Consider the following 56,786-nt stretch of genomic DNA (forward strand, 5'->3'; position numbering starts at 1 on the left):
CGAGTAATGCCAGCATTGTTGACTAACACATCCACTCTGCCCCACTTTGTCATCGCAGATTCGACCAGCGCATCGACCTGATCCGCTTTAGAAACATCCGCAGCGACCGCGATCGCCTCACTTCCCAATGCAGAAATCTCCTCGACCACTTTTTCAGCCGCCCCGCTAGAACTGGCGTAGTTAACGACCACCTTCGCACCCTCCGATGCCAACGCCAGCGCCGTCGATCGACCGATTCCCCGTGACGCACCTGTGACGATCGCCACCTTCCCCGACAACTGTAGCTCTGTTGGCAATGCTTCCATAACGGCTTCCTCTCAGTTCTGTGCGGATCTGATCATATCGACAAAGGAGAACTAGAGAAGAAGGGATGAGGGATGAAGACCAATGTTCACGTCGGGTGTTGTTCCAAGTTCAAAATTTAGAAACCGAACCTTAACACCCAGAGGACTCCTCATATCTTAAGTTCAGATCTTAAGTTCAGAGTCCAAAACTCAACACCTAAATCCCCCTCTCATCCCCTCCTCCCTCCTCCCTCCTCCCTCCTCCCTCCTCCTCCCATCCCTCCAAAGTTGGCTTTTTTTCAAGATGAAGAGTAGGATTGCATCTATTGCTTTGCGGTTTAAGATATCCTTGGCAATCGCGCAGTTTTTACGGTGGCTATGACTAGAGATCGCGGCATTCCTAATCGGCGGATTCCGAAACCTTCGCAGCCTCAGCCCCGCAGGAAGGCGGCCAACTTATCGTCTCAAAATCTAGACCGTTCGCACAAGGCCTCTACAAGGCAAACGTCTTCCTCAGAGACCGATTCCTCAAAGCAGACGCTTGATCGAGATAGTCCGCCTGACACTCCACCCGAAGCGACCTGGAAACGGCTCCGCAACTGGAAGACGGCTGTCATTTTGGGATTGGTCATGACGACGGGGTTGACCGCTTTCTCGATCGGGTTCCTGTTTAAGCTACCTGCCGTTCCCAACTGTCCCGCAATTTTTTGGCCGCTGGCCTCGGCCTCGCTGCGAATGCACTGTGCCCAGCTTGCCGCTAACAAACAAACCGTTAATGACCTGCTCGAAGCGATTAAATTAGTCAACAGTTTGCCGCCTGACCATCCCCTTCATGACGAAGTAAACCGTCTGGTCGAGCAGTGGGCCGAAGATATTTTAGGGCTTGCAGATGAAGCATTTCACGCCGGAAAACTCAAGGAAGCGATCGACGTGGCTCGCAAGATTCCCAACAACACCAGCGCCCACGACCAGATTGAGAAGCGGATTGAGAAGTGGCAGGGCATTTGGGCTGAAGCAGAGATTATCTATGGTCGAGTTGAAGACGCGCTGCGAAAACAAAACTGGCGTAAGGCTTCTTCGGAGGCGGCCCGGTTGCTGTCGATCGACAATAACTTCTGGCAAACCACCAAGTATCAAGAACTTACCACCATCATTACAGCGACTCGTCAGGACATTAGTAAGTTAGCCAAAGCAAAAGACTTGATCGATCGCGGCGGCGTAACCAATCTACTCGAAGCGGTCAAACTGATTTCTAGCATTGATGAAAAGAGCTATGTCTACCAGGAAGCTCAAGAAACCGTTGCCAAGGTAGGTCAAGAAATGATGGATTTGGCTCAGGCCAGACTCGATCGCAAAGACCTGTCAGGCGCGCTAGATATCATTAGCAAGATTCCACCGAATACAAAGTTGCAGCGTGAGGTCGAAGATTTTGATGTGATTGCACGAGCGCAGTCAAAAGCCTGGGGTGGTACGGCGGCAGACATTGAGGCGGCGATCGCTCAAGCCCAAGATCTCCAATTGGGCCGCCCTTACTACGATAAAGCCCAAAAACTGATCGCCCGTTGGCAGCTAGAAAAGAGTGATGTGGCACAACTAGAACGAGCGCGGCAACTGGCTCAATCGGGTAGATCAGATGATTTGGCGGAGGCGATCGCGCAAGCGTCTCTCGTTCCGTCTGACAATCCTCGGTCTAAAGAAGCGCAACAACTGGTCAGTCAAGTTTCGAGTCAGATGCAAGAGATGCAGGATCGGCCGATTCTCGACCAGGCAACTCAAATGGCCAGCAATGGCGATGTGAATGGGTTACAGTCGGCGATCGACGAGGCCAGACGGATCACATCAGGACGATCGCTCTACGACGAGGCTCAGGGCAAAATTGGGCAGTGGCGATCGCAGATTGCTCGACTGCAAGACCAGCCAATTCTCGATCAGGCGGACACGTTGGCGGATGCCGGAGATTTGCCGAGTGCGATCACGGCAGCCCAACAGGTCAATTCTGGCAGTGCACTTTACGATAATGCTCAGGCAAAAGTGCAAAACTGGCAAAACCGCATTCAAGCCCAAAGCAACCTGCAAGCAGCCAGAGATGCGGCCAATGGGGGCACGCCGGATGCGTTGTCAGAGGCAATTCGATTAGCAGATGGGGTGCCAGGGACGACTTCTCTACGAACGGAGGCTAATCAGGCAATCACTCAATGGAGTCAGCAGATTTTGCAGGCGGCGATCGTTCAAGCTGACACAGACGTTTTGGGCGCGATCGCCACGGCTCAAAAAATTCCCCCCCGCACCGAGGCCTACGCAGCCGCACAGTTACAGATTCAGGCTTGGAGAAAAGCGATCGGGCGCTAGACTAATCTTTCTCTGCGATAATTACTCCGGGCAGCTTTCTAGATTCCCCACCCGTGAGGGACTTTGAACCGGAATACGAAACTCAAGACTCCTTGAAATCGATCGCTAAAATAAGAAGAACTCTCCTCAGTCTCAGTCAACTATGGACATCTCACTCACCCCCGAAACTGAACAGTTTATTCAACAACAAATCGCGATCGGTAAGTTCTCCTCGATTAGTGAAGTGGTTGATGCTGGAGTCAAGCTTTTGGAAGAACGAGAACGCATCTACAAAGGACGATTTGAAGAACTTCAGCGCGAAATTCAGATTGGACTAGATGCATCAGAACGTGGGGAAGTCATTGATGGCGAAACATTTATGAACCAACTGCGAGAAAAACTGCAACAGAAAATACAACAGCAAGCGCAATCGATCGAAGAATGAGTCAGCAATATAGATTAACTGCTCCAGCAAGTCGAGATATTGAGAAGATTCTGGACTTTGTTGCAGGCACTCGTAGCCATGCTGCCTCTGACCAATTTCTCAGACAACTTGATCAAAAGCTCACTAACCTCACCCGTTTCCCACAAATAGGACGCAAACGAGATGACCTGGCTTCTGGGTTGAGAAGTGTTTCGCTTGATCGCTATCTAATTTTCTATCGCCTCATTGACAATGAAATAGAGATCTTGCGGGTGGTGAGTGGCTATCAAGACCTGGAAGCACTGTTCTCAAGCCCTGATGATCAGTAATTCACGAAACTCAAGATTCCTGTTGGTTGATCGCTCCCCAGAAACCAGTATCGTTTTTTTAGAGAAGATCCTAATTCTGATAAACCTGACAAAATGGCTGAATCCAATATTGAATCCACTCTGCACGAAGATCGCGTCTTTCCTCCCTCGGCTGAGTTCTCACAAAAAGCCACCATCAAAAGTTTAGAAGACTATCAGCAACTGGTCGATCGCGCTCAAGCCGACCCGCAAAAATTTTGGGCAGATTTAGCCACTCAAGAATTGCATTGGTTTCACCCCTGGGATACGGTGCTGGACTGGAGCAATCCCCCTTTTGCCCGATGGTTTGTCAATGGTAAAACGAATCTGTCTTACAACTGCCTCGATCGCCATCTCACCACTCGTCCTGACAAGCCCGCGATCGTCTGGGAAGGTGAACCCGGAGATACCCTGACGCTGACCTATGCCCAACTCCACCAGCAGGTTTGTAAGTTTGCCAACGTTCTCAAACATCTGGGTGTTAAAAAAGGCGATGTGGTCGGATTGTATATGCCGATGATTCCAGAAGCGGCGATCGCCATGCTGGCCTGTACTCGAATTGGAGCCGCCCACACGGTCGTATTTGGGGGGTTTAGTGCCGAAGCGCTGCGCGATCGCTTGATCGATGGTCAGGTCAAAGTCGTTGTCACCGCAGATGGAGGCTGGCGAAAGGATGCGATCGTGCCGCTCAAAACTCAGGTCGACAAAGCCCTTTCTCATCCCAATGTGCCTGTCGAAAAAGTTTTGGTTGTCAAGCGCACCGCTCAAGAAATCGAGATGAAAGACGGCCAGGATTTTTGGTGGCACGATCTCGAAACAGAAGTTTCTGCCGAATGCCCTGCCGAACCGATGGATAGCGAAGATATGCTGTTCATTCTCTACACGTCCGGCAGCACAGGCAAGCCCAAAGGAGTCGTTCATACGACAGGCGGCTACAATCTCTACGCCCACATCACCGCCAAATGGATTTTTGACCTCCAGGAATCGGATGTTTATTGGTGTACTGCTGACATAGGCTGGATCACAGGGCATAGCTATGTCGTCTATGGGCCACTTTCCAACGGAGCCACCACCGTCATGTATGAAGGGGCCCCTCGCGCCTCAAACCCAGGCTGCTTTTGGGATGTGATTGAAAAACACAAGGTCACGATTCTCTATACCGCTCCCACAGCGATTCGAGCCTTCATCAAAATGGGCGACGAACATCCCAAAGCGCGCGATTTGTCTTCCTTGAGGCTGTTGGGAACCGTCGGCGAACCCATCAATCCCGAAGCCTGGATGTGGTATCACACCGTGATTGGAGGAGAAAAATGTCCGATCGTCGATACCTGGTGGCAAACCGAAACAGGCGGCATTATGATTACTGCTTTGCCGGGTGCCATTCCGACCAAACCTGGATCTGCGACGCTGCCTTTTCCGGGAATTTTGGCGGATGTCGTCAATCTGGACGGCGATTCTGTGCCGACGAATGAGGGGGGGTATTTAGCGATTCGGCATCCCTGGCCGGGCATGATGCGAACGGTCTTTGGCGACCCCGATCGCTTCCGCAAAACTTACTGGGAACACATTCCAGTTAAAGAAGGGCACTACACCTACTTTGCAGGAGACGGGGCCCGACAAGATGAAGACGGCTACTTTTGGGTGATGGGTCGCGTGGATGACGTGATCAATGTCGCCGGACACAGGCTAGGCACAATGGAAGTTGAATCTGCTCTGGTGTCTCATCCCGCTGTCGCAGAAGCCGCTGTCGTGGGCAAACCCGACGAAGTAAAAGGGCAAGACATTGTAGCCTTTGTCACGTTGGAGGGCGATCATCAGCCCAGCGATGACCTGGCCAAAGCACTCAAAAAACATGTGGTCAACGAGATTGGCGCGATCGCTCGTCCGGGTGAAATCCGATTTGCTGACGCTTTACCCAAGACGCGATCGGGCAAAATTATGCGACGACTCCTCCGCGATCTGGCTAGCGGGGTCGAAATTTCGGGTGACACCTCCACGCTAGAAGACCGCAGCGTTTTAGAAAAGCTTCGTCAAAGCTAAGATTTCTAATCTCAAGAAGATCCAACTTCCCAATGGGTAGGCGATTCGTCTACCTTTTTTAATGTGAATTGGGTTTAATGTGAACTTGATGAAGTCTTTCGCTTTGGTTTCAGAGTCGGATTGTCTCCTAAATCCTCCATAAGTGAGAAATTTTGAACGAGAAACCTTATCTAAACGTCAATATCTAAACGTCAATTCGATGAAGTTTTTCACTGAGGTTTTCTGCTTCGTTGTTCAATTCTTCTGCCCCTCAACTCCTCATTCTGAGAAACTTTTGCATGAGAATTCTAGATTAAAGTCTCTCACTTGTGCTGGTCATTACCAAGATCTCCTACGACATTAAAGAGCGCAAAAAGATTCATCGAATTCAGGTCTACTGGGGTGGAAGTGGCGAAGGCTCTGTGTTGGGCTGAGTTCCGGAGCCTGGAGGAAGGGTTGGCTGAGGAGAAAGGGGAGTTGGGGTCGTTTGTAAGCCGCCGGGATTGGGTGCGATCGGGTTTCCAAACAGATCGGTGCCGCCGGGAGCGACAGGAGGGTTGATGCCAGGGGTTACAAGAGGCGCGGGAGTGGTTGGAGTGGGAGACGGTTGACCACTTGGAGGGGGGGCTGTGGAGAGAGCAGCCCGATCGCCCCCCACCGTTCGTAAAATGTCTAGCACTTGAATCACATCGTTATAGAGTGCCGTTTGAGAAGCACTAAGAACCAATAAGCCTTCGGGTTGCTGCTGGTGATAGTTTTGCACGACCTGGAAGAGTTGGGCACGATCGACGGGTTGTTTATCCACGTAAATCTGCCCTGCGGGATCAATGTAGACCATGAGGGATTCTTGCGTCTGCACGGTGCCTGTGGCTGCTTTGGGCAGATCGACGTTGATGCCTTGCTGACGGGTTAATTGCAGAGCCGCCAAAATAAAGAAAACCAGAATGCAGAAGATCACGTCAATCAACGGAATGATCTGGATCTGCGCCTCGTCGTTGGGAGAATCTAGGTTGAGCTTCATAAGGGATGAGGGATGAGGGATGAGGGATGAAATAGTCACTTTGGTCGATTCATGGGTTGATTCATGGATATCAACGGCATTGCTGAACTGTGGGATGAATTGCCCCAAAGCGGAGGGAAACCCAAGGTTCAAAGCCCTCCAATTTTGGGGGATTTAGGGGGCGAAAAGCTTGACACTTCCCACGCATTCATCCCTCCAATCAGCAACGCCGATATCAACATCCCTTGGTTTGTTCTTGACCTATGACTAGCGGCGCACGATTAAACGGAATGGGTCAGCCTGCTGAGATGATTTGGCAAATTTTGAGCGGTGCAAACATTCATCCCTCATCCCTCATCCCTCCTTTGGTTTGCCATTTTTGACGGTAGAGCAGTTCTAGATCATTGCCAGCGCGACGGAAGACCTTGGCCTGATTGAAAATGAGTGCCTGAAAAATTCTGTAGAAGCCAGCCGCAAGAATCGCCACGATCAAGCCTGTTGCGGTGCTGATCAAGGCTTCGCCGATCCCCGTTGTAACGCCTGCTGTAGATGCGGTGCCAATGTCGCCCAGTCGAATCGACCCCAGTGACGTAATCAAACCAAGAACCGTCCCTAGCAAGCCCAACAGCGGAGCCAGGGCAATCACCGCTTCGAGAATCTTGTCGCCTCGCCGCATGGAGACAATTTCTTCATCAGCAGACGATTCGAGAGCTAATCGAAACAGTTCTGGGTCAGGGTCTTGGAGCCGCAGGGCAGCATAGAGAAATCGGGCGATCGGTTGGTCATAAGCCTGCCGTGCAATCTCAGTTGACATCCCCCAGTCTTTACGAGAGGCATCCAGAATCCGATTGACCGTCTCTTTTTCTTTGTTGAGGACATTGAACCAAAACCACGATCGCTCAATAATGGCGCTCAATGCCAAAATCGAGAGCAGCAGCAGCGGCACCATTGTCACGCCGCCCTTTTGAAATAGTTCTACGATGTTCATCGTCTGTTCTCTCCAGTCATGCCTCACACCTGATGGTGAATTTCCAGCCTCTCACAAATCTGAGGCATTTTAATTTTAGAGACTCGATGGATGGTTGATGCAGGCCGATCGTAATTTAGTGTGAATGATCCGGGTAGATGATTCAATCTAGATGCTCCTTGAACTTTCTGGATGCTCCTCGAACTTTAAGGATGGTTCGGTGAAGTCCTTTCGCTTCGTTGATCGCGTCTTCTGCCCCCAAGCTGCCAATTTTGGGGGGCTTCAAGACCAGATTTCCGGTGGAAAGTTCTTGATTGGTGGAAAATTTAGAAGCGACTGAACACTGTAACCAAATCGAACAAGACTATCGAATTGACATTAAAAAAAGGCGTTGCTGAATCAGAGGATGAATTGTCCCAAAGCGGCGGAAACCCCAAGGGTCAAAGTCCCCCAATTTTGGAGGATTTAGGGAACTGATCGAGTTGATAATCCTAGCGAAAGACTCATCGGATTCAGGTTGATTTAGGATCGCTGTATAAACTTTTGGGAGCCGAAATGCTGAAAAAGAGCTTATTCGCAGTGTTTTTGGGAGGCAAACTGGCAAGCGATCGGTTAGGTGAAGATCATGAAGTCGTGTTTGTGATCGCTGGAAGCCAAAAAGAAGCGAGAACCTTGGCAAAGGCAAAATGGAAAGGCATTGCAGATGGGATACATGTTGATGCCATTCAAAAGTTAGACATCGTTGACGGACATCGCATTCTATTAACGGAAACTGAGGAAAGCGATCGGGCAAAAATTGACGACCGATACTCAGCTTAGATTTGTTTTTACAAAAAAGTGACCTATCAAATAAAGTGAACCACACAAAACAATCAGTTCGTTGTGGGTGTTTTGTAGCGCTGCTTCTAATCCTGAAAACACGTCTGTATAAACGTTACAGTCACCCAAATCAGGACAGATCTGTAGGGCTAACGTCGATAGTTTTTCAGGCTCGGCAGAACTGTGACCCGGAACAGGAACGAGGTAGAGAAAATCGCCCGATCGCAGCAGTTCTTTAAACACGTCCGCATGATCTTTAGTCGAAAGCATTCCCATCACCCAATGCACAGGAGAAGCGTCTAACGACTCTACAAACTGACGCAGCACCTTAGCGCTAGCGGGATTATGGGCCCCATCGATCAGGATTTGGCGTTCTTTGTATCTAAACCACTGCAACCTTCCTGCCCACTGAGTTTTAGCGATTCCATCCCTGATTGCCTGATCCGAAATCTTCCATCCCTGCTGCTGGAGAAGTTGTAGAGCGGCGATCGCCAACGCTGAATTGTGTCGCTGGATCGCGCCTTGAAGGGGAAGCTGATAACGGAGGGAGGACGGAGGACGGAGGACGGAGGACGGAGGACGGAGGAGGGAGGACGGAGGAGGGAGGACGGAGGAGGGAGGGGTGTACTCTGCCCAACCGTTGCCTGAATCTGTGGCAGGGTCGGGGTAAATGACGGGGCAGTTGACTTCGACGATGCGGCGATCGATGACCTGTTTTGCCTCTGGGGGAATCTGACCAATTACGGCGGGACAGCCGGACTTAAGGATGCCAGCTTTTTCTCTAGCGATGTCTGCAAGGGTTGGGCCGAGTCGTTGCCAATGTTCCAGACTGAGAGAAGTAATGATAGTGACAAGGGGACGATCGCAGACATTTGTCGCATCCAATCGACCGCCTAATCCCACTTCGACCACGGCAATCTCTACCTGCTGTTGAGCAAAATAAAGCCACATCGCCGCCGTAATTACCTCAAATTGAGTTGGACAAAAAGCGGGATCAATTGCTGCCTCGACTTCTGATAAAACCTGCTGCAAATCTTCTGGAGAAATTGATCGGTTGCTAATACAAATTCGTTCACACCAGCTAACTAAATGTGGCGATGTGTAGCGTCCAACTCGATAGCCCGCTTCGGTCAAAACCGATGACAAATAAGCACAAACGGAACCCTTGCCATTGCTGCCTGCGACATGAATAATTGGAACGCGATCGTGTGGATTGTTTAACGCAGACAAAAGCCGCTGACTCGCCTCCAATCCTAAGTGAATTCCAAACCGTTCAAACCGCTGCAAAATTGCATCAATATCCACAAAATATTACTCCTGGTTGTCACTCAATGCTCTCAGATCGTCCTTCAATAAATAGCCCCATGCTGGACTGTAAAGATGCACCCGCTGCACCCGCTGCCCTTGAGCGTAAATAGGTTTACCCTGATTTGCCCACTCAAAAATTGAGCCTTCCAGATTCATCACTTGAGTAAATCCTGCTTGCTGGAGTCGATCGACCACCCGCGCCGATCGATAGCCTACCGAACAGTACACCACGATCGAGGTTTCTAAAGACAGTTTCAAATCAGAAAAATCGTGGATATCTGGATTAATTCTCTGAGCATTATCCAAATGGCTAACATTGTATTCCGCTTCAGTTCTTGCATCCAGTAAATGAGGTTTGCGATCGCTCTCTAACCAATTTTCTAGTTCACCAACTGATAGGTGGCGCACCCTGGGAAACTGAGTCCGAATCAGCAGATTGAGCGCAGACCAACTGAGCCGATCAAAAGGATTCATTCACGACCACCTCGCGGAATCCTTACCGTAAAAGTTGTCCCCATTCCTTCCTGACTCTCTAAGGTCAATTCGCCATTTTGTAGCGCAACACATTTTTTAACCACAGCTAATCCTAATCCAGTTCCAGCGATCGTCGTGGCGTTTTGTCCCCGATAAAAAGGCTCATACAATCGAGAACGATCGCCTAAAGGAATTCCTAACCCTTCATCCTTAACCTGAAAAATAATCACTCCCAATTCACTCTTTAAGGTGAGTTTGATTCTGCCTCCCGTGGGTGAATATCTGATCGAGTTAGATATCAAATTTCCTAATGTAGAATAAAGCAGTTTTTCATCTAATTGAGCATGAGTGTAATAACAGTCACTTGTGAATTGAAACGAATAAATTGCTGGTGTTGCACATTCAAAATCTTCAATTAAGTTGAGACAAAAAGCTTCTAAGTCCAACAGTTCTAGACTACACTGCAACTTTCCAGCTTCTGCCCGCGTTAAGGTGAGAATATCTGTTAGTAGTTGAGTCATTGATTTTGCAGAAGATTGAATTCGCTTTAAGTTTTTCTGTTTACGATCTTCCGTCCAATACTGCTGACTTTCAATGAGTAGTTCAACAGATCCCAAAATTACACTTAAAGGCGTTCTAAATTCATGCGAAACCATTGAGAAAAACTTTAACTTGAGTTCGCTTAACTCTTTTTGTTGAGATAGTTTTTGTTCAGAAGCTTCAGCTTGTTGACGTTTGACTAACTGTGAGTAAAATCCTAGAAACCCCAAAATCAAAATTGAAAATCCAGAAAGAGTCAGCCAGGTTTCGATTAATTTTCTTTCATAAATACTCACCTGAGACTGCTTGATCGACTTCTCTAGCTCTTGTTCTTCCTGAGTTCGCATTTCATCAATCACAGCTTGGATTTGCTCTCGCAAAACAACACTGCGCTCGGTCATCAAAGCTTGAGTGTCTAACGCGGACTGATCTCGCTGGTAGAGAGCGATCGAGTCTCTAAGAAGTACCAACCTCTGACTAAGTAACCTTTCTAATTTAACTAATTGCTGAGACTGCGTTGGATCAGCGGATACTAATATCCGAAGCTCAGTCAACTCCGGCTCAAACTGAACGATCGCAGTTTCATATCGCGCTAACTCTTTGCGATCGCCCGAATAAATGTAGCCTCGCCGCCCCGACTCAACCACTGTCATCGTCGCAAATACATCAACTAATTTTCTAATAATTTGATAAGTTTGTTGAGATTTTTTGTTATTCTCAATAAGCTGTGTCGCGTTTTGATAAGAGACTGTACTCCCCAAGCCCATCAACAGCGTCAATGCTAAAAACCCTACAATCAACCCTTTATCTTCGGGCGACTTTTTTAAGAAAAACATGGAACTCTTCTTTAGGAAACGTGAAGTGTAAGAATCAGATTTACAGAATTAAAAATGATAGCAATTCATCACCTTACTCTATTTACAATAGCCAGAAATTACCCCGAAAATCGCGTCCAAATCTTGCTCAACCATGCGAATTTTAGTCGTTGAAGATGATATTCAATTAGCCGACGTTCTCAATGAGGCACTGACCGATCGCCAGTATACGGTTGATGTCGTTCAAGATGGCGAAATGGCGTGGACGTGGGTCTCTGCCCTCCAATACGATCTGATTGTTTTGGATTTGACGCTACCCAAACTGGATGGGGTCAATTTTTGTAAAAGACTGCGCGATCGCAACTTCACTTTTCCAGTCTTGATGTTGACAGCCAGGGATACGATCGCAGACAAGATCATCGGTCTGGATGCGGGCGCTGACGACTATATGGTAAAACCCTTTGACCTGCAAGAACTGATGGCTAGAATCAGAGCCTTACTGCGTCGAGGTAGTAGCCTATCGTCCACAGGATTGGTCTGGGGCAGTCTACGAATGGACTCCAGCACCTACGAAGTTTCCTATGAGGGCAAGCCGCTTCAACTCACGCCCAAAGAATATTCGCTTTTAGAACTGCTCGTTTCCAATGGACGGCGCGTTTTGAGTCGGGCAGGCATCATCGATCGCCTCTGGTCACTCCAAGAGCCACCCACTGAGGAGACGGTCAAATCTCACATCAAAAGCCTCCGTCACAAGCTAAAAGCCGTCAATGCTCCCGAAGACTTTATCGAAACCGTTCACGGATTGGGATATAGGTTGATGAAGAGTGAGGAGTGAGAGGTGAGGAGTGAGGAGAACTTGAAAGCTCAAACTTAGAATTCAAAACTCTTTTCATCCCTCCTCGCGAAGCGGAACAAAATTCTCCCTCCTCGCGAAGCGGATTACCCCCAAAGGGGGAACAGATCATCGAAGTTCTCCCTCCTCTATCAAACCCTCTCCCCGATTTCTCCCCGATTTCTCCCCCTTGTCTCCACGTCAAAGCAGTAACGTTTCAAATTAGAGAAATTTGATCGGCTTTGCGATCGCCCTCAGATGTGAAACCTTGACTCGGTTGGGTCGCGCTCCCTAAGACCTTCTCGAGGTAAAGATCTCCATCCAACTGGCTTATCACACCTGATCAAGAGGCTTCGGTTAGCTGGGAAAGGGGAAATCTTGGCTTGCGATCGGACACTCCGACAACAAGCCAGGAAACCAACCGAAGGCAATTCTGTCTGTGGTTAGTTGTGGCAGACCTCTAATCACAGGCATCTTCTTATAGAGATTGTCACGAATGGCAGCTTTCAACTCAGCGCACTCTTGGCTGCTATTTCTGCAAAGTTGTTTATCTTCATGAAACTCCCCAGGTTCTCAATTTTTTTGTCCGTTGATTCATTCTCTTTTGTTAGATGAAAAAAGAACTCTACAACGGCTGGCTGATTGAATTTATCTCAGAACCAGCTGGTTATTCGTATCAATGTTGGCTTCCGGGCGATCGAGTGGCGGTGAGCGATCGTAAGCTCTATGTCACGCTAGAGAGTGTCCAGAATGCTGCACGAAAACGGGCAGATTTGGAGGCTGTCAAATGGGCGCTCAAACACTGCTACTCTACCTACATTCAGGGCAGTCTTAGCGCCGATGAATACTTAACCTTAGAAGGTCTAATTACAGGTGCCTTAACGCCCGTTTAACCTTCGACAAAATCCTTCGCTGCAATTCTCAACCCAGGCAAACCCTAAATCCCCCACAAGCGAGGAACTTCTCCCCAGAAATCTGGTTTGATGCCCCTAGAGTTGGAGGGCAGAAGCACCCAACAAGGCAGCGAAAAGACTTCAACAATATTTGTGTTCATTCAAAAAGTCTATTTGGTGCTGCAAGCTAGAAAAATCCTGAATGATGAGTAGCTAGGCGTAAAACTGAAGATGGTTTTCAAGCTGTGCAAGGGGTTCAGGCGAAGCCATCTTTAACTTGACCTATCTACTTTAGACTGTCCACAATCAAACAATTCTCCTAGATCAGCGTTCTCAAAACAAAAACCCCTTGACTGACGGGATCAAAGGGTTTTGAAAAAATATTCGAGTGCCGCGAAATCTCGATAACTTTGAAAAACTAGGCTTGACGTGAATAGTACTCAACGACCAGCAGTTCATTAATTTGAAGGGCAATCCATTCGCGCTCTACAACGCCATTGACCTTGCCTTGCATTTTGTTTTTGTCGAACTCTAAGTGGCTCGGCAGGTTTGCCAAACCGGGATACTGCAAGTTTTGTTGCACCAGTTTACGCGAAGCATCCCGATCTTTAACTCCGATCACTTCTCCTGAACGGCACTGATAGCTGGCAATGTCTACCACTTTGCCGTTGACAGTGACGTGTCCGTGGTTGACCAACTGACGAGCGCTCGGAATCGTAGGAGCCATACCCAGCCGGAAAATGGTGTTGTCTAACCGCATCTCAAGCAGTTGGAGTAGCACCTGTCCCGTGGAGCCTGCTGCCCGACGAGCTTTTCTGACGTAGCGTAGCAGTTGACGTTCGGTAACGCCGTAATTAAAGCGGAGTTTTTGCTTTTCTTCTAAACGGACAGCATACTCAGAGCGCTTTTTGCGTTCTTGACCGTGTTGTCCAGGGGGATATGCTCGTCTGGGAGATTTGCGGGTTAGACCAGGTAAATCTCCTAAACGCCGCACAATTCTAAGGCGCGGGCCTCGATATCGCGACATGAATACTTCCTCTGTTGCTCGAATTTTTAAACAGCTTATCTAGTATAGTCGCCAAGCTGCTAACTTCAAAGAAGATGCAGTGGTTTTTTTGAGATGAAGGTTTTACTCATCGGGTTGGTACGGGGCTATCGAGTTTTTATCTCGCCGTTGTGGTTGCCGTCCTGTCGGTTTCAGCCAACTTGCTCACAGTACGCGATCGAAGCCCTCGATCGTCATGGGGCCCTCAAAGGCACTTGGCTGGCAACTCAACGTATCTGTCGCTGTCACCCCTTTAACCCTGGGGGATATGATCCGGTGCCAGAGAGAAAGTGAGGGATTGATAGAAATGGAGACGATCGGGCTATGGCTGGCAATAATCCAGGGACGTTTTTGGATGACCAGTTGTAGGAAAGCACTTTACTATCGAAGCATTTTATTGAATTTGCACTAAATTTCGCTCAATAGGTGCGATCGATGCAGGGATCACATGTTCTGCATTCCAAAGCTGCATGATCCTTGTAAACAGACCTGAAAGCTTGCCAAAAGACGTTTAGAATAAGAATCAAATCCTTTACGTTCCGCTACAAAAACTGGCTGTTTACTTCGCACGATCGACACATTTGGTAAGTTAGACTATCAGAGGTAAAGCGCTACAGGTCTCTAAAGTTCAGTAGTTTCTCGCATTTACCCTGCCGAAACATAAGGCAGTATTGGTGCGGCAGGTTACAGACTGTAACATCAGTTTTAGTCTATATTTCAAGCTGTCCCTGCTGAAGTTTGTACTCTCAAGGTTTTAGGCTTCCGGGAGTGCTGCCAGTCACGCTGTATTCAACTTCAGAATCACTAAAGTCTTTATTCATCTCCTTCATTCCCTTCACGCACTACAAGTTGAGGCTACGCAAGAATGAAATCTCAACAGACCAACCGAAGAATCGCCTTAGAAGGTTGGGTCAGACTTTCTCCCGCAGTACACTCTACCGATGCTGCTACCGTCACCGACTCTTCTGCCCGGAAAAATATTGATTGGTTGCTTCCTTTGCGGAAACAGATCGATCGTGTTCAGGTTCGTAATGCAGGCTTGGCTCATCGCCTCTGCAAAATGATCCCAGCTCAATGCCCATTTGAACGCGATGTCAAAGTTTTGGGCAAGACCCTGTTTCACATTCCACCCATGTGCAAGCTCAACCCTCTCTATGATGAGGTGGTTGCTCTACGCTTTCGCGCATTGTGCTATTTAGCGGATGAGTGCGGTGAGGATATTAGCTGTTACTGCTAATCTTCAAAGGTTTAACCCTACTCTCTAATCCTACCCACTGCGCGAAAATAGCTTGAGCGACGATTTAACTGATTCTTAACTATATGCTGTGATGCCAGTTTAGCGAGTCTATCGTTCTAGCGCTCATAATTGCAACAAACCTTATCATCTTCCTCTGAGCTTTGCCTCAGACTTTTATAGAGATGCCTACTGTTAAGGGTCTCTATTTTTTTGAGTCCTTATGAACGTGGACATTATTTGCAGCCAGCCTTTCCTGTTACAGCGTTTCTCGGTTTAAGTAGGGCTGTAACACTTCTGGTAGGCACACTGTCCCGTCAGGCTGCTGGTAATTTTCTAGAATGGCGGCCATCGTTCGACCGACGGCCAACCCCGATCCGTTGAGCGTATGAACGAACTGAGTGCCTTTTTGTCCGGCTTCTTTAAATCGAATGCTGCCGCGTCGAGCTTGAAAATCAAGGAAATTGGAGCAGCTTGAGATTTCGCGGTAGGTGCCAGCGGCGGGGAGCCACACTTCTAAGTCGTAGCATTTGGCGGCACCAAAGCCGAGATCTCCGGTACAGAGTTCGATCGTTCGATAAGGCAGCTTGAGGGCTTCTAAAATCGCTTCGGCATTTTGGACGAGGGTCTGATGTTCTTGCTCAGAAGTGCCAGGGTGAACGATTTTGACGAGTTCGACTTTGTTGAATTGGTGCAGACGAATCAGTCCACGGGTATCTCGGCCATAGCTGCCCGCTTCGCGGCGAAAACAGGGCGTGTAGGAACAGTGACGAATCGGTAACACTTCGGACGACAGCACTTCTTCGCGATAAAGGTTAGTCACCGGAACTTCGGCCGTGGGGATCAGCCAGAGATCGTCCTCGCTACACTTAAAGCTTTCTTCGGCAAACTTGGGTAGCTGACTGGTGGCGGTGAGCGATTGGCTATTGACTAAAAGGGGTGGCAAAACTTCGAGGTATCCAGCGGCGATCTGGCGATCGAGCATAAATTGAATCAGCGCTCTCTCTAAGGCGGCTCCGGCTCCCAGCAGGGTAATAAATCTGGCCTGGGCGACTTTGGTGGCTCGTTCGGTGTTGAGAATGCCTAGCTTTTCAGCGATTTCCCAGTGGGGCAGAATCTCTGTGTGCTGCGGTTTATATTCATCGCCCCAGCGCCGGACTTCTATATTTTCAGTTTCATCTTTGCCGATCGGCGTACTGTCACTCGGTAGATTGGGCAGGGTTAGCAACAGCGCTTCGATTTGGGTTTTGAGGTCTTTTTCGGCTGGCTCTAACTCGCTCAATTGGGCTTTAATCTGGTTGCCTTCGTCGCGCAATGCCTGAATTTCTTCGCCCTTGGGATCGCTGCCCGATTTGATTTTCTGTCCGACGAGTTTGCCGATTTCGTTGCTGCGGGCCTGGAGGTGCGATCGCATTTTCTCCAAGTCGCGCTGTTGGAGGTCAAGCTGCACGATCGGCTGAATGTCATAACTGCCGTTTCGATGGCTGAGTTTTTCTTGAACGAGTTCTGGATTTTCGCGGATTAGCTTCAGGTCAAGCACAAATCTTTTCCAATCAGGTTGAGTTATGAGTTTAGCCCAATCTGAAATTGAGCGATCGCCCATTCATCAGGATACCTCGCACACGAGAGGATGGTGGAATCTACTGTTCAGAAGCGCTGCAATTTCACGGTTAGAGTACGTTGCTGGGATGCGTGGGGTTTGAGTTGGGCGATCGTTCCGTTTTGACTAGCGACTTCTAGATCGAAGGGAATGGTTGTAGCAGGCTCCATCACCAGGACGTAGTGATCGCGCCATCCGCCATAACTTTGAAAGAGCCAAACGTAAGGGAAATCGGCCGTATCGAAGCTCATGAGAAAGGTTGACTGTTTGCTGCGAATGCCACACTCGCCGATCGCTAAATCTGAACAGTAGTAAAATTCTTGCAGCTTTGAGGATTTGGGCGGAATCTTCTGCACTTCGATTTCTCGTCCGTCAGCGGCAAAGGCTTTGGGAAAGCGAGTTTTCTGGTTTTGTCCGATGATTTTGCTGAATTCGATGAAGGCGGGTTCGATCAGGCAGTCGGGTAGCAGAATTTCGTCGTCGGCTTGAATGGCGATCGCGCAGTGTTGTTTAAACAGAAAGGGAATCGTTTGATCAGATTGATTTTGGAAGGTGTAGGCGATCGTCACTTCCGGTTGGGTTGCATTGAGTTGAATAGTTTTCTCGACGCTGACGGGCACCGTTTGGCAGGCGTAAATTAATTTGACGCTCAAGGGAGAAGCGTCGGCAACTCTCCAGCTTTGTGACCAAAATTCACCATGATCGACGAGTTGATAGCCGCGAAATTCACCTGCGGCATCGTTGGGAAAAATTTCGTCCCAGCCGCCTGTCCAATTATCGTCAAATGAGGCACCGAGGGAGAGCGACCCCTTGCGGGTATCTCGAAGAGATCGCGTTTCTGAGTCGTCATACTCTAAAGGATGCCACAGCCAATCTTTGCCTGTTTTGAGATCCTGGAAGCGATCGAGACGACCTCCCAAATCAGGACGAATGTTCAGCTTAATTTCAGCATTTTCTAGCGTAATCATGGACTTTAAACCGAGGTTTTTTGCGTTACTTGTAGCATTCGTTCAGTGAATCGCAAGCGCATTTATTCTACGATTTGCACGTAAGCAAAATAAATCGTCCGTAGGGATTAAATTCTCTTAGCGAATGCCTTCAAACTGCCCCAAAAAAGTGGGCTTGGGATGCAATAAATGCACTTGTAAAGTTGCTTTCATCGTCGAGGCGATTTCGCGCAGGGCGTAGGGCACCATCACCTGATTTCCGTAGCTTTCCCAGTCTGGCGTTCCGAGTCCGATCGCATCGATTCCGAGTTGACGACAGGTGTAGACAGCGCGCGGCAGATGATAGTGCTGAGTCACCAAAACAGACTGCGTAACGCCAAAAATCGCTTTAGCACGATAACAGCTTTCATAGGTGCTAAACCCGGCATAGTCGAGCGTGATGTCTTTTTCTGGGATTCCTAATGTCATTGCGTATCGCTTCATCGCCGTAACTTCGTCATAATTCGTGGCGCTATTGTCTCCGGTCATCAACAGTTTGCGAACGCGGCCCTGACGGTAAAGATCAACTCCTCCCTGTACTCGATCCGCTAGCATTGGTGTAGGCGTTCCGTTTGTATAAATTCCAGCGCCAAATACGATCGCCACAGGTTTAACGGGTACATTCTTAGCAGCGTTGTAACGATCGTTTCTCGTCATAAAACTCACGTATTGCATTAATAGAAGCGGCAGTATGAGTGTTCCGATTGCCAAACTGAGTAAAAGAATGCGATTTTTCAGGATGGGTTTGAGCCGATTCATAGATTTTGGGACGATTTGCAACAAATTAGAGATTGCTACAGACTGACTGATCAGCTTTCCGCATTAAATCTTGAATGGTATACTCAGAGGACGTTTTATCGATTTACCTTTATCGTTTTATCCTTTATTTTTTTGTACAATGACGATCGCTGCATTAATCACGGGAGCAGGACAAGGCATCGGACTAGAATTTGTGCGTCAACTGCTGCAACGCGATCGGGCTGACCTTCTCTACGCGACTTATCGCAATCCGGAGTCAAACTTATTGGCGCTTCAAGATTCTCGCTTGCGCTGTCTGCCGATGGACATTACAGATGAATCTCAAATCGCCAGCGTGATCCAAAAAATTCAGACAGAAACGACCACACTTGAGTTAGTTGTTAACTGTGTAGGCGTGTTGCATACCGAGACGATGCAGCCAGAAAAGAGTTTGCGCCATATTAACTCAGAACAACTGCTGGATTATTTTCGGACAAACAGCATGGGTGCAGTCCTTTTGGCGAAACACATCCAACCATTGCTCAAGCATCAAAACCGATCCATCTTCGCCACGATCTCAGCAAAAGTTGGCAGTATTGGCGACAATCAACTGGGTGGCTGGTATGGCTATCGGGCCTCTAAAGCCGCGTTGAATATGTTGATGAAAAACACGGCGATCGAATACAAACGCACTTGTCCCAAAGCGATCGTCGTCACGCTACATCCTGGCACCACGGACACAAATCTGTCTCGCCCCTTTCAGCGCAACGTGCCGCCCGAAAAGCTGTTTAGCGTCGATCGTACCGTTCAGCAATTACTCACCGTTTTAGACAAACTACAAGCCCACGACAGCGGCGAATTCTTTTCTTGGAACGGCGATCGCTTGCCCTGGTGAAGCGCGTCTGGCTTAAAATAGCAGTAATTCTCAGTGAGCGCGATCGATGAACGATCATTTTTTGATGCCCTCCGAAAATTGGCTAGAGTGGGTAACGGTATTGGGCTATCTCAGCTTTGCGGGGTTTATTGCATGGCGTGTGTTGAGCAGCAAGTAGAGGCAGGTTGAATGAATTTGAATCGATCGTTTGTGTCACTCGATTTTGAAACGGCCGATTATGGGCGAGATAGTGCCTGTGCGATCGGTCTGGTGCGGGTTGAGAATCATCGGATTGTACGATCAGTTCATGCGCTGATTCGTCCACCGCGTCGTGCTTTCAAGTTTACCGACATTCACGGGATTACCTGGGACGATGTAGCCGAGGAGCCGACCTTTGGCGAAGTTTGGGAAACATTGCAACCCATGCTGGAGAATGTTGACTTTATCGCGGCTCACAATGCTTCTTTTGACCAGGGAGTGCTGTATGCCTGCTGCGATGCTCATGGTATGGCGCGTCCCTCTCAAAACTTTGTTTGCACTGTACAACTAGCCCGTAAAACCTGGAGAATCTACCCTACCAAGTTGCCCAATGTTTGTGACTACTTAGGAATCGATCTAGTGCACCATCACGCCTTATCAGATGCAGAAGCCTGCGCTCGAATCGTGATAGCAGCTAGTCGTTAATAAAGCTCAGTCGATCTCAAAGTAATGTTGTTTTGTAGATTAATTATTGGATTTCGATTGTTTAAAGTGTCGTCGATCGCAGGTCTCTCACGCTTGTTAGCTTTAATTCCGGTTCCATCCCTTATCCCTCATCCCTCTCTGACCGAAGTACTCGTCGCAGGCAACCGAAAGGCAAACAGCGCCCCGTGAGGAGATCGATTTTCTGCCCAAATTGTCCCGCCGTGCGCTTCGATGATTTGCCGAGTTAAATAGAGTCCCAGTCCAGATCCTTTGGCTTGTCGATCGCTGTGTCCCTGATAAAATCGCTCAAACAGATGAGGCAGTTCTTCGGGGGTAATGCCGGGCCCCGTGTCGAGAATTTTGACAATTTGGTGTGAGGAATAGGATTCTAGACTGACTTCGACTTTGCCGCCCCTGGGTGAGTGATTGATACTGTTAGCCAGCAGGTTCGTAAAAACGCGCTGAAGCTGCAAGCGATCGCCCATCACCCACAACGCCCGACGAAAATCAGAATCGCCATGACAGGTACTCAGATAAACGCGCCGAGTCGCCGCCAAATCTCGCAGCGTCACGATCGCATCTTCTGCGCTGTCTGTGAGGTTGAGTGGCTCCAGGTCAAGCTGCAATCCTTCGGCATCGTTGCGATAAACATCAAGCATCATCTCAACCATTTGCAGTGTTGTTTGATGACTGCGCGCCATCATGTCAAAAATCTTTTGCTGCGTTGAGCTAACAATCCCAAACTCGTGCCGCTGAAAGGCTTTGATGGTCTCGATCGCGCCCAATAGCGGCGTTTTTAGATCGTGGGTCAGCGTCGAAACAAAATCTTCTCTCAGTCGAGACAGTTGCTCTTGGGCTTGAAGTTGGCTTTGCTGTTGAGCGATCGCATCTTGATAATCTCGATTTCGGATTTCTAACAATCCTGTTACCACCAGTGCGATCACAGTAATGATGCGATTGGCAATCGTGGAAGACTCAACTAATTGACCTGACGGAAACCACAAATTAGAAAAAGTCAGTATCGCTGAAACAACCATTACTTGAAAAATTTCTGATCGTCTCAGTTTAGAACTTGCGAGTAAAATTGCACCGATGTAGAGATAGCCAAACACATAGCTAGGCAGCGTAAGATACTCCAACATCAACACGATCGCGCAAAAAATTACAATCAGCCAACGAGTAGAATCAGCTCGATCGAGACTAGAAAACACAGAACGACGTAACATATGCACTGGTCTGTACGATCTTAATTTTCTGTACTCGACCCCTCCGTCTTGAGCGTACCGCAAGCGCGATCGAATGTTTTCGGGCGGACAGTATGATCACAGTAAAATCCCAGATTCCTAGAGAGAGCGGGGATCTTAGTTTTGGAGCGAAATTAACACCAATCAGGCTAATTAGTTTTCGTCAAACCAAACCAATTTAAGAAGTTGTTGACCCACTGTTTTGTTTGCTCAACTCTGACACTTTCAGGTGACTGTGACCATGCCTTGTGTAATGCTCATCATTGTCAATCTGAACGCGATCGTATTAGGTCGTATTAGGTGTCCTTCAAGTCTTAGCACTTGAACTGCCTCAAACGGTTTGGAACGGGTTCCCCGATGGTTTCGCACTTTCCCGGAACATGGCTATCCGACCGAGCAGATTGTGCGCCTGACACTTCAGCATCAACAGCCAATGATTTTTTCGAGAAGTAGAGTGCGTCTACTTCTGCCTCAATTGATCGCCCATAAAACTGGGTGATCTACATCACTGAATTTGCTTGAGTTAACGGATTGATGCAACTGTCGAGGGGCATCAATAACTTCGCACTGTCCAGAGAGTCAACTTTTTCTAAAGAATTAGAAATTTTGCTAGTTAAACGGGCGTTGCTGATTGGAGGGATAAATCTGTGAGAAGTGTCCATCTTTTCGCCCCCTAAATTCCCCAAAATTGGAGGACTTTGAACCTTGGGGTTCCCGCCGCTTTGGGGCACACCCCCTGATTCAGCAACGCCGTTAAACGTTAGTTTGATGAAGCTTTAAAGTTCTCTAGAATCAGCAGCTTGGGGGGCAGAAGCTTGACAACAAAGCGAAAAAGTTTCATCGAATTCATGTTAATTAAAATTGGTCGATGCACAAAAAGTAGAACACAAAATAATGGGACGATCGCTCCCAGAGATTTCTTAACCCCTGACCTCGATCGCCCCATCACTTTTATGAGTCCAGATATCAATCCAGAACGCTAAAATCTAGCTGGTTTACTGAACATGAGATCCCGAAACCCAGCCGCCTGAGACCCGATACCAACCGCCAGAAGTGCCAAACGTTGAGACTCTCGCCCCACCGCCAAGACCGCCGACGATCGCATAATTGGTGCCCGGCCCGCTGCGAACATTCACCCCGATCGCAGGAATGACGGTAACGACACCAGTCGATGGGCTGCTCCCCCCACTGCCGCCACCAATGCCACCTGTATACGCACTCGAAATCCAGCCACCATTGACTCTGAGCCAGCCATTAGAAGACCCGAAGGTACTGACTCGCGCGCCGTTGCCTAAGCCGCCGACGATCGCATAGTTGGTGCCCGGCCCGCTGCGAACATTTACGCCGCTGCCTGCTGTGATGGTGACCGTTCCCGTCTGAGAGCCACCGCCAGTGCCGCCGCCTGATGATGATACGCCTAGCGCCGATGCTGTGGCAGAGCCAACAATGCCATCCGCGACTAGACCCCGATCGCGCTGAAACGCCCGGATGACAGATTCGGTTTGGACACCAAAAACGCCATCTACACCCAAGCTATAGCCTCGATTTCTCAAAGCAGATTGCACCTGAGTCACGGCTGCACCCGTATTGCCGCGCACGATGAGCGCCATTGCTTGATGAGTCGTTGCCACAATTGACACCGCAATCATCAAACTCGCCACGCCGACCCAAGTGGAGTTGGGCAACGTTAGTCCCAGTTCTTTGAGCGATCGCACCGCTGGCTCTGGACTGGGGTCTTCATAATCAACTGCTACATGAAGGTATGCAAAGTTTTCCATAATGGTCTCCCTGATTCAATCAGCACAAAAATGAAGTGGTTTGTCACGATCGACTTGCCTTAGCAGATTTCCCTTTTGCCTTCAAGAGGAGAAATCTCTATTCCGCAAGCGGCGATCACGGAATGTCAGAATTTCTACTAACACGGGGACTGTATGCGTAGAAAAAGGTTGGTTTTTAGAAGGGGTCAGTAATTTTGCTGAATCTTCAGCATTTGTATCATCCTCCTTTTTTCATTGAGGGTAAAGTAAAATTACCAAATCAGCGAAAAAAGTTAAGAATTGACTTACAAAGGGCACCGCCAGACGTTCAGATTGCAGTCGATCGCGAATTGACGTTGCTTGGTGAATCGTCGAATCTCGCTTGTTGTGAAGCAGGTTTGATCTTAGGCTGAGGTCTTGAAGCTCCTCACTAACCTCCCTTAAAAAAACGTCAGTTCGATGAACGCTTCGCTTTTAGATCCAGGAACGCCCCCTAAATCCCCCACGAGTGAGGGACTTTGAACCAGAATTCCTCTCTTAAAGTCCCCCAAAATTGGGGGGTTGGGGGGCAGAAGCCGTGAACAACGAAGCGAAAAAACTCTCATCGAATTCACGTTAAAAAGAGAAAATCAGCAGAGTGCAAATTGCTGTGACCATGTGGATTGTCTCATCCTCATTTCTCTCACCTCTCTAAGCGTAGTGACTAACTAAAAATGTTTACTTGGGATCGACGGAATCTGTAATCAGGCGGGACAGCTACTTTTTAGTTAGATTATCCGTCAAATCAGACGGTTTCTCTCAGGTGTTCTTCAGCGATCGCGGCTTCACTAAACACAGCCGAGTACAGCCACCCCGCCAGCACCGCTCCTAAAATAGGCGCAACCCAGAATAACCACACTTGTCCCAGCAGTTCTCCGCCTGCAAACAGAGCAGGGCCAAAGCTTCGAGCCGGATTGACCGAGGTATTGGTGACCGGAATGCTAATCAAGTGAATCAGTGTCAAAGCAAGCCCGATCGTAATTGGAGCAATCCCTTGAGGGGCGCGGCGATCGGTGGCTCCCAAAATAATCATCAAGAAAAAGAACGTCAGCACCACTTCGATGACCAGACAAGCAAAGAGGGAATAGCCTCCGGGTGAGTGTGCGTCAAATCCGTTGGTTGCTAGAGGGTTTGAGCCACCTAACGAAAATCCAGGCTTACCGCTGGCAATTAGATAAATCAGACCCGAAGCGGCGATCGCGCCCAAAACCTGAGCCACAATATAGCCCAACAGATCGGGGCCTCCTCGAAATCGCTTGGCGGCATACAGTCCAAAGGAGACCGCCGGGTTGAGATGACAGCCAGAAATATGTCCGATCGCGGATGCCATCGTTAGCACGGTCAAACCAAAAGCCAACGACACGCCGACCAGCCCGATCCCCAATGGAAACGACGTGTTCTCTCCAATTTTTGCTGCGTCTGCGGTGTAAGCGGCGGCCAAAACTGCACTGCCACAGCCTCCCAAAACTAGCCAAAAGGTGCCAATAAATTCTGCTACACAGCGGGTTATCAAAGGCATTTCAACAGACTCCGTGACGTTAGAATATGTGCTGCAAACGATTAGTATCAGATGGGTCTAATCGTAAATTTTGCAACATGATCCCTGATGTTAGAACTCTGTTATCCACTAATCTAGTTTTATAAAGAAAAATTAATGAATCAAGCGTTTATGACTCAAACTTTTCGATTAATAAGCTCATGAATTGATTTCAAAATTAGAGTTAGAGAGGAATCTTTCAGGCTGGTCTACCTAGCTCACGGTTTGCCCATTTTTGAGTAAGGTCGTGAGATTGAGCTGATGCCCAGATGCAGGAATATCTCAGCCACGCTCAGAGCAAACAGGTGGAGTTAGAGCGTATTGACTGTGACTACGCGGATGGCAAAACACTGCTGATTGCTGAGGGCTATGAACACCAACACGATTGTTCGATGCCAGTCGATGCAACCGAATCGGCAAAAAACCATGACGCGACCTCGAAAGTTTGACGACTGCAACTGAGCAAGTGATGGCGAAGCATCGGGTGGCATCTTTGTTCCAGTTAAACTATCCAGCACAATTGACCCAGGTTACCCAACGGAAATATGGTGATAGACCTGCACGGGTGGTCGAACACCGCCGCTTTCAAGTGGGCTTTTCCTTAGACCTTGCAGCAGTAGAGCAACAAATGCAGCAGTTGGGCTGGCGGGTCTATGCGACCAATCATCCTCAAGCTCAGTTATCGCTGTCTCAGGCAGTCATTGTCTATCGACGGGAGTATGGAGTGGTTAAATCTTCAACTAGGCGATCGGGTGCCAGAGAAGTCCCAGTTAAAGCATTGCCCAGCATCATACCCAACATTGGAATGATGTATTGCGGATTGTACCAAGGCTCAACTCGAATAATTCCAGTCACTGTTATAGAACCCATTTGGTATCTTTTAATGTGTTTCAAAGCTAATATTTTTCTGGATTTTATGTTCCTTATAGTTCCAGAACAATGATTTTCCTTCTAAATTCAGGCTCTGCTTGAAACGGCTCTCCTACACGCCTTGTATATCAACAAGAGACCTCAAACGGGTTCTATAGAATGCGGTACACTCAGGTAAAAACTTTTTATTGACAGAGATTCTCACTAGGCTTATGCTACAGCAATATTGGCTCTGAAGTTGCTGTCGATTGTCATGACGATTACGATCTCAGGTGAGGATTTTTTTGATCTACTGAATGCAGAAAAGCCTAAGTTCGTTGATCCGTCTGATCCGAGAGATCAAACTCAACAGTACTCCAATCAATTTGGTCAAGGTTGCGTGCGATCGATTGAGTTGCGGGAAGGGTTAGCGATCGAGATTAATCAGATTCGGTGGCTTGAGCAAATCGCGATTTATAACTGCGAAGAACCCGCTTACCTGAGACACCATTTTCATCTGTTTGGTCAGCATCAGGATCAGCAAACCACCGTGGGCGATCGCGAATATGCACTCTACGGACGTGGGCTATATCCGAAGCAAACGATCGTGGGACCAGCGCAATCAGCATTAGAGGTGCAAGTCTACATTGAGCCAACCGCGCTGAGATCGCTAGTAGGGGATCAGGATGGCGAGTTGCCGATCGCGATTCAGAATTGGATACGCCCAGAAGATCAGGTGCATTATGCGCGATCGGGGGTGCTTTCTCCAGCGATGCAAACGGTGTTGTGGCAAATTGTGCGATGTCCCTATCAAGGCACGACCAAGCGATTGTTTATAGAAGGCAAAACGCTGGAACTGATGAGCCTGGTAATCGAGAAAGAACAGGCAATCTATTGCGATCGCGTCGGGACGATTCCGGTGCAAAAGCTATCGCCCGGAACCATCGAGCGAGTTCACCACGCGAGAAATCTGCTGCTGCAAAATCTGCATGAGCCGCCATCGATCGCTACTCTTGCAAAGCAGGTCAAGCTGAATGAATGTACGTTGAAGCGGGGATTTCGCGCCTGTTTTGGTACAACGCCGTTTGATTATCTGCGCGAGTATCGATTGGAGCAAGCGCGGCAACTGTTGGAGTATGGCGAAATGAAGGTTGAGGACATTGCCGCACGGGTGGGGTTTTCTAGTCGAAGCCATTTTGCGATCGCGTTCAAAAAGAAATTTGGTCAGAATCCCAAAGACTATCAGCAGCGCAAGTTTTTCTGAAAACCGTTCAAACAAAATTCCAGCAATCGTTCGTTTTGCTTTCTTTACAAGTTGTAGTTCGGTAGTCTTACTGACATTGATTCTTAAGTGGTGTGAGTGAGATGACGAGGAAAGCTTCTACTCTGGGATTGCAACTGAGTGCGATCGGTGTTTTGGCGGTTTTGGCAGCGCCTTGGACTGTTGCACAAGCGACAGAAGAGAACTCTGTGTCTCAGTTGAGCCAAGTTCCTCGTCCGGCTACGACGGTGAAAGAATGGATGGCACAGGTGGAAGCGGCAACGGTTCGGGTGACGGGCGCTCGGGTGGAACCTGCGGCGGGAACGATTCGGGTGATTTTGGATACTAGCGCGGGAATCAGTGCGGTTCCGACTCGGCGGAGTGAGGGGAATACGTTAATCACAGAGTTAGAAGGGGCAGTGTTGGCATTGCCGGAGGGAAATCGAGTTGCGGTCGATAAACCGGGAGAGGGAATTAGTGCGATCGAGGTGATTCAAGCAACTCCGACAACGGTACAGGTGAGAATTACGGGAGAAACAGCGGTTCCAGTGGTGGAAGTTGTGCCGAGTGCAGCGGGATTGGTGCTGAGTGCGGAAGTAGATGAGGATGTGGCAGAAGAAGAAATTACAGTGACAGGAGAAGGACAACGAGGCTATCGAGTGCCGAATGCGAGTACGGCAACAAGGACAGATACACCCATTCGGGATATTCCAGCCTCGATTCAGGTTGTGCCACGACAAGTGCTAGACGATCGTAATGCTACTGAACTTAGAGATGCTCTAGAAACGCTAGGAAGTGTTGGGTCATCGGGTACAAGAGGAACAGGTATTTTTGGTGAAACCTTTAAGATCAGAGGATTTGACGTTCTTGGCGATGCGTATTTACGAGATGGCATTCCCTTCTTCTCTTTAGGGACCTTAGATACTAACGATATCGAACGAGTTGAAGTTCTCAAAGGACCTGCATCAGTTATTTCTGGTGCGGTCGAGCCTGGTGGGATTATTAATCTAGTTTCTAAGCAACCATTATTTGAACCATTTTATGCTGCCTCAGTTACGATAGGAAGTTTCAACACTTACCGAGGAGCCATAGATCTATCTGGACCATTGAACGAATCAAAAACAGTTCGGTATCGTCTAAATACGTCCTACGAGAACTATGGTAGCTTCCGCGATTTTGTAAGCGGTGAACGTTTTTCAATCTCTCCAACTTTAACTTGGGATATTAGTCCCAATACATCTTTGAATATCTATGGTCAGTTTATCACCGAGCGTGAAACAATCGATGAAGGACTTCCAGAGACAAGTAATGGCGTGGTTAATATCCCTCGAAGCCGCTTTTTAGGTGAATCTTCTACTGAGTTTCAGCAAGATCAGTTCAACGTTAGCTACATGCTGAATCATCGTTTTAATCAGGATTGGTCAGTTAGACATGCTCTTCAACATCTTCAATATCAGCCTATAAGAAGCGGTCCTACTTTTGGTTTTGCTGCTGGACTTGACGAATCAACAGGTGAACTTGCTCGCCTCGCAGACTATGCTGATGGAACTTATCGACGGTTTTTTACAAATGCAGAAGTAGTCGGTCAATTCAGCACTGGTTCAATACAACACAAACTTTTATTTGGTGTTGAGTATCGCTACCGCAGTGAAAATCCAAGATTCGCTTTTTCTGACACCTATCTATCAATCAACATCTTTGACCCAGTGTACACTCGAACTCGGTTTGAGCCTAATTTCAACATTTTTCGGGATGATAATGTCAGAACTATTAGTTTTTATCTGCAAGATCAGGTGGAGCTTTTGCCCAATTTGAAGCTATTAGCAGGAGTTCGCTACGACAACTCTAAACAGTTTCGCACGGCAGAGTTTTTACCTGAGCCGAGGAGAGAATTTGAACAAACTGATAGTGCTTGGACACCTCGCTTTGGTATAGTCTATCAACCGATTAAGCCAATATCGCTCTATGCTTCCTACGCTCGTTCATTTGCACCTAGTTTTGCTGCTAGGCGAAATGCAGATAGTTCACCTTTTGAACCACAAATTGGGCAACAGTTCGAGGTTGGCATCAAAGCAGATGTATCTGACCGACTCAGCCTTACCCTAGCTGCTTTTGATCTTAGGAGGCAGAATCTGACAACCCCTGATCCCAATAATCCAGCTTTTTCATTGCAAACAGGCGAACAGACCAGTCGAGGGATTGAGCTTAATTTAGCTGGAGAAATCCTACCTGGCTGGAACGCGACCGCATCTTATAGCTACTTAGATGCGTTTGTCAGTAAAGACAATACTACACCCGTTGGAAATCGTCTCCCTGACGTGCCTGAGAACCAATTTAGTCTCTGGACAACCTATCAAATTCAGCAAGGCAACCTTCGGGGATTGGGATTTGGGCTAGGACTGTTTTATGTTGGTGAACGCCAACGCGACCTCAATAACACCTATGCTCTTCCTAGCTATTTTCGTACTGATGCCAGCTTATTCTATAAGTGCGATAATTGGCGGGTTCAATTGAACATCGAAAATCTCTTTAACGCTGATTACTTCCGTTCAGGAAATTATAGCTTTGTTGGTGGTGGGGTCAATCCTGGAAAACCTTTTGCAGTGTCAGGGACATTTTCAATTGAGTTCTGATGTGTCAAAGCAACATTCAATATTTAGAAAAGCTCGGATTCTAGTGTTTCTGTTTGGGTTCACAATTATTCTCATCGTTTCTGCTTGTGGCAGTCAATCCTTTAATACTTTCATTCCACCTGATGATTCCGCATCTCTAAAGAACTGTCGTATTGTTCAACATTCGATGGGCGAAACTTGTGTCCCAATCAGTCCACAGCGCATTGTTGTCTTGGACAGTGTGATGTTGGAGGATGTACTTGCATTAGAGCAAAAACCACTCGGCGGGAATCTTAGATATGTTTCACCAGTTGTACAAGTCCGCGCAAGAGGAACAGTGGATATCGGTTTTGAGGGAGGAATAAACTTGGAGCGAGTACTAAGACTTAAGCCTGATCTGATTCTTGGGCTTAAAAATAGTCCTCAAATTTATTCCCAGCTTTCTCAAATTGCGCCTACTGTTTTTGTGCAGTTCAACCATAGCGGCGAATGGAAAAAGGTTTTTGCCTCTGTAGGAGAAGTTTTGGGCAAAACTGAGCAGGTTAAGCAGGTGATGGCAGACTATTTTCAACGGGCAAAAACTTTCAGGATGCAAGTGGGTGCAGATGTAAGTTCTTCGGCAAAGAATCCTCCTAGTTCAACTCAAGTCTCAGTTGTCCGACTGTATCCTGAAATGATTACTCTGTACACGAAATCAGGTTTTATCGGTACTATCTTGGAAGACGCAGATCTACCGCGACCGCCTTCACAGGATTTAGATTTAATACAAACTCAAGCACTAGCAGGTGATCCTATTCAATACTCCATATCGAAAGAAGTTATGGATATGGCAGATGGAGAAGCTGTATTTGTGATCGTAGGCAAATGGAATTCTAAAATTGGAGAGGTACTCTCTGCTCTCAAGGACAATCCTCTTTGGCTAAGATTAAAAGCAGTTCAGCAAAAAAGGATTTATGAAGTTGGGGACCACTGGGTAGGAGGTGGTCCAATTGCAGCTAAGGCAGTAATTGACGATCTCTACAAATATCTCGTTAATGCGCCTCAGTAAAGAAGATAAGGAAGTCAGCGATCGCACTTCAGACTCTTTACAAGATGCGATCGCGCTGTCGATCGCTTGATTGTTTGTGCGACCCTTGCGGTATCTGCAAAGCAGCGCGCTCTATCATTTCTCAAACCGTCGATCGCTCGATGATTTTAGCGATCGCGCTTTGATTGTCGATCGCTTGATGGTTTGTGCGATCGCTCTATTATTTTTCAAGATGTCGATCGCTCAGTGACTCAGTGCGATCGCTTGATGATTTCTCAAACCGTCGATCGCTGGATGGTTTGTGCGGTTCCTGCGGAGTTGCGCTTTGCGCTAATCGCTTGATGATTTCTCAAGATGTCGATCGCTGGATGGTTTGTGCGGTTCCTGCGGAGTTGCGCTTTGCGCTAATCGCTTTTCTAACTTTGTTCTGTCAGCCAAGCTTCTAAATTTGTAACATCAGTGAAATCGAGTAACGCTTCTCCCAAAGCTTCGAGTTGTTCGATCGATAAGGAGGAAACGCGATCTCGAAGAGATACCCGCGAGGGGTCGCGCAATGAATCATCTAAGGCTCCTACTTTTTTGGTAAGTTGGCGGAGAATTAGCGATCGCTCTCGTTGCAGTGCTTCTTCCCGTCCTTCTTCCTTCGCTTCTCGGATGGCGCGGGGTTCCTGCGTTAAATCTAGTCCTAGCATCCTTTTAATCTCCGTTCGGCTTAAATTCATCAGCTTGTAGACCAGAATCGAGGTCACAATATCTATTATGTCTTGTTTCTGTTGAGGTGTTAATGCCTCCTGTTCCGTTCGCGCAATTAGCTCTCTCGCAGCTTCCGGGGCTTCTGCTTCATCCACAATCGTCAACACAATTGCCCCCACCGTCACAGGCAAGTCTCTCACCTCCCCCAACTCATCCAAATACACCCGATGCGCCTGCCCACCGTTGAGCATTGACCGATGTGGATGCACATCACTTTGCTCGATCGATCGATCGTGATGGATAAATCAGCACCACTTGCCAATCACTAAAACGGCTGCGATTGCGATAGAAATACAATGCAGACTCCGCAAACAGTCGCTCATACAGCAGTTCATCCCTCTGCATTTGTACCTCACAGAAGTAAACAAGGACTCTCTCATCTTCTGGCGGCAGAAACACCCCATCAATCTCAAACTTCGGTTCCTTCACTGCCACGGAATCAAATCGATAGTTTGCCGCATTGCTAGGTCTTGTACCAATCAGATCAAACAGCAATTCCGGCGATTGTTGAAACAGTTTGTAAAAGAGCGGATCACGTCGTATTGCAGCAAACAAGAAACAACACGAGCAAGTGTACTTCAAATACACCACCGCTGCTAGAATTCAGCGATCGCATCTCAGGGCTTTTGTGAAGTGCGATCGTACTGCTAAGATCACAGTCAATTTGATAAACTGAGAGCATTCATTGGGCGAGGTGACCTATGACCGCTACAACCCAAAAACGCATGACATTGGACGAGTATCTGACCTATGACGACGGCACAGATACCCGCTACGAATTGGTGGATGGGATGCTAGTCGAGATGGGCACAGAAAGCACGATTAATACTTGGATTGTAGGTTTTTTATTTGAGGTCTTTATCCGCTTGGGCTTGCCTGCCTACCGCATTGGCTTCAAACAAAAGATTGAAGCAACCAGTGCTTACGCGAGTGCCCGTGACCCAGATTTGATCGTGCATACAGAAGAATCAGCATTAGCGATCGAGGGTCGCAAAGAATCCATCCTTCGATTGGGTGAACCCAACCCGATGCTGATCATCGAAGTCGCGTCCCCCGGCACCGAATCCAGTGAAAACTACCAGCGTGACTACCAGCAAAAGCCCGCCGAGTACGCAGCGCGTGGGGTGCTTGAGTATTGGATTATCGACCCCGATCGCCAATGGGTAAAAATCGGCAGCTTAATCAATGGAGCTTACCAGTTTGCAGATTTCACCGGGAATCAGTTCATCCTATCCCCCACTTTTCCCCAACTGAACCTGACGGCGGAGCAAATCCTAAACGCGGGTCGATGACTCGCACGGTTCCTAGGTCGTTGCGCTTTGATTTCTCAAGAGGTCGATCGCCAGATGATTTTCGCGATCGCGCTCAATTGTCGATCGCTTGATGGTTTGTGCGGTTCCTGCGGAGTTGCGCTTTGCGCTAATCGCTCTATCATTTCTCAAGATGTCGATCGCTTGATGGTTTGTGCGATCGCTTGATGGTTTCTCAAGATGTCGATCGCGCTTCCAACCAAGCCTCTAAATCTGCCAACGTGGTGAAATCGAGTAAGGATTCGCTGAGGTCTTCTAGGACAGGTAAAGGTAGGGATGAAAGGCGCGATCGCATCTCCTCAGAAAGTTCCTGCCTTAGTCGTCGGGTTAATTGCCGAGTGATAAGCGCGATCGCTTCCTCTTCTTTTGCCTCCCGAATTGCTCGTGGCTCCTGAATTAAATCGAGTCCCAACATCGCTTTTACCTCTGACCGACTTAGGTTTGCAAACTTGTACACCATGATGGATGTCACTATATCTATTATGTCGCGTCTTTGAGCTACGGTGAAATCCTCCTGCTCCGTTCGTACGATTAGCTCTCTCGCGACTTCTGGAGCTTCATCTTCTTCCACAATGGTAAGTACAATTGCGCCCACTGTCACTGGAAGGGAGCGCACGTCCCCTAGTTCATTCAAATACACCCGATGGACTTGTGCTCTCCATTAAGTAACGAGCGATGCGGGTACACCTTACTCTGCTCTACTGCACGAGATGGATAAATAATCACCGCTTGCCAATCTGAGAAGCGAGAACTGTTTCTGTAAAAGTACAGCGCAGATTCACTAAACAATCGCTCGTACAATTCATCATCTTTCTGCATTTGCAATTCGCAGAAATAGATCGTCCCCGGTTCATCGGTTTCAGGTGGCAGAAACACCCCATCAATCTCAAGCTTTGGTTCCTTCACCGCTACTGAGTCAAACCGATAGTTTGCCGCATTGCTCGGTCTGCTGCCAATCAAATCAAACAGCAGTTCAGGAGATTGCTGAAATAGTTTGTAAAAGAGCGGATCACGACGCATTACATCAGGTGAAAGACAATACGATCAAGTGTACTTAAGTCGCGCTCAATTGTCGGTACCTTCGGTAAGCTTCGCTAGCGCTTGATGGTTTGTGCGGTCAGCTTTGCTGTGCCGAAGGCAACGCACTTCAGACCCTTTTCAAGATGCAACCGCGCCTAATTGTCTCACGATCGCACCCTAGAAGTCTTATGAAGTGCGGTTACGCCCAAAGCCCAACGCTGCGCTAGACGTGCTTCAAACGAACAGTTAGGGACAGCAAATGCTCATCTAGACAGTGGCGTTAGCCGTTCAGCCAGCCACACCTTAACAATCGCCTCACGGCTCACCCCCAAGCGGACTGCTTCGCGATCCAACGCATCCAGCATCCACTGCGGAAACGCGATCGTCACAGACTGTGATTTATGTCCCGGACGGTGTGCGTTTGCCAAGTCCAAAAACTCGGTCATATCCTCACCCTGATCGAATCGTTGATCAAATACTTCCGCCTTCATAAAGCTTTTCCTCCAAGATGCGTGAGCGTCGAACTGAGATGATTCGGACGATTTCCCCCCGATAGGTGATCACTGCTGACCATCACACTTCAGACCTTTTGCGAGGTGTGAACGCTCTATCATTTCTCAAACGGTCGGTACCTTCGGTAAGCTTCGCTAGCGCTCAATGACTTAGTGCGACCCTTGCGGTATCTGCAAAGCAGCGCGCGCTCAATTGTCGGTACCTTCGGTAAGCTGCGCTAGCGCTTGATGGTTTTTGCGGTCAGCTTTGCTGTGCCGAAGGCAACGCAGTTCAGGTAATCGACCAAAAATCACAGTGGAATGTAGACAATGCGATCGTAAAATTCAGCGATCGCATCAACTTCAGCAATCAAAATCAAATCATCCAGAATTTCCCCCAAAGATGCCTTGGGTCTGAGCGCGAAAATCCCAGGAATATGCTGCCCACGATCGAGGTGTTCAACCCAGTGAGTTGGCATCGATCGACGATTGTTCGTGATCAGAATAAAGTCATGCTGTTCACACCATTCGAGAATTGCCGGATCGAGTGTTCCTTTAGGTGGAGTTCCAGATCGCCAACTGCCCAAACCGCTCGATCTGGCTTACGTCGCAACAACTGCATTTGATAGCTCGGTGGCGGGTTTTCATCGATCAAATATCTAACCATGCGCGGTCAAACTGCGTTCCGCCTTAATCTGTTTCAGACGAACCACGATCGCCAATGGATTCTCGTCCTGTTCCCGCTCCACTTGAGTACAATAGTCCAACCAATCTGCCAAATACTGAGTCACCTGAGCTTGGTTATGCAGATAGTAGAGAATCGTTGCGTAAATCTGTTCAAGCGTGATCTGAGGATAAATTTGAGCAATCTCTTCAGCCGTGCGCTGTTGATGAATATAAGCATAGAGAATCGTTTCGATGCCCATGCGCGTCCCTTTCAGACGAATATCATCCGCACAAACGAAGTCAAAGTAATGTTCTAGTTCCACTGTAAAATCCTGCTTGCCGTCTTCTAAATTTTGGCACAGAATTGCTCTACCGCTAATCTTGCTCTGATGGTCGGTACCTTCGGTGAGCTTTGCGCTTCGCTTGATGGTTTGTGCGGTTCCTGCGGAGTTGCGCTTTGCGCTAATCGCTCTATTATTTCTCAAGATGTCGATCGCTCAATGACTTAGTGCGGTTCCTGCGGAGTTGCGCTTTGCGCTAATCGCTCGATCATTCCTCAAAGCGATCGCCCCCATCCTCATGGTACACAGATGACAAAACCTCCTTAGCACTTCAAAGAGCCGAGTAATCTCATCCCCTGAAAAAAGTCCGTCTAGCATTCAAAAAAAGTTCCGCTAACCGTCAAAATAGGCTTTTACGATGTGCTGTGACTCGGTAGGCTAGCAGAGGAATACTTTTATCATCGCCCTATGCCGACTTCTAAGCCACCCAAGTCTACAACTCCCTTAGTTCGATTGTTAAATTATGGCAGACGATATCGATCGCAGATTTGGATGGCGGCAAGTTGCTCGATCGTCAACACACTGATGGATCTCGCGCCGCCTGCACTGATGGGAGCCGCGATCGATGTCCTCATCCAACAGCAAAACTCATTCTTATCTCGATTCGGAATGGCTAACGTTGTTCACCAGTTCTTTCTACTTGCTTTCCTTACGGTAGCAATTTGGGGACTCGAATCGCTCTCGAACTATGGCTACGATCTACTCTGGCGCAATCTCGCCCAAGATATTCAGCATGACTTACGATTAGATACTTACACTCATTTACAAGAACTCGAAGCGGCATATTTTGAGGAACAAACAACAGGCGGCTTGATTGCAATTCTCAGCGATGACATCAATCAGCTAGAGCATTTTCTCAATACGATCGCAAACAATATTATTCAGATTATCAGTGCAGTGATTATCCTGATGATTGGTGCGTTTCTTGTTTTGCCGATTGAGATTGCGATCGCTTCAATGCTACCCATGCCGTTCATCTTAATCGGTTCGTTGCGCTATCAGAAATTACTAGAACCTCGCTATGATCGCGTTCGTGAGCAAGTTGGAGATCTCAATGCCAGGTTAGAGAACAACATTAGCGGCATTATCACAATTAAAAGCTTTACGGCAGAACGATATGAGCGCGATCGCTTAAAAGCCGAAAGTAATGCTTATCGTCGCAGTAACTCGAAGGCGATTCGATTGTCTGCGGGCTTTATTCCGCTCATTCGCATCTTAGTCTTGATTGGATTTACAACACTGTTAGTATCAGGTGGAATTGCAGCATTTTCGGGAAGATTGTCGATCGCAAATTACAGCGTTGCTCTAATCTTGATTCAGCAATTGTTATGGTCATTAGTTGATTTAGGTGAAATCTTCGATTCCTATCAACGGGCGATGGCATCAACCAGACGAATTATGGATCTGCTCGATACGCCTGTGCAGATTCAGACCGGAGAGATTTCGCTCTCGACTGTGCAAGGTGAAGTCAACTTTGAGCAAGTAAAATTTGCGTACCCAAATCGGAATTCAGTGCTAACCAACCTATCACTGCATATTCCTGCTGGGAAAACCACCGCGATCGTCGGCTCTACCGGATCAGGAAAAAGCACCCTAGTTAAACTACTAATGCGACTGTATGAAGTCGATTCTGGCAGGATTACGATCGACCATCTCAACATTCGCGATCTCAACCTCTACGATTTGCGACGCAACATTGGGCTAGTTAGTCAAGATGTGTTTCTATTTCATGGCACAGTTGCCGAAAACATTACTTATGGAACCTTTGACGCGACTGAACAGGACATCATTGCAGCGGCAAAAGTCGCAGAAGCACATGAGTTTATTGAACGGTTGCCAGAAGGCTATCAAACCATTGTGGGTGAGCGCGGACAGAAACTATCGGGAGGGCAACGGCAAAGAATCGCGATCGCTAGAGCCGTAATCAAAAATCCACCAATTCTGATTCTCGATGAAGCGACTTCTGCGGTGGATAACGAAACTGAAGCGGCAATTCAGCGATCGCTTTCTCGGATTACGCAAAACCGGACGACGATCGCGATCGCACATCGACTTTCAACGATTCGCCATGCAGACTGCATCTATGTGATGGAGCATGGGCAATTTGTCGAATCTGGAACCCATGAACAGTTACGCTCGCTCAACGGGGTTTATGCGAAGCTCTGGTCGGTGCAGTCTGGCGATCGGGTGTCTATCGAACAACACGGCAAGGAACCGAAACAAATCATCCTGGATCTGGATGTGAGCGATGATCCGGTGCAGGGGACACAGGAGCAAGCGTTCTTCAAGGGAGATGGAAAATCGCATTAAAGAGCATCAACTTGACCATTGAAAATTATTATCAATAAGTCTAGGATTTAGGCAATAGAGGGTGTTGATGCTGATGGAATCTGGCGTTGCTGAATTGCAGGATGAAAGGCTAAATTCGCCCTCACCCTAACCCTCTCTCAAGGGGCGAGGGAACCAGAGTTCTGGCTCTCTTCTCCCTGGGGATGAGGGCAATTCATACCTGCATTCAGCAACGCCTGGAATCTCTCTTCAACAGGTGATCCCCGGAGGTTTAAATTGCAAGTAACAATCACGGTGCAAGATTTGCTGGATATGTTTGAAGAGATTCAATCTCAGACGGGGGTTCCCTTTCAAGTAAATGGGTGTGAAACCTCTTTGCACTTACCCAGTGAATTTGGTAAAAGTTTAGTCCGAAATTGGCATCTGCGCGATGGGCTGGAACTGTATGTCCAAACCCATGACCTGACCGAAGAAATCACGATCGCATCGCACAATCACTATGCCATGTTTGGCTTGTGCTATGGCATCGCTGGTACAGTCAATATGGTGGCAAATCAATCGCGATCGGAAGTCGCCATTCGCCCCGGATCTTGCTTGTCTGTAAACATGACGGACGCTCAAACCGTTGGGCAACTACCCGCTAATCAATCAATTTGCCTGGTAGAACTAGCGATCGCGCCCCATCTACTCCAAGATTTCCTAAAAGATGAACTGGACACTTTCCCAGCTAGTTTGAGACACTGCTTTCAAACCTCTGACCATTTCTACTGGCAACAGGGAGCCACCACCTCAGCAATGAGGACTACATTGCACCAGATTTTACAATGTCCCTACCAGGGGGCAACCCAGCGATTGTATCTAGAAAGTAAGGCGCTAGAGTTGATCACCTTTCAACTGCACCAACTCAAGGAAATACACACCACATCCAATCAACGGGGCTTAAAATCAGACGAAGTAGAGCGGATTTATCAAGCGCGAGATATCTTGATCCAACGGTTGCACAATCCGCCTACACTGATAGCCTTGGCGCGACAGGTCGGGCTAAATGACTGCAAACTCAAACAAGGATTTCATCAGGTATTTGGAACCACCGCCTTTGGATGTTTGCACCAGCACCGGATGGAACAGGCGCGACAACTGCTGGAAACTCAGCCGATTCAGGTGGCGATCGCTGCTCATACTGTCGGCTACAGCAGCTTAAGTTCCTTTCACCGGGCCTACAAGAAATATTTTGGCGTAAATCCTGGTGAGCATCGGTATGAGAATCGTTCTTAAAAACTCCGTTTGGGACATCCGAAAATTCCGTTTGGGACAAATCGCCCTGGGTTGACCGCTCTACAATCACTCTCAGACAACTCATGCAAATGAGAATTAGTTGCGACAAACTGTCCGACTTTTTGAATTGAGGAGTGTATTGTGTCGCGAATTTCTCAACCCGATTTGAATCACCTGATGGGGTTCCCACTCATCCTGGCGATGGTCATGCCCATTCCAGCCGTGGCGAATGCGGTTTCGATCGACGATTCCACAGAACAGGCAACCAACAGCGTTGAGCGCTTAAAGGATGTGCAGCGTCCGGCCACAACGGTTGAGGAATGGCTGTCTCAATCTCCGACTTTGACAACCATTACGAATGTTCGCCTCAAGCCAGCCGAGGATGAACTAGAAATTGTGCTGGAAACTGCCGACGGCAAGCTGTTGCAGGGTGAAGTGAAACAGGAGCGTGATTCCTCACAGGAAAGGCTTGGTCAACGCCTGATTGTGACCATTGCCAACGCCCAACTACAATCTGCCTTTCAGCAAAACAATCCGGCTACTGGAATCATCAGCCTGACCGCCAGTAATGCAACAGCAACCACGGTTCAAGTCGTGATCACAGGTGCGCCAGGAGTGCCCCTGGAAGCCGATATTGTGCCCGGTACGACGGGCTTGACGGTGAGTGTCTTGACCGAAGCTGAAGAAGAAATCACCGTCACGGCTGAAAAGCGAGAAGACAGTCCGCAAAATGTACCCATCAGCCTGACTGTCATTCCCAAACGAGAACTAGAAGATGCTCAAATTGATTCGCTGCAAAGTATTGCCAACAATACTCCCAACTTCACTTTTTTGCGTGGCTCAACGGGAGCGTCCTACTTCAACTACTACAGCATTCGGGGACTCAGTAACTTCAACTTTTTGGCTTCTCAAGACAACGTGGCGTTTTACGTCGATGACGTGCCCTATGATTACGGCGGTTTTTTGGATGGGGTTCTGTTTGATTTAGAGCGAGTGGAAGTGCTGCGGGGGCCGCAAAGTACACTCTATGGCAGAAGCTCACAGGCGGGAGTGGTCAACATCATTTCGCGTCCGCCCAGTAATCAGCCAGAAATCCGCGCAGCTGCCAGCTATGGCAACAATAATTTTCGCAATCTGCAACTATCGTTGAGTGATGCAGTACTGCCAGACAAACTATTTTTCCGACTGGCAGGCATTTACAAAGCGCGGGATGGCATTGTAGAAAACACGTTTTTGAATCGAGAGGTCGGCGAAAAAAATGGGTTAGCTGGACGCGCTGAGATCCTCTGGACACCTGCTAAAGAGTGGAACATCTCCTTTAATACCACCATCAACTCTGACGATGACGGTAGCCCCCTGTTTGCCCCACGAGATACTCCCAACCCCTTTAAAGTTGCTCAAGATTTTGATGGCTTCTATCGCCTGGACAACAATACTCAAGCCTTGAAAGTTGCTTATGAGGGTACGGGGTTTCGAGCAGTTTCGGTAACGACGCGGCGATCGACCCAACAGGCTTTTGCCACCGAAGCGGACTATACCGAAGTGAATCTGTTTAACGGAATCGGGGCATTCGATTCTACGGTATGGACTCAGGAACTTCGATTTCAGTCTCCTAATACAGCCGATCGTTTGCGCTGGGTGGTGGGTGGCTATTTTGAGTCTCGCGAGTTTAATACCCTTCAAGACGGCATTACTCTAAGCAATTTGGGAGCCGCCGCGTTTGGGGCACCCTTCGCAGGCACGAACAATGTTTCTGCCGAACAGCAGCGCTATACCTATGCCGCGTTTGGACAACTGGACTACAAGCCGATCGAGCCATTAACGCTGTTTGCAGGCTTGCGCTATGAGTCTTCTCAAGTAGAGATGGTGCGGCGACGAATTTTTACCGTTCCAGGGTTGGGAGACGTGCCTCTAAGTCCCACGATTAGTGGTTTACAAGAAAAAAGTGATGCGCTTATTCCTCGGTTCGGAGCGCAGTATCGGTTTAGTCCAAACGTCATGGCCTATGGCACGATCGCCAAAGGCTATCGCCCCAGTGGGTTTAACTATCGGTCTGATACCGAAGCCACTCGCCGATTTCAGGAGGAAAGCTCCTGGAACTACGAATTGGGCGTGAAAACCTCCTGGCTAAATAACCGCTTAACAGCCAATCTAGCAGTTTTTCAAATTGATGCCAGTAACTATCAAGTTGCTTTGCCTGATGTAACAGGATTTTTCAACAATATTGCCAATGCTGACATCAAAAGTACAGGATTTGAACTAGAACTACGAGCAGAAGTAACAAAGGAACTCAGCCTGAGTGCTGGATTGGGCTACACCAACGCCACATTCAAAAACTACACCAATCCCTTTACAGGGCAGAGCTTCAACAATAATCGCGTCCCCGTTTCGCCCAGTCTCACTTATAACCTGGCGATGCAATATCACAGCACAGGGGGCATTTTTGGTCGCTTAGAACTGGTGGGATTAGGCAACACCTTTTTTGATGATGCCAACCAAATCGAACAAAAGCCCTATGCTCTGGTAAATGCTCGTCTGGGTTATGAATGGAAAACTGGAGGAATTTATGTGTTTGCTAATAACTTATTGGATACCCGCTACATTACTCAAGGCTTTGTGTTTCCGCCCCCCAATGTGATTGCTGCGTTTGGTGAACCCGTGACTTATGGAGTGCAGATTCGAGCAAATTTTTAAGGAGTCCTGTGATGACAAATCAATTGGAACCAACCCAACAACTAACTGGCGTTGCTGAAACTCTAATGATCACCCTGTATGCACGAGTGGTAGAAACGCAGCGATCGGATAGTTTACTCCAAGATCCAAAAGCCGTTGAAATTGCTCAAAAAACAGATTACGACTTCAGTAAATACCAGAAGGGATGGGCTTCTCAGCTAGGGGTTGTGATTCGAGTGAGAGAGTACGATCGCATTGTCAAAAGCTTTTTAGAAGCTCATCCTGGTGCAGTCGTGATTAACTTAGGATGTGGATTATGTACCCGGTTTACGAGAATTGATCACAAAGAAGTTCATTGGTATGAAGTCGATTTTCCTGAAGTCATTGAACTCCGACGCAAGTTCTTTGAAGAAACCGATCGCTACCAGTTTATTGCAAAATCCATTCTCGACTTTACCTGGATTGATCAGATTCAAAGAGCGCCCAATCAACCGCTGATCGTGGTGATGGAAGGGGTTTCTCCCTACTTGAGTGAAGCTGAAAATCGCAGCATTATTTTGCAGTTGCGCGATCGCCTTGCTCCTGTCGAAATTGTTCTTGATGTACTCGATCGTAAGGCGGCAAAAAATTCCAAGAAGCATGATACTGTCTCCAAAACCAATGCTGAGTTCAAATCAGGCTTTGATGCTGGGCAAGAATTAGAAACTTGGGGAGATGGCATCCGCCTCAAAGATGAAATTTATTCGCTCACCCAGTTTGCGGACTATCCCGATCGCCTACCTGTTTGGGCAAGATACATCCGATTTTTGCTTGTCCCTGTATTCAAAAATTCTGCTCGTATTCTGCGTCTGCAACTTACCAAGTAACCACTATTTTTAGTCACTATTTTCACAATGAAAATTCTCATTTCTGGTGGTGGTATTGCTGGACTCACGTTCGCCTATTGGCTACAGCAGTCTGGCTTTCAGCCCATTGTGATTGATAAAGCAACAGAATTTAAGCGCGTGGGCTATCCGCTAGGAACCTATGGAGCGAGTGTACAAATTCTCGAAAAAATGGGACTGTTGGAAACATTGGTTCAGAAAAGTATTCCCTTGACTGAATCAGCTTTTGTAGATAGCACCGGACGCATCATTCGCAAGCTGAATATGAGTCAGGTTTTTACTGTAGAGCAGCGTAACCTGGTATTAAATCGCGCCGACCTGCATTTAGCTATTTACGAAGCGGTCAAAGATCAGGTTGAAATCCGCATGGGTCACATGATTCAGACCGTCGAACAACAGAGCGATCGCGTCACCGCCACATTTAACAATGGCAGTTTTGAGTCTTTTGATTTACTCATCGGTGCTGATGGAGTACATTCTCAGACGCGCCAACAGGTTTTTGGTAATGGCTTTGAGAAGTTTTTTAATGTCGCTTACATGGCTTTTTTTAGCCAATATACTCCCCCAGATTTGGGCGATTGTAACTATAACATTACGCTGCCTCGCCGCTACGCTGGCATTGGTAAATATGGCTCATCCGGCATTGGGGCATTTCTACTTTACCAATCACCGCCCGGTCGCAAAATTCCACCTCAAGAACGAGTGCCCCATCTACTTCAAGAATTTGGCGATGCTGATTGGTTGATTCAAGACGTGATTCGCAGTGTTCAAGATCCAACCACTATTTTTTATGATGACATGCTGCAAATTGTCATGCCTCAGTGGTCAAAGGGGCGAGTTTGCCTGATTGGAGACGCTGCCCATACCCTAACACTGATGTCTGGACGCGGCGCAGGCACAGCGATTTTGGGTAGCTATCTCTTAGCAAAAGCACTCACTCAGCAAGACTACACCCATGCATTTGCGACCTACGAAAATCACCTGAGAAAAACAGTGAATGACTTGCAAAAAGATGCTTTTAAGCTAACTCAAATGATGCTGCCAGAAACCCAATGGTCGATCGCGCTAACCAACCTCTACATGAAATACATTCCAGAATCCTGGCTGCTAAATCGATTCACAAAGTCTGCTGCACTCATTGAGGCATTGTAATTTTATGTCTAAGTCATCCATCCCTAAATTGAGTCTGTTGGCAAGTTTATATGTTTCGCAGTACATTCCGATCGCTTTCTTCTATCAAGCACTCCCCACTTTTCTCCGGCAGCAAGGTGCTTCTTTAGAAGTCATTGGCATGATTGGTTTTCTGGCTGTACCCTGGATGCTGAAGTTCCTCTGGGCCCCTTACATCGATCGCATTCGCTTTCGTTGGGGACACTATCGGATCTGGATTATTTTGTTTCAAAGCTTGTTAATCTTCAATCTTGTTCTGTGTGCATTTCTAGATCTAAAAACTCAACTACCACTAATGTTAGGCTGTATGTTTTTAGTCTGCTTTTTTGCTGCCAGTCAAGACATTGCCACGGATGCTCTCGCGATCGGACTGCTCACTCCAACTGAACGGGGCATCGGCAACGGCATTCAATCCGGAGGCAATTTTCTAGGATCGATCATCGGTGGAGGCATTCTGCTCATTCTGCTCGATCGCCTCGGTTGGACAGTTAGCCTACTGCTACTAGCAAGTTTTATGGGACTGTCGCTTTTTCCCGTCATTTTTCACCCAGAAACAATCCTCCCTCCCCCGACCCAGAAACCTGGCTTGCTGACGCTACTGCAATTTTTCCGCCGTCCGGGACACTGGCAATGGTTACTGATGTTATCGCTGTATATGGCAGGGGGCAGTATGGCGAGTGCTATGATTCGTCCCTTGATGGTCGATCGCGGATTCTCACTCACCGACATTGGTTGGATCTTAGGCGTGGTTAGCTTTAGTGCAGGGCTAGTTGGCTCACTGTTCGCTGGATGGCTCATCAGTTGTTGGGGACGCAAGCGATCGCTGATCCTGTTTGGTCTTCTGTCGGCAGTTGCGATCGCAACCTACTTACCCATTGCCTTCGGATCATCTAGCCTGACTTTGATGTATGGTTCCAATATTCTAGTGGCGATCGCGGCTGGCATGGCATACACCGCAACGCTGACAGTGATGATGGATTACAGCCGCCCAGAAACTGCCGGAACCGACTACACCTTGCAGGTTTCCACAATCTACTTCACTGGCATTTTAGCAATGGTATTGGGCGGATTTGTCGCAAAAGCATTTGGCTATGCGGTCATGTTTGCGATCGGGATTATCTTAACGTTGTCCAGTGTTGCCCTGATCGCGAAAGGCTTTTCTAGCCGAGAATTAGCCCCTCTAACGGCACCTGAATCGATTGCTCATCTGTGATCTGTTAAACCCCAATTACTCCAAATGACTGATCAACTCTACCCAAAGCCACCCCTAAACATCTGGGAAGTCATGGCTCCAGTGCAAGGCAGGATTATCACAGCGATCGCGCTTTCTGTGATCAGCACTATTGCCGCGATTGTGTCTTTGTTGGCGATTCCACCCATTGCGTCTGAGCTACTCAAGCCTGCTCCTGATGGTAATCAAATCTGGATGTGGGTAGCAGTTTCCGCGATCGCAGTGGCCATTTCTTTTACCACTAAAGTATTTGCCTCCAGTACTTCCCATTTAGCAGCATTCAAGTTAGAAGTAATCGTGCGAACCGCCATCACTGAACACCTGGCAAAAGTACCGCTGGGATATGTGATTACAACGGGTTCCGGTGCGATTAAGAAGATTGTTCAGGATGATGTCAAATCGCTCCATGCCTTTGTTGCCGACAGTACTCCGCTCCTTGGACGAGCATACACTACACCTGTAATCTCGCTGATTGCGATGTTGATTGCCGATTGGCGGTTGGGATTGGTGACAGTGGCTGTGTTGCCGATCGGACTGATTTTTATTCGGTTAGCATTGCAAGACTATGCTGAAAAGCGAGGGGAATACGATCGCGCTAATGAGCAGATCAACAGTGTGGTGATTGAGTTTGTGCAAGGGATGCAGGTCGTCCGCACCTTTGATGATGGCAGTAGTTCTTTCGCCCGATTTCAGCGATCGCTCGATTCTTTTACGCAATCGATTCGAGACTGGAACAAAACCACGGGCACCTCTGGACGCTTGGGCACACTCCTGTTTGAACCCTTACCCACGCTGATTGTTATTTCAATCGTCGGAGCCTGGCTCATGATCCAGGGATCACTAAAATTCCCGCAACTGTTGGTGTTTTTGCTACTATCGCCTCGATTGTGTGGAGCCTTCAAACCGATTTTTACCCTGTCCTATTTCATCAATCAGGCAAATGCGGGAGCAAAACGGATTGGGACAATCTTGGCAGAGCCTCCGTTACCGCAGCCAGAACAGCCCAAACAACCCACAGAGGCTTCCATACAGTTCCACGCAGTCACTTTCTCTTATGGCAACCGTCTCGCCCTGCAAGAGGTCAGCATTGAGATGCCCGCAGGGAGCGTTACCGCTTTGGTTGGTTCCTCTGGTGCAGGTAAAACTACGATCGCCCGATTGATTCCGCGCTTTTGGGATGTGGAGGATGGCGCGATCGCTATTGGGGGTGTGGATGTGCGAGAAATGACCTCTGACACTCTGATGTCCTGGGTTTCTTTTGTATTTCAAGACACTTTTTTGCTGTATGACACGATTCACAACAACATTAAATTAGGCAAAATCAATGCTACCGATGCCGAAGTAGAAGCTGCTGCTCGTGCGGCTCAGGCCCATGAGTTTATTCTGTCGTTACCACAGGGATACAACACGATCGCCGGAGAGCGCGGCTCCTATCTATCTGGGGGGCAACGACAGCGAATCACGATCGCTCGTGCCATTCTCCAAGATAATCCCATTGTGGTATTAGACGAAGCAACCGCCTTCGCTGATCCTGAAAATGAGGCATTGATTCAAGCGGCGATCGCGTCTCTAACAACGGGCAAAACCTTAGTCATTGTTGCTCATCGGCTACCTACTATCATGAGCGCGGATCAAATTGTTGTATTAGATCAAGGGCAAGTCGTGGAGCAAGGTAACCATGATGAATTGGTGAATGCAAATGGCGTGTATGCCAAACTTTGGGAGCGGCACGAAGAAGCCCAACAGTGGAAACTCCAGTTGAAAGTCAGAGAAAGCACTACTCTTGAGGCACTTTAGATGCGGGCATTGCTGAATCAGGAGATGAATTGCCCCAAAGCGGCAGGAAACTCAAGGTTCAAAGTCCCCAATTTGGGGGATTTAGGGGGCGAAAAGATCGACACTTCCCACAGATTCATCCCTCTAATCACCAACAGGTGTAGGTGCGTTCTATCTAAGTTAATCTCTCAAAGTAGCAGAAGTTTTATGCTAAAAACCTATCGTCGGATGTTGGATGTTGCAGGCTCCTATCAACCTCAATTGAAAACAGCATTGTGGCTATCAGTCATCGCTTCCGTTTTGCAAGGCATTATTTTTGCATTGTTTTTTCCACTGCTCACGGCTTTGCTCACACAACCGATCGATACACAACCGATTGGGATACTGCTGGCAATCATGGCAGTACTTGTTCTGATCGAAGGCTTCATTCGCTGGCAAGAACTTGATTTTGGCTGGAACACCTCCAATGATGTTGCCCACGAAACCCGATTACGCTTGGGAGAACAACTGCGACGAATGCCACTAGAAGAACTCAATCGTCGGCGATCGGGCGACCTCAATGTTGTTCTGAGCGGCAATGTTAGCGAGATTGTTTTGTGGATTGGTAGCCTATGTACGCTGGTGATTCAAACGCTGATTGTGCCATTGACGATCGTGCTGGTGACGCTGTTCATTGATTGGCGATTAGCCGTGGCGCTATTCGTTGCCTTTCCGTTTGCGATTCCGCTCTATCGCTATTTCCGCACGCTGACGGCTCAAGTGTTCCGTGATGTGGCAATGGCTGATGCAGAGGTTGCCTCTCGCGTGGTAGAATATGCTCAAGGATTGCCTGTACTCAGAGCAACCCAACAAACGGGGCAACAGTCGCAGCGATTACAAGCTGCATTGGTCACTCAGCGATCGGTTCAGTCCACCGCACAACGCTTGTTTAACTTGCCGTCGATCGCGCTCTCCACCGTGGTCGAAGCGGGAATTTTACTCGTGCTGGCTTTAGGGACACTGTTTATTTTACAAGGAAGTTTGTCTGTCCCCGCTCTGTTTGCGCTGATTGTGATTGCTCTGCGATTTAGCGAACCTTTGGCACAACTGACTGGGTTAACTAGCATCTTTGACCTGATGGAAAGTGGGCTAGAACGCATTGAAGCGGTGATGAATATTCCTCCTCTCCCTGTGCAATCTACATCAATTCAACCGACTCGATTTGAGATTACGTTTGAGCAAGTCTACTTTCACTATGCTGATCAGAGCGACTGGACGCTGCAAAATCTCTCCTTTCAGTTGCCAGAGCGATCGCTGACGGCTTTAGTCGGATCATCAGGGAGCGGAAAATCGACGATCGCTCGTCTGATTAGTCGCTATGCAGATGTGCAGCAGGGCAGCATCAAGATTGGCGGAGTCGATCTGCGTCACCTAGAGCAAGCTCAACTGATGCGGCTGATTTCCGTCGTCTTTCAGGATGTGTATCTATTTGACGACACGATTTTGAATAACATTCGCATGGCAAAGCCAAATGCCACCGATGCCGACGTAAAAACGGCTGCCCGTGCTGCTAATTGCCACGAGTTTATTACACGCTTGCCCAACGGCTATGAGACTCGCGTCGGCGAAATTGGTGGCGCATTATCGGGCGGTGAACGGCAGCGAATCTCTATTGCCCGTGCCATTCTCAAAGACGCGCCGATCGTACTGCTAGATGAGCCAACTTCAGCCTTGGATACCGAAAGCGAAGTGGCAGTACAACGGGCGATCGATCAACTAGTAGCAAATAAAACTGTGATTGTGATTGCTCATCGCCTCTCTACTGTCGTAGGTGCTGATCAAATTCTAGTGTTAGAGAATGGGCAGATTGTAGAGCGAGGAACTCACACAGAACTAATGTCCAACGACGATCGCTATGCCTTGCTCTGGCAAACTCAACAACAGTCTCGTCAATGGCATATCGCTGCGTAAGATGATTTCGCCTCAAACTACATTTCTTACAGAGCAGCAAACCCACGACTTTTACCATATCGCACCGTTCTAAATTCAATTTGATTCGTGTTGGGATTGTAGAGCGTGTAGGTTGCCTGTCCGGGAATGCGTCCGACATTGCCTACCCCAATCACCTGGCAGGGTTTGACCAGAGTGGCTTGTGGTGGAGCTACCTGATCTAAGGTTGTGAGGCTGGAGGTCACACTACCCTGCTGAATTTCGTATTGGAACGTTAATCCCGATCGTCCACAGAAAAGAATGTTCGCATCCATTCGCATCAGGCGATCGAGCATTTGAATGGGCGATGTATCCGGTGTTAATTCATCACTGACACTAACGCTGCTGCCATGAATCAGTAAGCAATCGAGTTCAAAGAAACCAAAATCGAGCGATCTTACCCATTCAACCATTTCCCGTGGAATCGCGTCCCACAAGGTTTTCACCATTTCGATACCATAGCGCTCAATCAGTTCAGTCGGTTCCCCTATTCGTCCCAGCCCGTGCAAAATCAGCAACTGTTCTTCCCACCAACCCTGACAAATTTGTGGAACAGGTTCATTCGAGCGCGGCGATCGAACTCGTTCAATCACTTTTTCAGTTTCGGGTGTCGGGGCAATCACATCACCCAAGATATAGAGTTCTTCGACTGGCGATCGCTGCCGTTTGATGTCCGCCAGTACTGCTTCATAAGCAGCTAAATTACCTTCGATTCCGCTCAAGATTACCTAGTAAGTCATTATTGCTGCACTACAAACTTTGTAATTTTGGCTCACTGCAACTATGCTGCAAACGCTACCCAGCCTGCAAAAATAAAAGCAGTATAGAAGCGGGTTATGTTGACGAAACCCGCTTGAGCCAATAATTCCAGGGTTCGTTCTTCTGGAATGCATTGGATGTGTTGCCACACTCCGTCAGCAAGTTCGCTGAGCCGCTGTGATTCCATCCCTACCATTTGTGCTCGTTTCTGCCATCCGTCAACCAATCGCTTAAACACCTCTGATTGCTTATCTCCATGCGAATCTACTAACACAAATGGGCTACCTGGTTGAAGACGAGCCGCGATCGCCTTGAGGTAATCCAGTTTTGTGCCATCATCTGGGAGAAAATGCATCACAAGTAGGCTAGTAGCAGCGTTGAAGAGGTGTATTGGAAGTTCTTGCACAACGCCATGATAAAGTCTGACGCGGTTCTCAATTTCTAAGGAATCAACCTTTGACTGAGCCACTGCCAGCATTCTTTCAGAGGGATCAACCCCTGTGAATTGCCAGGTTAGACGAGTTTGACTCAAAGAACTAATCTCATTACCACCGCCTGCCCCAACCACAAGAACATGAGCATCATCGGTCAAATAAAGCTGGAATAAAGCCGCCAGCATTGCGAGCATGGCATCATATCCCGGAATACTTTGCCGTACTGCGATGTCGTAGTCAGCCGTTGGCAAATTGGGATTCTGATCAAAATCAAATGGGTTTTCACTCATGGCTACCGCTCACATACATGAGTTGGATCATCGGCGCGTTCAGCGTACTCTAGCCCTTTAGACAACTTGCCGCGCTTTTCTGCCAACACTGATGGATAACTACATTCACAGGAATTCAACCCTTCCACAATGTCTTCATCCCAACATCCCTGACAGGTGGGAATATCGAGCGCGCGAATCATTTCTACTACGGCATTTGGATGGGGGTCATACCCCACGAGATCACCGAGACAGTAGACCTTATCGGCATTGTGATCGTCAATGTCAGACAGTACCGCATTCAAGGCTTCATAGTTGCCATGAATGCAAGACATTACCGCAATCTTCATCTGCTTCCTCTCCTGGTTCTAATGAGTCTTTAATTTGTTTTTGGTAGTCAGCGATCGCCTGATCATTCAAGCAACAGTCTTTAATAGTTTGAGCGATTGAGTCCTGATCCAGCGCTTCACCAACGACCTCAATGCCTCTCAATCTATCGGGTCTACCATTTAGCCAGCGCGGTAGATTGAGTTCCAAGTAGGTTGGTTCAGCAAGTCCAGTCACAAAGTCGAAATGGAGCGACCTCCCATCAGCAACATCAAAAACGCCTTTGGCGCGTTGAACAGTTCCATACGCCCCATGCGTCAGTTCATACCAAAAAGTATTGAGACTCGCGAGGTCAAGCACCTGTCCCGACAGAACAGAACGCCAGAGATGAGGCTGTGATAACGCCGCACCCGTCTCAACACCCGTTACCACCAGGTCTGCCCAGCCGTGCCATTCTGTGTGTCGAGTTCCCGGCGGCAACACCGCCACTCGTCGGCAGTCTGCCATCTGGTCAGGCAGAATTAGAGAAGTTAGATCAATATGAAACCCTAGTTCAACATAGACAGCAGATCCCGCCAGCGGATGGGCTAAAAAGTCAGTCAACTGCTCGACTTGGAGCACGGTGAGTCCCGCAACCTCTGCTGCCAGATAAGTTGGATCGATGGGAGTATTTCCCGATCCCAGATTTAGATAGACGGCTGTCTCAGCAGCAGAATTGATCTGTTGCTGTATCCAGGTCGTTTTTCCCGCGCCAGGTGGACCAGACACCAGTGTGATGTTAAGTGATGGCATCAGAAGTTCTAACAGTCTTGCAGTTCAGGGGTTTGGTTGAGAATCTGATTCCGAATAGACGTAAAGTTGCGGTAGGCATCAGAATCCAGGCGATCGCGCCGAAAGACTGCCAGATTATGACAGTTTTGAAAGGCTAGCTTTACGTCAAAGTGCCGCTCTACCGCCCCCCGAATCGCATCACCCCCCACCATACGAAGCAATTGTCCTCGCGCCTGTTCGCTAGGTGGGGCAACCGCATGGTTTGCCCACTCCTCGCCATCCTGGTGGAGGCTATGGGACAGCTTCTCGACAATATTCCAGGCGTAGGGCAAGGATTGCTGGATGGTTTCGACAAAGGCTGACTCATCCACCTCGCCTGCTGCTGCTTGTTGAACCAGGGCTTCACTAACGTTTAGAGACATTTTTTCTCCTCATAATCCATTAACTGCAAAACATCGTCCTATGATACAACTAAAATGATAATCATTCTCACAAACTGACAATCGATTCATGCCTGATGCCGTGTTTGCTCTGCCAGACTCCATTGACCTGGCGATCGTCGGGGCGGGGCCCCATGCCCTGACGCTGGTAACCCACCTCTTGCAAAAGAAAAAATCGATGCGAGGACGGTTTCTCGTCTTCGACCCTAGCGGCACCTGGATGAGCCGTTGGAATCATCAGTTTGCGGCGTTGGAAATTCCCCATCTCAGGTCGCCAGCCGTCCACCAACCCGACCCCAATTCCCACGCCCTTCGCACCTTTGCCGAGTCTCGCCCCAATGAACTGTTTCCACCCTACGACCTGCCGGGAACTCAATTGTTTCAGGACTTTTGCCAGGATGTGATCCGTCGCTGGCAGTTAGAGAATTGCGTGTGTGCGGCTCAAGTTGTGCGGGTTAAACCGTTGAGTAATCGCCGTTGCTCCCGATTTTGTTTAGAGTTATTGGATGGGCGAACGCTGATTGCTCGCCGAGTCGTCATTGCCAATGGGGGTGGAATCCCTCATGTGCCAGAGTGGGTCAAGCAGGTTCCAACAAATTACCCAGCCGATCGCCTCTTACATTCCAGCCAAATTGATTTACGGGGATTGCAACTCCAAGGTGAACGAGTCCTGATTATCGGCGGTGGATTGACCAGTGGACATTTGGCGGTTGGCGCAATTCAACGCGGCGCACAGGTGCTACTCATGTCCCGACGTACCGTTTACGAGAAACTGTTTGATGCTGATCCAGGCTGGCTGGGCCCGAAATATCTCAAAGACTTTTGGGCGGAACCGGATTGGTACACTCGCTGGCAAATGATTCAGCAGGCGCGGAATGGGGGTTCTATGACCCCAGCAATGCTGACTCAACTGCATCGTTTACAGCGAGATGGGCGGATTGTGTTTTATGAACAATGTCAGGTCTCTCAAGCGAGATGGAATGAAGACCACTGGCAGGTGTGTTGTGATCGTGCAGCCTTGCATGAGTGTATTCAGCATCAACCGCTCGATCGCATCTGGTGCGCTACAGGCAGCCAGTTAGATGCAACAAAGCACGCACTGTTGAACGATGTTTTCGACACTTATCCCATCGATATTGTGAACGGGTTGCCAATTGTAGATGAATGCTTACGCTGGCGAAACTGTGAGCTATTTATCATGGGTGGGTTAGCTGCATTACGCACTGGGCCAACGGCGCGAAATTTGTCAGGCGCAAGGGCAGTGAGCGATCGCATTGTCCCAGCCATCATCAAGCCTAGGTTGGCAATGGCTTCTCATTAGTTGTTCTAATTGGGATGGTGCATCCTGGAACTCCGTGCAAACAGGCTAGAATGTCAGTATCAAACGAGGCGTGCGGCTTTGCCGATTCCCTTTGGGATCGTTGCCAGTTCTGACGGAAGTTGCACTGATGATTTACGGAAATCGAACCCTTCTAGCATGGCTTACTCGTACTGTGTGTGCGATCGCCACGCCAATGTTGATGATTGCTTCCCTAATACAATCCGCATGGGCGACTCCACAGGTGGTAAAGTCAGCCGGATTGAAGTCGGATCTGAATGTGCCGTTTTCTCAACCCGTGCAGGTGGAAGATCCGTACCGCGATCGCTCCCGCAAGGTGATTAGTCTCTGGAGTCGGGATGCGGTGCCAGTGCTGTTGACGAACAATTTGCGGCAGTGTGGCTACGGCTATGCTTACAGTGCCAGTCTGCGTTGCCTATCGCCGGATTGCCAGACGATCGCGGGTGCAGGCGTGGTGCGATAACTATTGGTGAACGTGAGCGATCAAGTGCTGCGACTGTCGGGGGAGAACGTAGGTTTGCGGTGAGTGGAGAAGTGGCAGGGGTGTTGAAGAATGCGCCGGAGCAGAATATTGCGATCCGGTTGATTTTGGAGGGGGGTGAATCGGTGGATAGTGAGATTGGCAAGGAAACGGTGAAGTTGTGGCGATCGATCTACTAAATTGAAGGCTCCAAACGGGTGGCTAAAATACTCTGCGCGATGGCAGAACCCACCCCTATGCTTCGACCATAACAACGTACCACCACAGAACCACTTACTGTTCGGCTAAGGATTTGCACCTCTGCCCCAACAATCATCCCTGCATTAGTGAGTTCTGCCAGAGCGTTAAGACAATGCAGTTTAATGATGCGGACACGATCGCCAGCATTCGTTTGAGCTAAAAGAATCAAAGGGCTGGAATGATCAATCTGCTTCACCGCAGTTAACCCTGCTTGAACCGCTAAATCCACTTCCGCTTCGCAACCTCCAGACAAAAAAGTGAATTCGCGCCAAACAGGAAGTTCCGATAAATCCGGTTCGTCAGTCATGCTGCCTCCAATCAGAATGGACTAGATTGAAAACTAGTGTAGCACTCTTGATACTGGCTTGCATTAAACTCCTGCCATTCCTTTAGCAACTATCCATCATCATTGTCTGATTTTATTGAAGCATAGCTAGTTACAGGAATTGGAAAGTAGTTGAGCATTGGGCTGAAGGTGCGCTCGTTCTATAGACTTAACTAAAGCATCACTTTCTTTATATTTCTTAATCGCACTTTAATAGGAAAGAATTGCAATAGTCATGCTAAGATGCCTCCAAAGCTTATTGAATGTTTTTCTCAATAAGTTTGACCTTTAATCTAATTCAGGAGGACTGTGTATGGTCAGAACTACAGACCAGCCGCTCGAAACTGTTCCTTGGTGGGCTGGCAATGCCCGCCTCACGAATTTCTCTGGCAAACTTTTGGGTGCTCATGTCGCCCATGCTGGACTAATTGTGCTGTGGGCAGGCGCAATGACGTTATTTGAGCTTGCCCACTTTGATCCGCAACAGCCAATGTATGAGCAAGGTTTAATTCTGTTGCCTCATTTAGCAACTCAAGGTTGGGGCATCGGAGCAGGCGGCACGGTAGTAACTACCTATCCCTACTTTGTGATTGGAGCCTACATCTAATCTCATCTGCATTTCTAGGATTTGGTGGAATCTTTCATTCGTTGCGCGGCCCAGAAAAATTAGAGCCAAAGCTCCGCTTTTTTGGCTATGACTGGGCGGATACGAACAAAATGACGACCATTTTAGGAACTCATCTGGTGCTGTTAGGAATTGGTGCATTGTTACTGGTTGCCAAAGCGATGTTCTTCGGTGGATTGTATGATCCAACGATCGAAAATATGCGGGTGATCACTAATCCCACCCTCAATCCTGCGATCGTTTTTGGTTACTTATTTGGTACAGTGGGCAAATTTTGGATTGCAGGGGTGAATAATCTGGAAGATGTGGTCGGCGGTCATATTTGGGTTGGATTACTCTTGATTGGCGGTGGTATTTTCCACATTGTTACCAAACCGTTTGAATGGACGCATCCGCTGTTTGTTTGGTCTGGAGAGGCGTATTTATCCTACAGTTTGGGTGCGTTGGCGCTAATGGGATTTATTGCAACGTTGTTTGTTTCAGTTAACACGACAGTGTATCCTGAAGTGTTTTATGGCCCAATGCTGGTGATTCGGCAGAATGTGATTCCCTACTTTGCCTCACCTGATCCTGATTTTTTAAGTGCGCGATCGTGGTTGGCAAATGCACATTTCTGGTTAGCGTTCTTCTTTCTGCAAGGACATATCTGGCACGCACTGCGGGCACGCGGGTTTGACTTCCGCAAGGGTCGGATTAATGCCGCGGCAGTGTTGCCCCAACCTGTCTAACAAGAATTGACGAGTCTGACTTTGACTGAACCATGTCGATCGCAGTCATTACCTAACAGCCGCAAATCGGCTGCAATCTGAGAGAGAACATAGAACACGGTTGTAATCAGTTGTGATGATTCAATGGAGATCTCTACTATGACAGCAGTTACTGCTGAAAGCCCTTATCAACAGCAAATTCCGAGAACAGGCTGGTGGGCTGGTAATTTTCGCTTGGTCAATCTATCGGGTAAACTGCTTGGCGCGCATGTAGCTCATGCTGCTTTAATTCTGTTGTGGGCTGGTGGCATGACCTTGTTTGAAGTGTCGCGCTTCATTCCGACCAAGCCTATGTATGAGCAGGGGCTAATTATCCTACCTCACCTAGCAACACTCGGTTTTGGCGTGGGTGCAGGCGGACAAATTACCAGCGTTTATCCTTATTTTGTGATTGCGGTGTTGCACATTGTTCCCTCAGTTATTCTGGCAGCCGGAGGGATTTATCATTCGCTGCTAGGTCCAGAGGTGCTGGAAGATAGCCCAACTTGGGCGGGTTTCTTTGGCTATGACTGGAAAGATACCGATAAGATGACGACCATTTTAGGCATCCACCTAACACTGTTGGGGCTGGGAGCCTGGTTGCTAGTCGTCAAAGCCATGTTTTGGGGTGGATTGTTTGACCCCTGGGTTGCAGGCGGTGGTGATGTGCACGTGATTAACCATCCAACACTCAACCCCGTCACCATTTTCGGCTATCTGTTTGGCACTCATGGTTCAGAAGGCATGGCAGCAGTTGATAATCTGGAGGATGTGGTGGGTGGTCACATTTGGGTTGGCGGAATGCTGATCGCAGGTGGACTGTTCCACATCCTGACGCAACCGTTTGCCTGGGCACGGCGTATTCTAATCTACTCCGGTGAGGCATATCTGTCCTACAGCATTGGTGCCGTTGCCTATATGGGGTTTCTTGCTGCCTACTTTGTCAGCGTCAACAACACGGTTTACCCGGAAGTGTTTTATGGACCGTTGGGAACGTTGACGAGTCAAGTACCGACAGAAACGTTACCGACTGCGATCGGTATTGTCTCTGCTCGCGGCTGGTTAGCCACATTCCACTTCGTGCTGGCAGGATTGTTTTTAGCGGGTCACATCTGGCACGCGATTCGATCGCGCGGAGATGCCGCCGGGTTTGATTTCAAACGGGGAAGTGTAGTACGACCACCCGCAGATTTGCAAGCGGGGAATCTACTAACCCCAATTAACTCCTCAGATTTCACCCTAAATTTCCTCAAGAACTTACCGATCTATCGATCAGGGTTGTCCCCACTCACACGCGGCTTAGAGATTGGGATGGCGCATGGTTATTGGCTCATTGGCCCCTTTGTCAAACTCGGCCCCTTGCGGGATTCAGCATCAGCAAATTTGGCTGGTTTGATTGCCGCTGCAAGTTTGATTCTAATTGCAACCGTTTGTCTATCTTTGTATGGCAGTATCACCTTTGAACGACGGCTAGAAGCGATACCCCGCCCTGCCTTTGCGGAGATGGTGCCCAATGTTCCAACCTCCCTGCAAACGGTGGAAGGCTGGAGCCAGTTTTCCAGTGGCTTTTTGATTGGCGGTATGGGTGGCGCGATTTTTGCTTACCTGCTGTTGAACAATCTTGACCTGTTTCGACAGTTAGTTTA

Annotated in this window: 59 protein-coding genes and 2 pseudogenes (2 of these 61 cut by a window edge); 33 read left to right on the plus strand and 28 right to left on the minus strand. The window is 48.3% G+C overall.

Going from position 1 to position 56,786, the window contains the following annotated elements:
• Nucleotides 1-305: the 5' end (the start) of a 3-oxoacyl-[acyl-carrier-protein] reductase gene (fabG, locus tag ACKFKH_RS02635; protein ID WP_446856675.1), read on the minus strand. Its footprint begins 457 nt before the window's first position; the window shows 305 of its 762 coding nt (coding positions 1-305); it begins with the start codon at nt 303-305; the stop codon falls past the left edge of the window.
• A 351-nt stretch (nt 306-656) separates the two neighbouring features.
• Here fabG and ACKFKH_RS02640 point away from each other — a divergent pair, with 351 nt between their 5' ends.
• The 4 genes from ACKFKH_RS02640 to acs all read left to right on the plus strand — a co-directional run bounded on the left by ACKFKH_RS02640 (nt 657) and on the right by acs (nt 5,423).
• Nucleotides 657-2,633: a hypothetical protein gene (locus ACKFKH_RS02640; RefSeq protein ID WP_446856676.1), complete on the plus strand. Its 1,977-nt coding sequence runs from the start codon at nt 657-659 to the stop codon at nt 2,631-2,633.
• A gap of 142 nt (nt 2,634-2,775) precedes the next feature.
• Nucleotides 2,776-3,057, plus strand: a complete 282-nt coding sequence (locus ACKFKH_RS02645) for a type II toxin-antitoxin system ParD family antitoxin (protein WP_446856677.1) — start codon at nt 2,776-2,778, stop codon at nt 3,055-3,057.
• Nucleotides 3,054-3,365, plus strand: a complete 312-nt coding sequence (locus ACKFKH_RS02650) for a type II toxin-antitoxin system RelE/ParE family toxin (protein WP_446856678.1) — start codon at nt 3,054-3,056, stop codon at nt 3,363-3,365. The genes ACKFKH_RS02645 and ACKFKH_RS02650 overlap by 4 nt, the downstream gene beginning before the upstream one ends.
• Before the next feature lie 93 nt (nt 3,366-3,458).
• The gene (gene acs, locus ACKFKH_RS02655; RefSeq protein ID WP_446856679.1) at nt 3,459-5,423 is read left to right on the plus strand and encodes an acetate--CoA ligase; all 1,965 of its coding nucleotides are present in this window, start codon (nt 3,459-3,461) and stop codon (nt 5,421-5,423) included.
• A 373-nt stretch (nt 5,424-5,796) separates the two neighbouring features.
• On the opposite strand, the gene ACKFKH_RS02660 is transcribed toward acs, so the two are convergent.
• Nucleotides 5,797-6,423 (minus strand): ExbD/TolR family protein, encoded by a 627-nt coding sequence (locus ACKFKH_RS02660; RefSeq protein ID WP_446856680.1) that lies wholly within the window; start codon nt 6,421-6,423, stop codon nt 5,797-5,799.
• Between the two features lie 63 nt (nt 6,424-6,486).
• Between ACKFKH_RS02660 and ACKFKH_RS02665 the strand changes: the two genes are divergently transcribed.
• Complete coding sequence (locus ACKFKH_RS02665; RefSeq protein ID WP_446856681.1) at nt 6,487-6,669, plus strand: hypothetical protein; 183 nt, start codon at nt 6,487-6,489, stop codon at nt 6,667-6,669.
• Between the two features lie 73 nt (nt 6,670-6,742).
• On the opposite strand, the gene ACKFKH_RS02670 is transcribed toward ACKFKH_RS02665, so the two are convergent.
• On the minus strand, nt 6,743-7,390 hold the full coding sequence (locus ACKFKH_RS02670) for a MotA/TolQ/ExbB proton channel family protein (RefSeq protein ID WP_446856682.1): 648 nt from the start codon (nt 7,388-7,390) through the stop codon (nt 6,743-6,745).
• A 534-nt stretch (nt 7,391-7,924) separates the two neighbouring features.
• Here ACKFKH_RS02670 and ACKFKH_RS02675 point away from each other — a divergent pair.
• Nucleotides 7,925-8,188 carry a DUF1543 domain-containing protein gene (locus ACKFKH_RS02675; protein WP_446856683.1) on the plus strand — a complete coding sequence of 88 codons (264 nt, stop codon included), beginning with the start codon at nt 7,925-7,927 and terminating at the stop codon, nt 8,186-8,188.
• Here ACKFKH_RS02675 and ACKFKH_RS02680 read toward each other — a convergent pair.
• Genes ACKFKH_RS02680 through ACKFKH_RS02690 form a run of 3 tightly spaced genes read right to left on the minus strand, consistent with a single transcriptional unit; the run spans nt 8,180 to nt 11,346 of the window.
• The gene (locus ACKFKH_RS02680; RefSeq protein ID WP_446856684.1) at nt 8,180-9,493 is read right to left on the minus strand and encodes a bifunctional folylpolyglutamate synthase/dihydrofolate synthase; all 1,314 of its coding nucleotides are present in this window, start codon (nt 9,491-9,493) and stop codon (nt 8,180-8,182) included. The genes ACKFKH_RS02675 and ACKFKH_RS02680 overlap by 9 nt on opposite strands.
• A 6-nt stretch (nt 9,494-9,499) precedes the next feature.
• Complete coding sequence (locus tag ACKFKH_RS02685) at nt 9,500-9,970, minus strand: rhodanese-like domain-containing protein (RefSeq protein ID WP_446856685.1); 471 nt, start codon at nt 9,968-9,970, stop codon at nt 9,500-9,502.
• On the minus strand, nt 9,967-11,346 hold the full coding sequence (locus tag ACKFKH_RS02690; RefSeq protein ID WP_446856686.1) for a sensor histidine kinase: 1,380 nt from the start codon (nt 11,344-11,346) through the stop codon (nt 9,967-9,969). The genes ACKFKH_RS02685 and ACKFKH_RS02690 overlap by 4 nt, the downstream gene beginning before the upstream one ends.
• Nucleotides 11,347-11,479: 133 nt before the next feature.
• On the opposite strand from ACKFKH_RS02690, the gene ACKFKH_RS02695 reads away from it, so the two are divergent.
• The gene (locus ACKFKH_RS02695; RefSeq protein WP_446856687.1) at nt 11,480-12,160 is read left to right on the plus strand and encodes a response regulator transcription factor; all 681 of its coding nucleotides are present in this window, start codon (nt 11,480-11,482) and stop codon (nt 12,158-12,160) included.
• 608 nt (nt 12,161-12,768) lie between these two features.
• Nucleotides 12,769-13,050: a hypothetical protein gene (locus ACKFKH_RS02700; protein ID WP_446856688.1), complete on the plus strand. Its 282-nt coding sequence runs from the start codon at nt 12,769-12,771 to the stop codon at nt 13,048-13,050.
• Between the two features lie 418 nt (nt 13,051-13,468).
• Here the strand turns inward: ACKFKH_RS02700 and rpsD are convergent, their stop codons facing one another.
• Nucleotides 13,469-14,077, minus strand: coding sequence for a 30S ribosomal protein S4 (rpsD, locus tag ACKFKH_RS02705; protein WP_446856689.1), 609 nt, complete (start codon nt 14,075-14,077; stop codon nt 13,469-13,471).
• Nucleotides 14,078-14,170: 93 nt separating this feature from the next.
• Here rpsD and yidD point away from each other — a divergent pair, with 93 nt between their 5' ends.
• Together yidD and ACKFKH_RS02715 are read left to right on the plus strand one after the other, a co-directional pair.
• Nucleotides 14,171-14,389 carry a membrane protein insertion efficiency factor YidD gene (gene yidD / locus ACKFKH_RS02710; RefSeq protein WP_446856690.1) on the plus strand — a complete coding sequence of 73 codons (219 nt, stop codon included), beginning with the start codon at nt 14,171-14,173 and terminating at the stop codon, nt 14,387-14,389.
• A 571-nt stretch (nt 14,390-14,960) separates the two neighbouring features.
• A complete protein-coding gene (locus ACKFKH_RS02715; RefSeq protein ID WP_446856691.1) occupies nt 14,961-15,332 on the plus strand; it encodes a Mo-dependent nitrogenase C-terminal domain-containing protein in 372 nt (123 codons plus the stop codon).
• A gap of 256 nt (nt 15,333-15,588) precedes the next feature.
• Here ACKFKH_RS02715 and serS read toward each other — a convergent pair whose 3' ends face one another.
• The 3 genes from serS to ACKFKH_RS02730 form a co-directional block, all read right to left on the minus strand.
• Nucleotides 15,589-16,869: a serine--tRNA ligase gene (gene serS, locus ACKFKH_RS02720; RefSeq protein ID WP_446856692.1), complete on the minus strand. Its 1,281-nt coding sequence runs from the start codon at nt 16,867-16,869 to the stop codon at nt 15,589-15,591.
• 107 nt (nt 16,870-16,976) lie between these two features.
• On the minus strand, nt 16,977-17,897 hold the full coding sequence (locus ACKFKH_RS02725; protein ID WP_446856693.1) for a hypothetical protein: 921 nt from the start codon (nt 17,895-17,897) through the stop codon (nt 16,977-16,979).
• A gap of 117 nt (nt 17,898-18,014) precedes the next feature.
• Nucleotides 18,015-18,674: a SanA/YdcF family protein gene (locus ACKFKH_RS02730; protein WP_446856695.1), complete on the minus strand. Its 660-nt coding sequence runs from the start codon at nt 18,672-18,674 to the stop codon at nt 18,015-18,017.
• A gap of 139 nt (nt 18,675-18,813) precedes the next feature.
• Between ACKFKH_RS02730 and ACKFKH_RS02735 the strand changes: the two genes are divergently transcribed.
• Both ACKFKH_RS02735 and ACKFKH_RS02740 read left to right on the plus strand, forming a co-directional pair.
• Complete coding sequence (locus ACKFKH_RS02735) at nt 18,814-19,548, plus strand: SDR family NAD(P)-dependent oxidoreductase (RefSeq protein ID WP_446856696.1); 735 nt, start codon at nt 18,814-18,816, stop codon at nt 19,546-19,548.
• A 168-nt stretch (nt 19,549-19,716) separates the two neighbouring features.
• Nucleotides 19,717-20,211 carry a 3'-5' exonuclease gene (locus ACKFKH_RS02740; RefSeq protein ID WP_446856697.1) on the plus strand — a complete coding sequence of 165 codons (495 nt, stop codon included), beginning with the start codon at nt 19,717-19,719 and terminating at the stop codon, nt 20,209-20,211.
• A 128-nt stretch (nt 20,212-20,339) separates the two neighbouring features.
• On the opposite strand, the gene ACKFKH_RS02745 is transcribed toward ACKFKH_RS02740, so the two are convergent.
• Nucleotides 20,340-21,437 carry a sensor histidine kinase gene (locus ACKFKH_RS02745; RefSeq protein ID WP_446856698.1) on the minus strand — a complete coding sequence of 366 codons (1,098 nt, stop codon included), beginning with the start codon at nt 21,435-21,437 and terminating at the stop codon, nt 20,340-20,342.
• A gap of 866 nt (nt 21,438-22,303) precedes the next feature.
• Between ACKFKH_RS02745 and ACKFKH_RS02750 the strand changes: the two genes are divergently transcribed.
• A complete protein-coding gene (locus tag ACKFKH_RS02750; protein ID WP_446856699.1) occupies nt 22,304-22,438 on the plus strand; it encodes a hypothetical protein in 135 nt (44 codons plus the stop codon).
• Nucleotides 22,439-22,450: 12 nt separating this feature from the next.
• Here the strand turns inward: ACKFKH_RS02750 and ACKFKH_RS02755 are convergent, their stop codons facing one another.
• Both ACKFKH_RS02755 and aqpZ read right to left on the minus strand, forming a co-directional pair.
• Nucleotides 22,451-23,233, minus strand: coding sequence for an SH3 domain-containing protein (locus ACKFKH_RS02755; RefSeq protein ID WP_446856700.1), 783 nt, complete (start codon nt 23,231-23,233; stop codon nt 22,451-22,453).
• Nucleotides 23,234-23,996: 763 nt separating this feature from the next.
• Nucleotides 23,997-24,770 carry an aquaporin Z gene (aqpZ, locus tag ACKFKH_RS02760; protein WP_446856701.1) on the minus strand — a complete coding sequence of 258 codons (774 nt, stop codon included), beginning with the start codon at nt 24,768-24,770 and terminating at the stop codon, nt 23,997-23,999.
• Between the two features lie 287 nt (nt 24,771-25,057).
• Here aqpZ and ACKFKH_RS02765 point away from each other — a divergent pair, with 287 nt between their 5' ends.
• Nucleotides 25,058-25,237 carry a hypothetical protein gene (locus tag ACKFKH_RS02765; protein ID WP_446856702.1) on the plus strand — a complete coding sequence of 60 codons (180 nt, stop codon included), beginning with the start codon at nt 25,058-25,060 and terminating at the stop codon, nt 25,235-25,237.
• Nucleotides 25,238-25,493: 256 nt separating this feature from the next.
• Here ACKFKH_RS02765 and ACKFKH_RS02770 read toward each other — a convergent pair whose 3' ends face one another.
• The gene (locus ACKFKH_RS02770; protein ID WP_446856703.1) at nt 25,494-25,658 is read right to left on the minus strand and encodes an ABC transporter permease; all 165 of its coding nucleotides are present in this window, start codon (nt 25,656-25,658) and stop codon (nt 25,494-25,496) included.
• Nucleotides 25,659-25,911: 253 nt separating this feature from the next.
• Between ACKFKH_RS02770 and ACKFKH_RS02775 the strand changes: the two genes are divergently transcribed.
• From ACKFKH_RS02775 to ACKFKH_RS02790, 4 genes are all read left to right on the plus strand, one after another.
• On the plus strand, nt 25,912-26,901 hold the full coding sequence (locus ACKFKH_RS02775) for a helix-turn-helix domain-containing protein (RefSeq protein ID WP_446856704.1): 990 nt from the start codon (nt 25,912-25,914) through the stop codon (nt 26,899-26,901).
• 101 nt (nt 26,902-27,002) lie between these two features.
• The gene (locus ACKFKH_RS02780; protein ID WP_446856705.1) at nt 27,003-29,531 is read left to right on the plus strand and encodes a TonB-dependent siderophore receptor; all 2,529 of its coding nucleotides are present in this window, start codon (nt 27,003-27,005) and stop codon (nt 29,529-29,531) included.
• A 1-nt stretch (nt 29,532) separates the two neighbouring features.
• Nucleotides 29,533-30,558, plus strand: coding sequence for an ABC transporter substrate-binding protein (locus ACKFKH_RS02785; RefSeq protein ID WP_446856706.1), 1,026 nt, complete (start codon nt 29,533-29,535; stop codon nt 30,556-30,558).
• Nucleotides 30,559-30,634: 76 nt separating this feature from the next.
• The gene (locus ACKFKH_RS02790) at nt 30,635-30,787 is read left to right on the plus strand and encodes a hypothetical protein (protein ID WP_446856707.1); all 153 of its coding nucleotides are present in this window, start codon (nt 30,635-30,637) and stop codon (nt 30,785-30,787) included.
• A 166-nt stretch (nt 30,788-30,953) separates the two neighbouring features.
• On the opposite strand, the gene ACKFKH_RS02795 is transcribed toward ACKFKH_RS02790, so the two are convergent.
• Both ACKFKH_RS02795 and ACKFKH_RS02800 read right to left on the minus strand, forming a co-directional pair.
• Nucleotides 30,954-31,499: a DUF2887 domain-containing protein gene (locus ACKFKH_RS02795; RefSeq protein WP_446856708.1), complete on the minus strand. Its 546-nt coding sequence runs from the start codon at nt 31,497-31,499 to the stop codon at nt 30,954-30,956.
• Between the two features lies 1 nt (nt 31,500).
• Nucleotides 31,501-31,845 (minus strand): DUF2887 domain-containing protein, encoded by a 345-nt coding sequence (locus ACKFKH_RS02800; protein ID WP_446856709.1) that lies wholly within the window; start codon nt 31,843-31,845, stop codon nt 31,501-31,503.
• A 146-nt stretch (nt 31,846-31,991) separates the two neighbouring features.
• Here ACKFKH_RS02800 and ACKFKH_RS02805 point away from each other — a divergent pair, with 146 nt between their 5' ends.
• Nucleotides 31,992-32,582, plus strand: coding sequence for a Uma2 family endonuclease (locus ACKFKH_RS02805; RefSeq protein ID WP_446856710.1), 591 nt, complete (start codon nt 31,992-31,994; stop codon nt 32,580-32,582).
• 27 nt (nt 32,583-32,609) lie between these two features.
• A complete protein-coding gene (locus tag ACKFKH_RS02810; protein ID WP_446856711.1) occupies nt 32,610-32,768 on the plus strand; it encodes a hypothetical protein in 159 nt (52 codons plus the stop codon).
• Nucleotides 32,769-32,775: 7 nt separating this feature from the next.
• Here ACKFKH_RS02810 and ACKFKH_RS02815 read toward each other — a convergent pair whose 3' ends face one another.
• The 6 genes and pseudogenes from ACKFKH_RS02815 to ACKFKH_RS02840 form a co-directional block, all read right to left on the minus strand.
• Nucleotides 32,776-33,015, minus strand: a complete 240-nt coding sequence (locus tag ACKFKH_RS02815) for a DUF4351 domain-containing protein (RefSeq protein ID WP_446856870.1) — start codon at nt 33,013-33,015, stop codon at nt 32,776-32,778.
• A 54-nt stretch (nt 33,016-33,069) separates the two neighbouring features.
• A pseudogene (locus ACKFKH_RS02820) lies at nt 33,070-33,240 on the minus strand (DUF2887 domain-containing protein); the annotation flags it as partial.
• Complete coding sequence (locus ACKFKH_RS02825; RefSeq protein ID WP_446856712.1) at nt 33,231-33,620, minus strand: Rpn family recombination-promoting nuclease/putative transposase; 390 nt, start codon at nt 33,618-33,620, stop codon at nt 33,231-33,233. The pseudogene ACKFKH_RS02820 and the gene ACKFKH_RS02825, both read right to left, overlap by 10 nt.
• 263 nt (nt 33,621-33,883) lie before the next feature.
• Entirely contained in the window at nt 33,884-34,111 is a 228-nt protein-coding gene (gene brnA / locus ACKFKH_RS02830) for a type II toxin-antitoxin system BrnA family antitoxin (protein ID WP_446856713.1), read from the minus strand.
• Between the two features lie 311 nt (nt 34,112-34,422).
• Entirely contained in the window at nt 34,423-34,698 is a 276-nt protein-coding gene (locus ACKFKH_RS02835; protein WP_446856714.1) for a hypothetical protein, read from the minus strand.
• 72 nt (nt 34,699-34,770) lie between these two features.
• Complete coding sequence (locus ACKFKH_RS02840) at nt 34,771-35,262, minus strand: DUF433 domain-containing protein (protein ID WP_446856715.1); 492 nt, start codon at nt 35,260-35,262, stop codon at nt 34,771-34,773.
• 264 nt (nt 35,263-35,526) lie between these two features.
• Between ACKFKH_RS02840 and ACKFKH_RS02845 the strand changes: the two genes are divergently transcribed.
• The 8 genes from ACKFKH_RS02845 (at nt 35,527) to ACKFKH_RS02880 (ending at nt 48,366) form a co-directional block, all read left to right on the plus strand.
• A complete protein-coding gene (locus ACKFKH_RS02845) occupies nt 35,527-37,428 on the plus strand; it encodes an ATP-binding cassette domain-containing protein (protein WP_446856716.1) in 1,902 nt (633 codons plus the stop codon).
• A gap of 255 nt (nt 37,429-37,683) precedes the next feature.
• The gene (locus ACKFKH_RS02850; RefSeq protein WP_446856717.1) at nt 37,684-38,682 is read left to right on the plus strand and encodes a helix-turn-helix transcriptional regulator; all 999 of its coding nucleotides are present in this window, start codon (nt 37,684-37,686) and stop codon (nt 38,680-38,682) included.
• A 141-nt stretch (nt 38,683-38,823) separates the two neighbouring features.
• On the plus strand, nt 38,824-41,376 hold the full coding sequence (locus ACKFKH_RS02855; protein ID WP_446856718.1) for a TonB-dependent receptor domain-containing protein: 2,553 nt from the start codon (nt 38,824-38,826) through the stop codon (nt 41,374-41,376).
• Nucleotides 41,377-41,387: 11 nt separating this feature from the next.
• A complete protein-coding gene (locus ACKFKH_RS02860; RefSeq protein ID WP_446856719.1) occupies nt 41,388-42,221 on the plus strand; it encodes a class I SAM-dependent methyltransferase in 834 nt (277 codons plus the stop codon).
• 27 nt (nt 42,222-42,248) lie between these two features.
• The gene (locus tag ACKFKH_RS02865; protein ID WP_446856720.1) at nt 42,249-43,391 is read left to right on the plus strand and encodes an FAD-dependent monooxygenase; all 1,143 of its coding nucleotides are present in this window, start codon (nt 42,249-42,251) and stop codon (nt 43,389-43,391) included.
• A 4-nt stretch (nt 43,392-43,395) separates the two neighbouring features.
• A complete protein-coding gene (locus ACKFKH_RS02870) occupies nt 43,396-44,622 on the plus strand; it encodes an MFS transporter (protein WP_446856721.1) in 1,227 nt (408 codons plus the stop codon).
• 24 nt (nt 44,623-44,646) lie between these two features.
• On the plus strand, nt 44,647-46,437 hold the full coding sequence (locus ACKFKH_RS02875) for an ABC transporter ATP-binding protein (protein WP_446856722.1): 1,791 nt from the start codon (nt 44,647-44,649) through the stop codon (nt 46,435-46,437).
• Between the two features lie 186 nt (nt 46,438-46,623).
• Nucleotides 46,624-48,366 carry an ABC transporter ATP-binding protein gene (locus ACKFKH_RS02880; RefSeq protein WP_446856723.1) on the plus strand — a complete coding sequence of 581 codons (1,743 nt, stop codon included), beginning with the start codon at nt 46,624-46,626 and terminating at the stop codon, nt 48,364-48,366.
• A 26-nt stretch (nt 48,367-48,392) separates the two neighbouring features.
• On the opposite strand, the gene ACKFKH_RS02885 is transcribed toward ACKFKH_RS02880, so the two are convergent.
• From ACKFKH_RS02885 to ACKFKH_RS02905, 5 genes are read right to left on the minus strand one after another with little or no spacing between them, the layout of a single operon-like run.
• Nucleotides 48,393-49,106 (minus strand): metallophosphatase, encoded by a 714-nt coding sequence (locus tag ACKFKH_RS02885; protein ID WP_446856724.1) that lies wholly within the window; start codon nt 49,104-49,106, stop codon nt 48,393-48,395.
• A gap of 59 nt (nt 49,107-49,165) precedes the next feature.
• Nucleotides 49,166-49,867: a class I SAM-dependent methyltransferase gene (locus ACKFKH_RS02890; protein WP_446856725.1), complete on the minus strand. Its 702-nt coding sequence runs from the start codon at nt 49,865-49,867 to the stop codon at nt 49,166-49,168.
• Between the two features lie 2 nt (nt 49,868-49,869).
• A complete protein-coding gene (locus ACKFKH_RS02895) occupies nt 49,870-50,196 on the minus strand; it encodes a metallophosphoesterase family protein (protein ID WP_446856726.1) in 327 nt (108 codons plus the stop codon).
• Nucleotides 50,156-50,941 (minus strand): GTP-binding protein, encoded by a 786-nt coding sequence (locus tag ACKFKH_RS02900; protein ID WP_446856727.1) that lies wholly within the window; start codon nt 50,939-50,941, stop codon nt 50,156-50,158. The genes ACKFKH_RS02895 and ACKFKH_RS02900 overlap by 41 nt, the downstream gene beginning before the upstream one ends.
• 32 nt (nt 50,942-50,973) lie before the next feature.
• Nucleotides 50,974-51,366 carry an SCO5389 family protein gene (locus tag ACKFKH_RS02905; protein WP_446856728.1) on the minus strand — a complete coding sequence of 131 codons (393 nt, stop codon included), beginning with the start codon at nt 51,364-51,366 and terminating at the stop codon, nt 50,974-50,976.
• Nucleotides 51,367-51,454: 88 nt separating this feature from the next.
• On the opposite strand from ACKFKH_RS02905, the gene ACKFKH_RS02910 reads away from it, so the two are divergent.
• The 3 genes from ACKFKH_RS02910 to ACKFKH_RS02920 all read left to right on the plus strand — a co-directional run bounded on the left by ACKFKH_RS02910 (nt 51,455) and on the right by ACKFKH_RS02920 (nt 53,383).
• Nucleotides 51,455-52,705: a SidA/IucD/PvdA family monooxygenase gene (locus ACKFKH_RS02910; RefSeq protein WP_446856729.1), complete on the plus strand. Its 1,251-nt coding sequence runs from the start codon at nt 51,455-51,457 to the stop codon at nt 52,703-52,705.
• 127 nt (nt 52,706-52,832) lie between these two features.
• Entirely contained in the window at nt 52,833-53,186 is a 354-nt protein-coding gene (locus tag ACKFKH_RS02915) for a hypothetical protein (RefSeq protein ID WP_446856730.1), read from the plus strand.
• Nucleotides 53,187-53,245: 59 nt separating this feature from the next.
• The gene (locus ACKFKH_RS02920; protein WP_446856731.1) at nt 53,246-53,383 is read left to right on the plus strand and encodes a hypothetical protein; all 138 of its coding nucleotides are present in this window, start codon (nt 53,246-53,248) and stop codon (nt 53,381-53,383) included.
• Here ACKFKH_RS02920 and ACKFKH_RS02925 read toward each other — a convergent pair.
• Nucleotides 53,380-53,751 (minus strand): FeoA family protein, encoded by a 372-nt coding sequence (locus ACKFKH_RS02925; RefSeq protein ID WP_446856733.1) that lies wholly within the window; start codon nt 53,749-53,751, stop codon nt 53,380-53,382. The two genes, ACKFKH_RS02920 and ACKFKH_RS02925, sit on opposite strands and share 4 nt — an antisense overlap.
• A gap of 331 nt (nt 53,752-54,082) precedes the next feature.
• Between ACKFKH_RS02925 and ACKFKH_RS02930 the strand changes: the two are divergent.
• Both ACKFKH_RS02930 and ACKFKH_RS02935 read left to right on the plus strand, forming a co-directional pair.
• A pseudogene (locus ACKFKH_RS02930) lies at nt 54,083-55,122 on the plus strand (chlorophyll a/b binding light-harvesting protein).
• Nucleotides 55,123-55,260: 138 nt separating this feature from the next.
• A protein-coding gene (locus tag ACKFKH_RS02935) for a chlorophyll a/b binding light-harvesting protein (RefSeq protein WP_446856734.1) crosses the window boundary here: on the plus strand, nt 55,261-56,786 show its 5' portion. 1 nt of this gene lie beyond the right edge of the window; only the first 1,526 of its 1,527 coding nucleotides appear in the window; its start codon is at nt 55,261-55,263; the stop codon is cut by the window's right edge — 2 of its three bases fall inside, at nt 56,785-56,786.

The sequence above is a fragment of the Phormidesmis sp. 146-20 genome (assembly GCF_052939475.1).

Coding starts and splice junctions, on each gene's coding strand:
- ACKFKH_RS02845 (WP_446856716.1), top strand. CDS start 35,527: ATGCCGACTTCTAAGCCACCCAAGTCTACAACTCCCTTAGTTCGATTG.
- ACKFKH_RS02905 (WP_446856728.1), bottom strand. CDS start 51,366: ATGTCTCTAAACGTTAGTGAAGCCCTGGTTCAACAAGCAGCAGCAGGC.
- ACKFKH_RS02765 (WP_446856702.1), top strand. CDS start 25,058: ATGCAGGAATATCTCAGCCACGCTCAGAGCAAACAGGTGGAGTTAGAG.
- ACKFKH_RS02745 (WP_446856698.1), bottom strand. CDS start 21,437: ATGTTACGTCGTTCTGTGTTTTCTAGTCTCGATCGAGCTGATTCTACT.
- ACKFKH_RS02775 (WP_446856704.1), top strand. CDS start 25,912: ATGACGATTACGATCTCAGGTGAGGATTTTTTTGATCTACTGAATGCA.
- ACKFKH_RS02715 (WP_446856691.1), top strand. CDS start 14,961: ATGAAATCTCAACAGACCAACCGAAGAATCGCCTTAGAAGGTTGGGTC.
- acs (WP_446856679.1), top strand. CDS start 3,459: ATGGCTGAATCCAATATTGAATCCACTCTGCACGAAGATCGCGTCTTT.
- ACKFKH_RS02645 (WP_446856677.1), top strand. CDS start 2,776: ATGGACATCTCACTCACCCCCGAAACTGAACAGTTTATTCAACAACAA.
- ACKFKH_RS02735 (WP_446856696.1), top strand. CDS start 18,814: ATGACGATCGCTGCATTAATCACGGGAGCAGGACAAGGCATCGGACTA.
- ACKFKH_RS02865 (WP_446856720.1), top strand. CDS start 42,249: ATGAAAATTCTCATTTCTGGTGGTGGTATTGCTGGACTCACGTTCGCC.
- ACKFKH_RS02700 (WP_446856688.1), top strand. CDS start 12,769: ATGAAAAAAGAACTCTACAACGGCTGGCTGATTGAATTTATCTCAGAA.
- brnA (WP_446856713.1), bottom strand. CDS start 34,111: ATGAAGGCGGAAGTATTTGATCAACGATTCGATCAGGGTGAGGATATG.
- rpsD (WP_446856689.1), bottom strand. CDS start 14,077: ATGTCGCGATATCGAGGCCCGCGCCTTAGAATTGTGCGGCGTTTAGGA.
- ACKFKH_RS02695 (WP_446856687.1), top strand. CDS start 11,480: ATGCGAATTTTAGTCGTTGAAGATGATATTCAATTAGCCGACGTTCTC.
- ACKFKH_RS02665 (WP_446856681.1), top strand. CDS start 6,487: ATGGATATCAACGGCATTGCTGAACTGTGGGATGAATTGCCCCAAAGC.
- ACKFKH_RS02690 (WP_446856686.1), bottom strand. CDS start 11,346: ATGTTTTTCTTAAAAAAGTCGCCCGAAGATAAAGGGTTGATTGTAGGG.
- ACKFKH_RS02860 (WP_446856719.1), top strand. CDS start 41,388: ATGACAAATCAATTGGAACCAACCCAACAACTAACTGGCGTTGCTGAA.
- ACKFKH_RS02730 (WP_446856695.1), bottom strand. CDS start 18,674: ATGAATCGGCTCAAACCCATCCTGAAAAATCGCATTCTTTTACTCAGT.
- ACKFKH_RS02890 (WP_446856725.1), bottom strand. CDS start 49,867: ATGAGTGAAAACCCATTTGATTTTGATCAGAATCCCAATTTGCCAACG.
- ACKFKH_RS02815 (WP_446856870.1), bottom strand. CDS start 33,015: ATGTTGGGACTCGATTTAATTCAGGAGCCACGAGCAATTCGGGAGGCA.
- ACKFKH_RS02725 (WP_446856693.1), bottom strand. CDS start 17,897: ATGATTACGCTAGAAAATGCTGAAATTAAGCTGAACATTCGTCCTGAT.
- ACKFKH_RS02825 (WP_446856712.1), bottom strand. CDS start 33,620: ATGCGTCGTGATCCGCTCTTTTACAAACTATTTCAGCAATCTCCTGAA.
- ACKFKH_RS02880 (WP_446856723.1), top strand. CDS start 46,624: ATGCTAAAAACCTATCGTCGGATGTTGGATGTTGCAGGCTCCTATCAA.
- ACKFKH_RS02650 (WP_446856678.1), top strand. CDS start 3,054: ATGAGTCAGCAATATAGATTAACTGCTCCAGCAAGTCGAGATATTGAG.
- ACKFKH_RS02915 (WP_446856730.1), top strand. CDS start 52,833: ATGATTTACGGAAATCGAACCCTTCTAGCATGGCTTACTCGTACTGTG.
- ACKFKH_RS02755 (WP_446856700.1), bottom strand. CDS start 23,233: ATGGAAAACTTTGCATACCTTCATGTAGCAGTTGATTATGAAGACCCC.
- ACKFKH_RS02660 (WP_446856680.1), bottom strand. CDS start 6,423: ATGAAGCTCAACCTAGATTCTCCCAACGACGAGGCGCAGATCCAGATC.
- ACKFKH_RS02670 (WP_446856682.1), bottom strand. CDS start 7,390: ATGAACATCGTAGAACTATTTCAAAAGGGCGGCGTGACAATGGTGCCG.
- ACKFKH_RS02925 (WP_446856733.1), bottom strand. CDS start 53,751: ATGACTGACGAACCGGATTTATCGGAACTTCCTGTTTGGCGCGAATTC.
- ACKFKH_RS02675 (WP_446856683.1), top strand. CDS start 7,925: ATGCTGAAAAAGAGCTTATTCGCAGTGTTTTTGGGAGGCAAACTGGCA.
- ACKFKH_RS02685 (WP_446856685.1), bottom strand. CDS start 9,970: ATGAATCCTTTTGATCGGCTCAGTTGGTCTGCGCTCAATCTGCTGATT.
- ACKFKH_RS02740 (WP_446856697.1), top strand. CDS start 19,717: ATGAATTTGAATCGATCGTTTGTGTCACTCGATTTTGAAACGGCCGAT.
- ACKFKH_RS02780 (WP_446856705.1), top strand. CDS start 27,003: ATGACGAGGAAAGCTTCTACTCTGGGATTGCAACTGAGTGCGATCGGT.
- aqpZ (WP_446856701.1), bottom strand. CDS start 24,770: ATGCCTTTGATAACCCGCTGTGTAGCAGAATTTATTGGCACCTTTTGG.
- ACKFKH_RS02870 (WP_446856721.1), top strand. CDS start 43,396: ATGTCTAAGTCATCCATCCCTAAATTGAGTCTGTTGGCAAGTTTATAT.
- ACKFKH_RS02750 (WP_446856699.1), top strand. CDS start 22,304: ATGTTAATTAAAATTGGTCGATGCACAAAAAGTAGAACACAAAATAAT.
- ACKFKH_RS02770 (WP_446856703.1), bottom strand. CDS start 25,658: ATGGGTTCTATAACAGTGACTGGAATTATTCGAGTTGAGCCTTGGTAC.
- ACKFKH_RS02910 (WP_446856729.1), top strand. CDS start 51,455: ATGCCTGATGCCGTGTTTGCTCTGCCAGACTCCATTGACCTGGCGATC.
- ACKFKH_RS02805 (WP_446856710.1), top strand. CDS start 31,992: ATGACCGCTACAACCCAAAAACGCATGACATTGGACGAGTATCTGACC.
- ACKFKH_RS02895 (WP_446856726.1), bottom strand. CDS start 50,196: ATGAAGATTGCGGTAATGTCTTGCATTCATGGCAACTATGAAGCCTTG.
- yidD (WP_446856690.1), top strand. CDS start 14,171: ATGAAGGTTTTACTCATCGGGTTGGTACGGGGCTATCGAGTTTTTATC.
- ACKFKH_RS02875 (WP_446856722.1), top strand. CDS start 44,647: ATGACTGATCAACTCTACCCAAAGCCACCCCTAAACATCTGGGAAGTC.